The sequence below is a fragment of the Colwellia sp. SU-HH01217 genome, from assembly GCF_057543495.1.
The window spans coordinates 57672-115342 of sequence record NZ_BAAJLX010000010.1; the positions used below are offsets into that span (position 1 = coordinate 57672).

The window sequence follows — 57671 nt, forward strand, 5'->3', positions numbered from 1 at the left end:
TATCGCCTTGCGATCCGAACTGCTCTTCTTTTAATAAATCTTTAAATGCTTGAACGAGTGCTTCTTGCTTTTGTTGTCCGGTCATAATGTCTTGCTACTTTCAGCCTGTAAGTGAGGTGGTTACACAGATTATTTTTTCGTTATTAATACCTAAGTATAATTTCGAAAAATTTTTTAATACGTTATCATAATCTTACTAAATTTACTTATAATAGTTCCAGATAAATAAGCTCTATTAGTGAATATTTATTGTTTTTTGGCCTCTGATCCTATATCTTCTTGACCATCAAATTTTTTACGTATTTACTCAAATTTTTAAACTTCGGAGAAATCACATGAAAGTTGCTGTTTTAGGCGCAGCTGGCGGTATTGGCCAAGCGTTATCTTTATTGTTAAAAACTCAATTACCTGCAGGTTCTGAGTTATCATTATATGATGTTGCACCGGTAGTACCTGGTGTTGCTGTTGACTTATCTCACATACCAACTGACGTGAAAGTTGAAGGTTTTGGTGCTGACGCTTTAGGTAGCGCATTAACAGGTGCTGATATTGTATTAATTCCTGCTGGTATGCCACGCAAGCCAGGTATGGATCGTGCTGATTTATTTGCAGTAAATGCAGGTATTATTAAAACGCTTGCCGAAGGTATTGTTGCAAACTGTCCGAAAGCTTTGGTTGGTATTATCACTAACCCAGTAAACGGAACGGTACCAATTGTTGCTGAAGTATTTAAAAAAGCAGGTACATACGATGCAGCTCGCGTATTTGGTATTACCACTCTTGATGTTATTCGTAGTGAAGCATTCGTTGCAGAGTTAAAGGGCTTAAATGTTGCTAACGTTGAAGTGCCAGTTATTGGTGGCCACTCAGGCACGACAATTCTTCCTCTTTTATCTCAAGTTGAAGGTGTTACTTTTACTGATGAAGAAGTGGCTGCTTTAACACCACGTATTCAAAATGCAGGTACTGAAGTCGTAAATGCTAAAGCGGGTGGCGGTAGTGCTACTTTATCAATGGGCGCAGCAGCAGCACGTTTTTGTATGTCTTTAGTGAAAGGTTTACAGGGCGAAGATGTTGTTGATTACGCATACATTGAAGGCGCTGGTGAAGATGCACAATTCTTTGCTCAACCTGTACGTTTAGGTGTAAACGGTGTAAAAGAAATTTTATCTTACGGCGCGTTAAGTGCGTTTGAAGAAAAAGCAAAAGTTGATATGTTAGATACACTTAAAGCTGATATCAAAGAAGGTATTGACTTTATCAATGGCTAATAAATAATTTAGCTATTTATTAAGTAATAAAAAAGCCGCAATTTATTGCGGTTTTTTTATAAATAACTTTTACTCAATCAAAGCAGCTTGTGCTGCATCTGCTAATTATACACTGCGATTTGCAGCAATATGAGCTAAAGCAATTAATGCTTCTTTATGTGCTGATTCTGGTAATACTGCTAGAGCGTTGATAGCTTTGTCTGCTTCTTGTTCGGCCTTCTTTTGAGTATAAACAAGAGAGCCTGTCTGCTGCATTACGCTTAGTATTTCATCAAGGTGATCCATACCATTACAATGCTCTATGGCATCGCTAATTAATTGACGTTGAACTTCTGTACCGTGGGCCATGGCATAAAGTAGAGGTAAGGTAGGTTTACCTTCCGCAAGATCGTCGCCGACATTTTTACCCATTTCTTTGGCATCGGCGGTGTAGTCCATAATATCGTCAACGAGCTGGAAGGCAGTACCTAAATGTTTGCCATAATTTGCCATCGCATCTTCAACCGCTTTATCTTGGTTTGAAATAACGGCGGCTAATCGAGTAGCTGCTTCAAATAATTTTGCTGTTTTACAGTAAATAACTTCTAAGTAACTTTCTTCGGTGGTGTTCGGATCATTACAATTCATTAATTGCAATACTTCACCTTCAGCAACAATATTGGTGGCATCGGATAATATATCCATAATACACATATTGCCTAATTTAGTCATCATTTGAAAAGAGCGTGTATAAAGGAAATCACCCACTAATACACTTGCGCCATTACCAAATAAGGCATTCGCTGTTTCACGACCCCTGCGCATATTTGACTCATCGACAACATCATCGTGCAATAACGTAGCGGTATGAATAAACTCAATAATGGCAGCAATAGTGCAATGATCTTCTCCTTCATACTTTAAAGCACGAGCCGCAAGTACCGTTAACATTGGTCTCATGCGTTTACCGCCAGCATTAACTATGTATATTCCTAATTGATTAATTAAGGCGACATCTGAATTTAATTGACTATAAATGAGCTCATTAACCGTACTCATATCACGTTCGGCTAACGATTGAATGCTTTGTATATTCATAAAACTTTTTAGTAAATACTCTTATTGCTGAAGAAAGAGTTAAAAGTAGATCAAACTCTTGCATAATTTAGTACAATGGATAGCCCTAAAGTTTACACGATTTTAGCGCTGAATGAAGTTCCTACTGCGCTTATTTGTGCTTGAAATTAACGTTAAATAAATAAAGTACGAAACTTGTTAATTATACTTGCGGTTAATAAATTCTTAGCGTAGAATTCGCGCCCTATATTTTTAAAATTAAAGCGTCACATATACCCCTCATTGAGGACGTTGGCGCAGTACGGAGTAGCTATGTACGCGGTATTCCAAAGCGGTGGTAAACAGCATCGTGTAACCGAAGGTCAAACCGTTCGTCTTGAGAAGCTTGAGCTTGAAGTCGGCGCAAAAGTAGAATTCGATAATGTTTTAATGATCGCTAATGGCGACGACATTAATGTAGGCGCGCCTTACGTTAATGGTGGTAAGGTAGTGGCTGAAGTGGTAACACAAGGTCGTGCTGATAAAGTTAAAATTGTTAAATTTAAACGTCGTAAGCATTCACGTAAGCAAGCGGGCCATCGTCAATGGTTCACTGAAGTGAAAATTACTGGCATTAACGGCTAATTAGGAGCATCTAACATGGCACATAAGAAAGCTGCGGGTAGTACACGTAACGGTCGTGATTCAGAAGCTAAACGCCTAGGCGTTAAACGTTTCGGTGGCGAGTCAATTTTGGCTGGTAACATCATCGTTCGTCAACGTGGTACTAAATTCCACGCTGGTAACAACATGGGTATGGGTAAAGACCATACTTTATTTGCTTTAACTGACGGTAAAGTTCAGTTTGAAGTAAAAGGTCCAAAAAATCGTAAATTTGTTAGCATTATTGCTGACTAATTGCAGAGACTGTTCTTGAAAAAGCCTCGCAGTGCGAGGCTTTTTTTTTGATATTTTTTATGAAACCAACAAAATCGTTTATACTAGCGGTATTGTTGTTAATTATCATAATATTTAGAGTTATTAAAATACCATGAAATTTGTTGATGAAGTTGAGATCCGAGTTGAAGCTGGCGACGGCGGCAACGGTTGTGCGAGTTTTCGTAAAGAAAAATATATCGAATACGGCGGTCCTAATGGCGGAGACGGTGGCGATGGTGGCGATGTCTTTTTAATTGCCGATGAAAACCTAAATACTTTGATAGATTATCGTTTTGAACGTTTCCATCGGGCAAAACGTGGTCAAAATGGTCAAAGCAGAGACTGTACTGGGAAAAGTTCAGAAGCCTTAGTGCTTAAAGTTCCTGTGGGTACACGCTGTGTAGATATAGACACTGGTGAGCAAATTGGTGATTTGACTCATCATGAGCAAAAAATGCTTGTTGCCAAAGGTGGTTGGCATGGATTAGGTAACACTCGATTTAAAAGTAGTACTAACCGCGCGCCAAAACAAAAAACAGATGGTACACCGGGCGAAATACGTAATTTAAAACTTGAACTTATGCTATTAGCTGATGTGGGTTTATTAGGCTTACCTAATGCAGGTAAGTCAACATTAATACGTAGTGTTTCTGCAGCTAAGCCTAAAGTAGCCGATTATCCATTTACTACGTTAACACCTAACTTAGGTGTAGTTAGACTAGATACACAGCGTAGTTTTGTTATTGCTGATATTCCTGGACTGATTGAAGGTGCAGCGGAAGGTGCCGGTTTAGGTACGCAGTTTTTGAAGCATTTAGAACGTTGTAGAATCTTATTACACGTTATTGATATTATGCCAGCAGATGGCTCTTGTCCTATTGAGAACGCGAAAACGATTGTTAGTGAGCTTGAGCGCTATTCTGAGAAGCTTTATAACAAACCTCGTTGGATTGTCTTTAATAAATTAGATTTAGTATTAGAAGAAGAAGCACAAGAGATCACTGATGAGATTCTAACTGCACTGAATTGGCAAGGAAAATCATGCAATATTTCAGCTTTTAATAAAATGGGCACGCATGAATTAACATCTCAAGTAATGGATTTCATCGAAAGTTTACCACCAGAAGAAGAAGAAACACCAATTGACGGTAAAGATGTTGAATTTAAGTGGGACACATACCATGAAGATACGATTCATGCAGCTGATGATGGCTTAGAAGACGATCTTGATGATGAAGATTGGGACGAAGACGATTACGATGTCGAAGTTGAGTATCGTCGATAGTTGTCAATACTCCTGATAATTGATTAAAATAAAAGGCACAATATATTGTGCCTTTTTTATTGCCCACACATTAAAGAGAATTTATGACCGAACTTTCACTCATTGTTGCCACTGCGAATAATAGAGTTATTGGCAAAGATAATGATATGCCATGGCATCTACCTGCAGACTTAGCTTACTTTAAAAAAACGACATTAGGAAAGCCTATTATCATGGGGCGAAAAACCTATGAATCAATAGGACGCCCTTTACCTGGAAGGCGTAATATTGTTATTTCTAGAAATACAGGTTATAGCGCTGAAGGTATTGAAGTTGTAGCCTCCGTGGATGAAGCGTTAGCGCTTGTTAGGGGAGTAGAAGAAGTAATGGTGATAGGTGGTGGTGCTATCTATGCACACTGCTTACCTGCGGCTACAAGGCTTTATGTTACTCATATTCATGCTGACATTGACGGAGATACACAGTTTCCTGAGTTTGACATAGTTAATGACTGGAAAAAATTAACTAACGAGCACTTTAAGGCTAATGATAAAAATGTATATGATTTAGATTTTTCTGTATATCAAAGAGTAGAAGATTTTAAACTATAAAAAATTCAAATAGTAAATAGTAAAAAAAGCGCCATAGGCGCTTTTTTATTGTTTTTAATTTAACGAATCTAGGTTTAGGTTTACAACTTAAACTCTTGAACTGATTGTTGTAGTTCTTCAGCTAAACGAGCAACTTCACTACTCGATGAAGCCGTTTGTTGAGAGCCTGCAGTGGTTTGTTCGGCAATAGCAACAATAGACTCTAAATTTTCGCTAATTTCATGAGCAACAACACTTTGCTCTTCTGCTGCGGTAGCAATTTGAGAGCTACGATCGTAAGCCTCATGTACCGCGTGTGTAATTGCTTCAAGAGATTTCTCAGCCATTTCACTTTGTGATACACACTCAGAGGCTTGAGTCTTACCAGTATCCATTACAGTTACCGCTTTTTCTGAACCCACTTGCAGTACTTCAATCATTTTTTGAATTTCTTGGGTAGATTCTTGTGTTCTACTAGCAAGGGTTCTAACTTCATCGGCGACAACGGCAAAGCCTCGACCTTGTTCACCCGCTCGGGCTGCTTCAATAGCAGCATTTAATGCCAGTAAATTAGTTTGCTCTGCAATGCCTCGTATTACATCTAAAATGCCACCAATAGAAGCGCTGTCTTGTTGTAACTGGTTAATAACTTGAGAAGCTGAGTCCACTTCGTTGGCAAGTAACTCAATAGTTTTACGGTTGGTTTGAGAAATGACTTTAATACGTTTAGCTTCGTCATCCGCTTGTTTAATTTCACCAAGAGTGTCATTTGCACCAGCTAAAACACTTTGCGCGGTACTGCTCATTTCAGTTGTTGCAGAAGCTGCTTGCTCAACTTGATTACGTTGTTCTTCAATCGCTGTAGTACTTTGTGCTGTAACGGCAGATGTTTGCTCAGCAGCGGCAGCCAATTGTGTAGAACGACTTACTATGCTTTGAATTAAGTGTCGTAAACTATCGATTAATAAATTGCAATTTCTTGAAAGCTCAGCAAATTCATCTTTGCCTGTTTCGTCAAGTTTTTCTGATAAATTACCCGATGCAACCACATTAAGCATGTCATTAACTCGGCTAAGCGGTCTAGTGATACTAATTAAAGTAAAGTGGGCTATTACAGCTGCTGAGACAATTGAAATAATCATGATAATTGTAGTTTGGGTATTACCCCCTGACACAGACTTATCAACCATTAAATTAGTGGCTGCAGTTGTATCATTAGCGAGATCAACTTGCTTACTTAATATTTTATTGGCTATCTCGCTGTTACTTTCAGAGTCGGCTAATGCTTTGGTAGCTTTAGCTATAGAGTTAAGCTGAGTGATTTTATTAGAAAAAATACCTGTGTCACTTGACACTAATTCTTTAATACCTTCAAGTGATGATTGAAGATCGTCAGCTACACCCGAAGCATTGTTAGAACGAAGCTCATTTTCAATATCAACAAAAGAGCGTTCAACATCGTTAAAAGCATTGGTTATTTCGTTAGCAACAATTTGCTCTGCTTGTTCATTAAGTATGTCTCGGTATTCAAATGCTGAACTTACCATACCGTTTAACAAGGTTTCTATACGTTCACCAATACTTACCGCACGTTGCAACTTGGTATCGGCTAAATCATGATCAGCTAAATCTAGTAAAAGGGTTGCGGCATCATCAGCTTGTTCTTCTAGGTCACTGACGCGATCTGCCAATAAGCTTTTTTGTTCAATGGCTGTTTGGCGGTTTTGTTTTAAGTCGTTAACATTAAGGTTAAATTCAGCATATACCTTATCAACTTTATTTAAGTTGCTGAGTAACGAACTTTCGTTACGGACAATGTTTTTTAATTTCTTTAATGCAGAATCAAATTGATTATGATGTACATTAAATTCTTGATAATTCTCTTCAAGCGGTACTAGGTTGTCTTGGTAATATGCTTTTACAGCTAGATTTCCCATAGTGACTAATTCTACAGCTAAGTAGTTACTCTCTCTTAACGTTGGAATAGCTAGCTCACTCACTCTTTTTGTTGACTGGCTTATGGTACTGAGGTTAGAGAATGAAAACAGACTGGTTGTAATTAACAAAATAGCAAGAATGGAGAAACCACCAATAATCTTGACTTTCACCGTAAAATTCATATACACCACCAATTGGATTTTAAATAAGGACTACGAAATAACGAATTCTTTTTATATGATTATTTAAATAAATATTTATTATAAAAATATTGAATCACTATATCGACAACAGTTTTCAAATGTTTAATAACATTAGCTAGTATTTTTTAGTATAACAATAGAATAGCTATAATTTGAATAATTTCACTACAAGTTATCGAGTTATTTCCCTATAGCTGTTTAACGCATTGAAGATTGTTCAATAAATAACTTTTTATCATGCCACCGTAGCATGGTTAAATGTTTACGCCAAACACAACCCGTATCGAGTGCATAAATATTTTCTATCGGGCAATGGCCCATTAAAGCGGCCCAGTGGCCAAATATCCAATATTGATCTTTGTTTAACTGGGTCAGTAGATACCAGGGGATAATGTTGGTGGGCGCAACGTCTGGATTTTCTTTATATTGAAACTCTAAGGTTAAGTCTCGATTGCAATAGCGCATTCTGGTAAGCGCATTGATAGTAAAGCGAAATTTTTCAACAGCACTTTTAGCTTCGTGCCAGTCATTTGCATGGTCACCGTACATCTCTTTTAACCAGTAATTGCGGTTAGATGAGGCAATACATTGATGGGCAATTTTACCTTGCTTCATGGCTTCATCAATAGTCCATTGAGGTGAAAGCCCTGCATGGCTCATATAGGCTTGTTCGTTTGGTAGTTTTCTTATTAAGGGCTGCTGAGCGAGCCAGTCCATTAATTCATCAACATCATCGGCAGCTAATAAATCATCAAGTAAGTCTTTGGATTTGACTTTTTTATGTCCTGCGTAGGTTGCCAATAAATGTAGATCGTGATTACCTAAAACAACTTTTGCGCTGCGACCGAGGGATTTAATAAAACGTAATGTTTCTAAAGAGTGCGGCCCTCGAGCGACTAAATCGCCAACTAGCCATAATTCATCATCATTTATATCAAAGGCAACTTGCGCTAATAGTGCTTTTAATTCGCTTAGACACCCTTGAATATCACCAACTAAATAAAGTGCCATAAAAGAAGCTATTAATTGAGTATGTTAGGGATGGCAAGGCTAAACACCGGTATATTTACCTGAAGTAAATGCCCATCTTTATTGCGTACTTGGTAATGACCTTGCATTGAGCCTACCGGAGTTTTGAGCATAGAACCGCTAGTATAAGTAAAACTTGTTCCTGGCGCTATATGAGGAGTTTGTCCAACAACACCTTCTCCTTCAACACGACTAACATCACCATTAGCATCGGTAATTTTCCAGCTACGAGTTAGTAATTGCACCATTTCATCGCTATTGTTGGTAATCGTGATGGTATAACTAAAAACAAAGCGTTGATCATTTTCAATTGACTGCTCTGGCAAATAGGCTGTGGTAATTGTTACATCAATGTTTTTAGCAAGTAAAAGGGTTTCGGTCATGGTTTATTCTTCTATTAACTTTCTGTTACTGGGTGATCAACTACAAAGTTTGCCAACATAATAAAATCATCAACACTTAAATTTTCAGGGCGTAAACCTGAGTCAATCCCTAAGCTTTCTAGCTGTTCTGCAGAGATAAGTTTTTTGAAACTGTTTCTGATGGTTTTTCTGCGTTGTCCAAATGCGGCTAAACAAACTTGGTTGAGTGCTTTAATATCTTTTACTGGGTTCTTAATGTTTTTATGAGGCACTAAACGAACAATCGCTGAATCTACTTTAGGTGCTGGCTGAAAAGCTTCAGGACCGATCTCCATTACCGGGATCACTTGACACTGATACTGTGTCATGATGGAAAGTCGGCCATAAGTTTTGCAGTTAGGGCCCGCAGCCATGCGCTCTACCACTTCCTTTTGTAACATAAAGTGCATGTCTTTAACTTTGTCATTAAAAGTGAGTAAATGAAAAATTAATGGTGTAGAGATATTGTATGGAAGGTTACCAAAAATTCTTAATGGCTTGTCATCTGTAATAAGCTCGGCAAAGTTAAACTTTAAAGCATCAGTCTCATGAATGGTTAGATGAGGTGCTAAAAAAGGGTGATGGCGTAAGCGATGAGCTAAATCTCTGTCTAACTCGACAACACTGAGCTTGCCTGCGCGCTCGACGACTGGCTCTGTTAGTGCGCCTAGGCCAGGGCCTATCTCAACTAGATTTTCGTTTGGCTCAGGGTTAATCGCATCAACAATCTGACTAATAACAGCTTCATTATGAAGAAAGTTTTGCCCAAAACGTTTTTTAGCTTGATGACCTAAGTGAGAAGTTTTACTCATGTTTATTTAATCGCTTTATTAATTAGTTTTCTAGATTAGTTCGATTTATCGCTAACTTCATCGCACGCATGGTTTTCAGCCAAATCGATTGCGGTACGTATGGCTTCAATAAAGCTTCCTTTGTCAGCTTTATTGGTGCCTGCTAGCTCTAAAGCTGTACCGTGATCCACAGACGTACGAACAAAAGGCAAACCAAGCGTGATATTAACTGAAGAGCCGAAACCTTTATATTTTAAAACAGGTAACCCTTGGTCATGATACATACTTAAAATGGCATCTGCTTGTGATAGGTATTTTTCTTGAAAAATAGTATCGGCGGGTAAAGGACCAACAATATTAATGCCTTCTTCGCGCAGTTCATCAAAAGCAGGGTCCATGACTTCGATTTCTTCTTTGCCAAGGACACCGTCTTCACCGGCATGTGGGTTAATGCCGCAAGCGTAAATTGTCGGCACTTTAATGCCAAACTTGCTAATTAAATCGTTGTTTAATATACGAGTAACTTTTTGTAAACGTTCTTTAGTAATTGCTTTAGATACATATGCCAGTGGGATATGCGTGGTAACCAAGGCAACACGTAAACCTGGTGTCGCTAACATCATAACGACATCAGAACAATTGGCTTGATGAGCAAAGTACTCAGTATGGCCACTAAATGGAATGCCGGCTTTATTAATTAGCCCTTTATGTACAGGGCCAGTAACAATAGCATCGAATTCACCTGACATGTTTTTTTCACATGCTATTCGAAGCGTTTCAACAACATAGGCGCCGTTATTAGCATCTAACTCACCAGCAATACAAGGAGAGGCTAATTCCAAAGGTAATAATACTAAGGTACCTGCCTTGTGCGGAGTCGCTGGAGTGTTTTCATCATACTCAATGATTGTTAGTGGTAAACCTAACTCACGAGCTCGCTCTAGCATTAAGCTTTTCGAGGCAATCACCACTAATTGTGCAGGCCAGTCTTGGTGAGCAATAGCAATAACTAAGTCAGGTCCGACACCTGCAGGCTCACCTGGGGTGATAACAATGCGTTTTACTGTATTGAGAAGTTCAGTCATTATTATTTAGCCGCTTCAAAAATTTCAATATAGGCTTCATCGCGAGTTTCTTTAATCCAGCGAGCTTGCTCAACACCGTATTTACGATTGTATAGCATTTGATAGGCTCTATTTTCATTCATTTGCTTGGTCGCATCTATAGTTTTACGACCCGTTAAATGGATAATGTGCCAGCCAAATGATGAGCGAAATGGTTTGTGATATTCATCTATTTTCATTGTGGCAAGTGCGTCTTTAAAAGCCGGATCGTAAATTTTTGCCTCAGCCCAACCCAAATCACCACCTTGTACAGATGTAGGTCCTTCTGAATGAGCTTTCGCGAGCTCTTCAAAAGTTGCTTCACCGGCATTAATTTGATCGAGAAAACCTTGTAGCATTGATTCAGCTTTTGCTTCACTTAATATTACTGAAGGTTTAATCAGAATATGACTAGCGCGTACTTCTTCAATTTCAACAATTTGGCGTCCACGAACATCTAGTATTTTGACAATACTAAAACCTAAACCGGTACGAATTGGCCCTAAAACCTCTCCTTTTCCTTTACCTTCAACAAGTTCTGAAAACAAAGTTGGCATTTCGTTAATGTTTTTCCAACCTAAATCACCGCCTGTTAGTGCGTTCGCTGCACCTGAAGAAGACATGGCGATTTTAGTAAAGTCTGAACCTTTGTTCAGTAAATCGATAACTTTCTGAGCTTTAATTTTCTGAGCTTCCATTTCTTCTGCGCTTGCATCGGTAGGAAACTCAATTAAAATATGACCTAAACGATAATCTACATCGTTTATGGTTTGTTCTTTCATTGACTCTAAAAGGTTTGATACTTCTTGAGGAGAAATAAAAACACGACGTCTAACACTTGCTCTACTTACTTGTCCTGAAATTAATTCTGTTCGCACGCTTTCACGATATTTTTCATAACTTGTGCCATCAGCAATAATATTACGGCGAAACTCTGCTAAAGACATTTTGTTTTCATTCGCCATATTGGTAATGGTTTCATCTAACTCTGCATCACTGACTTGAACACCCATGCGCTCGCCAATTTGCACAATAAGTTCATCGTTTATTAATTTTTCAGTAACCTGAATGCGTAAAGCTTTATCTGATGGCAAGCTTTGATTGCTTCTACTAGCTTGCCCTTTAACTGAAGCAATTAAATCAGTAATTTCAGATTCTAAGACCACGCCATTGTTTACAATAACAGCTACTCTATCGAGCAATACTTCGTTTGCTTGTGTTGCTGACATTATGCCAATGGCAAATAAAGCGCTAAGAGAAAGTTTTTTCATTATGTTTTTCATGTAATGTTTCTTGTTATGCCGTGTTAATTATTTAAAAAATAAGGACGCTTATATCCGAATATGCTTGAGTTAAACATATCGTCGGTACCAACAGAGCTCTGCTGACCACTTAGCCCTTTAATGTTGAACTGTATCATAAAACCGCTGTCAAATTCATCGCGGTTTTCATTAATAAAATTGTTACTATCTAAGTTAGAAATAATATGGCGATGGTAAACTAGCCTAATTACCCAACAGCAACTTTCATATTGAAAACCTGCATATGATTCTAAACTTCGCTTTTGAATTAAATCTTGCGTAAACCGACCAACAAACTTCCAATCTTTGTTAATAGGAAAGTTGGTCAGCAGTGATGCTTGTTCTAATCTATTACCTGAGACATCACGAGTGAACCTATGGTTCAATTGAACGTTAGTATTTTTATTATAACGGTAATCAATATTAATTTGGCTTTTGTTAATTAAGCTTGATTGTGTATCGTATTGAAGATCTGAGCTGATTTGCCATTGACGATTAATTCTAAAAAATACATCTGCTGCTAATGCCGACTCTTCTTCTGAACCGTCAATTTGATTAAACTGGTCAAAACTATCTAAATAGGTAATTTGACCTAAACTAAAGCGTAATAATTCCGTATTGGAGGGATCTAATATTCTACTGGTTACCCCCCAAGAATATTGATTAGCAGCAGCAATTCTATCTAAGCCGCTATTTCTTCTATCTCTAAATAAACCATCATAATCGTATTGTAATACGGTTGTGTCATAAATGCCGATATTACTTTGGTCAACTTCATCTACGTATAGGTACTGTACTTGGGGTTCTAATGTTTGTGTATATTCGGCATTAAATAAGGTCATTTGGCGATCTAAATTAAAGCCGCCATGAAATCGTACTTTAGGTAAGGTTCTGCTTACGTTTTCTTCTAGGCTACTAGCTAAAGGAATATCATCTTGTTGGTAATACGTTTGTAACACTTTAAATTCAGAATTTAAAAACCATGCAGGAGAGGAGAATGGCAGGGTAAGTCCAGCCTCTACGTGATATCTATTTGCACTGGCTTGATCTAAGCTTGGGCTTTCAAAATGGCTCATCTCTGAGTAGAGCTCAAATTGACTATTGTAAAAATTGAGCGGTTGTTGCAGTCGTAACTCTATTTGTGGCAACGTTTTATAACTAGCTTTATGATCTCCTAATACTTCAAAATCTTGCAATTTCATGGTGGTTTGCCAAGTTTCAGCAAAGTAAGATAGTTCGCCTACTTGATACAGATAAGTGTCATTATCGTTGTATTGTTTACTGCCAATGTCGACTAGGTAATTGTCATCACTGATGGTGGTATAGTCAACATAGGCTCTAAAATTGTCGGAGAAGGTACCGACATGTTGAAAACGAGCTAAGTAGCGCGGATCATCATTGTTTTTAAGTGAGTTATCTTTATTAAGGTATTCAAGATCGATGATGCCGGCTTGTTGACCTGATAAATACCTAAACTCTGTAAGTAGCTGTGTACCGCGCTTCGACATGTAATGTGGAGTTATGGTCGCATCCATATTTTCCGCAATATTGATGTAAAATGGCGTAGCAATTTCTAACCCTGATTGGCTCGATATATCTAATGTCGGCTCAGCCAGAAAGCCCGTTTTTCTTTTATTGGTTACCGGAAAAGAAAAGTAAGGCACATATAATACAGGTACGTCGAAAACTCTAATTTTAGCGTGGTAAATTCTGCCAATATTTTCTTGGGTGGAAATCGTAATTTCGCTAGCAACTAACTGCCAATCAGGTACGTCTCCTAAACAAGTGGTATATGTTGAATCGAGTAAAGATAAAGTACCATCTAAACCTATCGACAACTCTGAAGCACTGCCGTGGCCAGGATTATTATATAATTGATAAGACGCATCGTTTAGGGTAGTTTTTTGTGAACTGTCGCTAATATTTAATTCACTAGCAAACACATTAATACCATTATTTTGGTATTGAATATTGCCTTGAGCAAGCAAAGCCAAGGTTTGACGATTGAACAAAAGCTTGTCAGCTAGTATAGCGTGATCTTTATTGACTAAGGTAACATCACCGCTAAAGTTAGCAATTTGGTCTTGTAAAATAGAAGAGGATATCGACTCGATTTGAATACTATCATCGAGCACCGTCGGTAGTTCGCTGCCTATTTTGCTAAATTGAGCAATAGGACATTGCTGTATAAGAGCCGGTGTATTCGTATTTTCTTTATCTATATTGGAAACAGTTTTATTAGCTTGGGCGGCAACAGAGTGCAAACTTGAAAAACAAAGACAATAAGTAATAAAAGTTAATTTAAAACGTGAAAACATGTAGTGTCCGAAAAGTATTAGTCGTAAGTGCTTTTTATTTGTTAACCTTGGCTTACTAATAAAAAAACAGTAAAAAGTGATGAAAAACATATTTTATTGTCAAACATCGCTATGATATAGCAATTTTTGCTATCCCGCTAATGCCTTTATTTATTTTTTAAGTGGGTTTTTTCATAAAAAGGTTGTTACTTTGTTATCAGAATCAAGATACTTGTCATTAAAGCATTGGTTAGCTACTGTTTTATCGCCTAAAGATGGCTGTTCATCTATTCAATTATCATCTATGACAGGGGACGCTGGCTTCCGTCAATATTATCGTTTTCATCATGGTGGTGTGTCTTTTATCGCGGTAGATGCACCACAATCATTATCAAATAATGATGCTTTTGTCGCTTTACAACAAAGCTTAGCTTCGCAAAATATATGTGTACCTCAAATAATCGATTGCGATTTAACACAAGGTTTTTTCTGCCTTTCAGATTTTGGTGATTATTTATTAGCAGATTTAGTCAAAACAGAAAAAGAAAGTGCACTCGTTAAAAGCTTTTATATTAAAGCGATTAACATGCTCCCAAGTATTGCTGCAACGAAAATTCTCCCAACGAATGATTATAAACTGCCTATCTATGATCGCGCTTTTATTCAACTTGAATTATCAATATTTACTGATTGGTTGTTAAGTAAGCATTTAAATATAAAATTAACGGCTAATGATCAACGTCAACTTGAATCATGTTTTTCGTTACTCGTCGATAGTGCCCTAGAACAACCACAGGTAACCATGCATCGAGATTATCATAGTCGAAATATCATGATACTCGAAGATCAACAGTTGGGTGTGATTGATTTTCAAGATGCGGTTACAGGCCCGATCACTTACGACATTGTTTCTTTATTACGTGATTGTTATGTGCGCTATTCCGACGAAATGGTGACATCATTATTTACATCATTTTGTCGATTGATGGAAACACAGTATTCGCTGACAAACGTTTCAGACGAGCAGTGGAATAAGTGGTTTGATTTTATGGGCCTACAGCGTCATCTCAAGGCAAGTGGTATTTTTTGTCGTTTGTATTATCGAGATAATAAAGAAGGCTATTTAAAAGATGTGCCTTTGACACTTTCTTATATTGAAAAAATTAGTAGTCGCTATCCAGCATTACGGTTTATACATCAACTCATCACAGAGAAAGTACAACCGGCAATGAATAAACTGCACGAACAACCAAGTTGCCATGACGATAAACCAATCAAGAAGTAACAAATAAATGAAAGCAATGATATTGGCGGCTGGACGAGGGGCACGTATGAAACCTCTTACTGATAACTGCCCTAAACCTTTATTAAAAATTAATGGCATCGCGCTTATTGAATACCATATTAAAGCGCTAGCTAAAGCAGGCATTAAAGATATTGTAATTAACCATGCTTGGTGTGGTCAGCAACTTGTGGATTACTTAAAAGATGGAAGTCAATGGCAAGTTAATATTACCTACAGTAAAGAGCAACACGCACTTGAAACTGCCGGAGGTATTATTAATGCACTGCCATTATTGGGCGATAAGCCTTTCTTAGTAGTTAATGGTGATGTATTTACAGATTATAACTTTAAAGATATTCCTTCGTTATCATCAGATGGTTTTGCCCATTTATGGTTGGTTAACAATCCTAGTCATAACACCAAAGGGGACTTTGCTATTAAAGACGGTTTGTTACAAAATTTAGCAAAAAACGGTAACGAATTAACCGTTCAACAAAGTTATACTTACAGCGGAATTGCTATATTTAAACCTGAGTTTTTTCAGCCGCAACATTTTGAACAGCAAACAATACCAAGTCAAGGGAGCGAAACAGCATTGCCTTTAGCTCCTTTATTAAGAGAAGCGGCAAACAAACATTTAATATCAGCAAGTGTTTTATCAGGATCTTGGACAGATGTAGGCACTCCAGAGCGTTTAGCGCAGTTAAATGCAATAGATAAACAGTAGATTAGGAATTTTTGAACGTATGCATATTTGGGGTAAAGTCTTTGGTTTTTTATTTGGCTTAATGTTAAGTAAAAATTTATTGGGCGCTTTATTAGGAGTTTGGGTCGGACATATGTTCGATAAAGGACGTCGAATCGACTTTGATGGCTTTTCGCCGAATAAAGAGGATGACGTTACGCGTCAAGCTGTATTTTTTTATACCACTTTTTCTGTGATGGGGCATATTGCTAAGGCTAATGGGCATGTTAGTAAACATGAAATTGCTTTTGCGACAGCTTATATGGATAAAATGGGCTTGACGGGTGGTATGAGGCAACAAGCGCAAGATGCATTTCGTGAAGGGAAGTCTTCGGGTTTTCCTATTGATGAACGGTTAAGAAAATTTAAGAGCGCTTGTGGTCGCCGCCAAGATCTTTTATTGATGTTTTTAGAAATACAAATTCAAGTTGCATTTTCTGATGGAGAATTAGATTCAGCAGAAAGAAGTGTGCTGCATAAAATTGCTAAACAGTTAGGTTTCTCAACAAGAGAGCTTGATAAGTTACTTGAAATGATTATCGCAGGCGCCGCGTTTCATCAAGGCGGCAGTCAAGGAAGCTATCAAGGTCAACAGGGCAGTCGACAGGGAGCAGGGCCTCAACAACTTGCCAGTGCTTATGCAGTATTAGGTGTCAGTGAAACATCTGATCTTAAAGACATTAAAAAAGCATATAAAAAGTTAATGTCGCAACATCACCCTGATAAACTAGTCGCTAAGGGACTGCCACCTGAGATGATGGAAGCAGCCAAGCAAAAAACACAAGATATTCAAGCAGCGTACGACTTGATCGCTAAAAATCGCTAACAATCAGTTAAGATATTGGCTATTTCGATAAGATATTGTTACCAACCAATAGAGGTGAGCCACCCTTTAATCGCTATTTTCAAAGATTCTTGGGGATAGTAACTACTTGATAAATTAGTGAGTTGGCGTTGACGATAAAACGCTTTCATTGTTTGTTTAGTTTTTGATAAACGCAATATTGCACTTTTAGTCGCCAAAGAGTGATCTCGTGTTAAGTACAAGTCTAATACGGGAAAGCTACTTTGCGCGATAGAGGTGGCAAAATGTTCATTTTCTTCTTCGCTATACATATAACTACTTAATAATATCAATGCATTAGGCGGTGGATTTTTACCCAGTTGATATAAGTCAGTTAAAATTGCTCCATGGCTTCCTTGAGCAATAACAATAAAAATACCTGGGTATTCATGGGCTTTTTCCATCACTGTTTCGATAATAGCGCTCAGTTGTGACTGATAATCGGTGATGGTTTTTAGATTCTCTGCTTGTCGGTCTGATTTTTTTAATGCTTGAGACGGATAATTATCAGGTTTACTCGGCGGTTGAATTGAAATAGTGGTCCAGCCTTGTTTAGGCATACTATTTCTCAAAAAGTTTAACCCTTTTGGGTTTGTTGCTGTTTGTTGCCAATCGGCGAGTAGAATAGCTACTCCTTTAGTATTGGCAGCAGTGCTTTCTTTTATTAAGGTGATAAAATCATTTGGGCCAGCTAGTAACGGCTTAATTTCACTCGATGTAAGGTAATGATTAATATCTGACGTTTGTTGCTCATTTAAGGAAACTGGGGCAGGAATAACTCGCTTTTCTGTAGAGCTTTCAGCGGCGTTGTCTGTTTTATCGGTATTTGTGTTTTCTTTAATACTTTTTGTTTCATCGCTTGATGCTGTTTGTTCTTGTGCAGTAGCTTGCTCTTGCGCAGCAATAGAGAATGCATAGAAGTTTGTAGATAAACATACGCTGATAATTAATAGATAAAATCGTGACAACTTGAACTCCGTATGAGTATAAAACAAATGAAAAATTAGCTGACAGCTTTCAATACAGTTTATCGACCAATATACTCTTTTCTATAGGTTTATAGCAAAACCATTTTAGTGTTTGTTAGAAAGAGAGTGATTAAAATGGACAGTTAGCAATAAATTCGAGATTTTCACCGCTAACAGGGTGTTTAACCTTTAACATTTGAGCGTGAAGTTGTAATCGGTTACTCATGGCAAGCGCTTTATCATGAGCATATAATCGATCACCTAAAATAGGGTGTCCTATGGCGAGCATATGTACGCGTAGTTGGTGAGAGCGACCGGTAATAGGAGTTAATTCAACAAGTGTCGAGCTATTGCCATTAACATTGTCAGTGCTAATAACCCGATAATGAGTTAACGATTTTTTTCCTTGTTCGTGATCTACTTTTTGTTTAGGGCGGTTAGGCCAATCACAAATAAGCGGTAAATCGACACTGCCGTTTTCGTTTGTAACTTCGCCAAATACACGGGCAATATAACTTTTTGATGTCAGCCGTTTTTCAAATTGTTGGCTAATAGCAACATGAGCTGGTTTGTTTAGCGCCATTAAAATAATGCCCGAAGTTGCCATATCAAGCCGATGTACGACTGTAGCACTGGGCAACACGCGGCTGACTCTATTTTGCAAGCAATCTTGATGTTCTGGTAATCGACCAGGAACCGATAACAAGCCGCTACCTTTATTAAGTACCACTATGTCGTTATCTTGATAAATAATATCAAGATAAGGCGACATTGGGGGTTGGTAAACAAAGTCTGGATTTGCTGCCATTTATAGGTTCCTGTTTAGCGTATTATAATGTTGAATGAATAATAACTACTGATTACTAACAACAATCATACGCACGGCTTCAAACTTAAGTTGAGCTTTATCAATATAACTGCTTAATTCATCTTGCTGTATTTTGATAAAGTCTAACTCTTCTTGACGAACGCTTGGGTTAATTGCAGCTAATGCAGTTAAACGATCGTACTCTTCATCTAAAGTTGTGTGCATATTGGCAAGTGCTTTAGTTTGAATATCCGCAACTTGTTTGTCTGCATGTGTTTCTGCTTTCGCCACTAAAGCAGGTACTTGATTTTTTAGCGCTTTAACCAATTGCAAAGCCACTTGTTTTTTCACTGGTGTAAGTTGGCTATCGAGCACTTGTTCAGATACTTTATCGGCTAAATTTATCCCTGACTTATCCACTAATATTCTAACTGGTGTAGTGGGTAAGTAGCGCCCTAGTTGTAAATGGGCTGGCGCTGTTGCTTCTAAAGTAAATAAACACTCTAAGAAAAATGTCCCGACAGGCAAGGCAGGATTCTTTAAAATACCAATACTGGCATTACCAATGTCGTCACTGAGGAGTAAATCGATAACACCACGAACCATAGGGTGGTCCCAAGTAATTAACTGATAGTTTTCGTTTTGCAGCGCGGTTTCACGATCAAAGGTGATAGTTGTTCCGTCTTCTGGTAAACAAGGAAAATTCGAATTAAGCATGTGCTCAGTTTGATTAAGCGCTAAGGCATTATCGGCTTTGTCATCTTGTTGTACACCAAAGACATCGAATACTTGAAACATAAATTGTGGCAAGTCAAATTGACGATCAGAGCGGGCTATCTTTTCTACCAGCTCATGTGCTCTGCCTTGACCTGAAGAATTAAGCTCGAGTAATTTATCACGGCCCGACTCCAGCTCTGCTTTAATAGCAAGATGCTTAGCATGGCTATCTTCAATGAGTGTCGTTGCAGCTTCAGACTGCCATTGCGCTGTAAGCGCTAAATCGAAAATATTCTCACCAAAATTATCAAAGATTACGCGCCCTGTAATACAAGTATGCTCAAAAGCATTTAAACCTTGTTGGTACCAGTTAAATAATAACTCTTGTGCAGAGTCTTCAAAATAAGGGACATGTAGCTGTATCACTTCGGTTTGACCAATTCGATCTAGGCGACCAATACGCTGTTCAAGTAAGTCGGGATTGCTAGGTAAGTCAAACAACACTAAATGATGAGCAAATTGGAAGTTTCTGCCCTCACTGCCGATCTCAGAACATAATAATAATTGAGCACTGTCTTCATCTTGAGCAAAGTAAGCTGCGGCTTTATCGCGTTCAAATATTGATAAGCCTTCATGGAAAACAGCGGCACGTATGCCTTCTCGAACGCGCAGAGCGTTTTCTAAATCTATGGCAGTTTGTGCGTGAGCACAAATAACCAATACCTTTTCTCGATTGAGGTCGTTAAGTAAATTAATTAAGAAATCGACACGAGGATCAAAGTCTGTCCACAGTTGTTCTTGGTTATCTAAACCATAAAGCATTTCTGGGCAGAATATAAATTTACTTTGCCCCTGTGACTTGAGTTGCTCACTACTATCACTTAATAAGTACTCACTAACTTGTTCTTGGTATTGCTCAGGCATTACTAATGGTGTCGGTTTTAATTGACGCTCAGGGAAGCCTTTAATGGTGTTTCGACTATTTCTAAATAAAATACGACCGGTACCGTGGCGATCTAACAATTGTTTTAGTAATTGTTGGCGAGCATTGTTTTCAGTACTAGGGCATGAGTCAATACTATTAATTGCGGTTAATAAGTCACTAATGTCACTTTCTTTTAATAAGTTAGTGAGTGTAGCTATTTGCTCTTGGCTTAGCATATGCCCTTCAACTAAAGCATTAGCTGCATCGGCGACTTCGGTATAGTGTGCTTCTTCTTCAGTAAATTTTTGGTAATCAAAAAATCGATCCGGATCGAGTAAACGTAAACGTGCGAAGTGCGACTCGTGTCCTAATTGATCTGGTGTAGCTGTAAGTAACAATACACCTGGGATAGTTTGAGATAATTGCTCAATACACTGATATTCAACACTTGCATTGTCTTGTTGCCAATTTAAATGGTGCGCCTCATCGACAACCATTAAATCCCAATCTTCCTCAATAAGTGATTCATACCACGTTGGGTTTTGCGTAATAAAGTCTAAATTAACAAGCACCAATTGTTCAGAACTAAAAGGGTTAATGTTATCGCCATCATTGGCACTTTCTACACAACGATCTTCATCAAAAATACTAAATTTAAGGTTAAATCGACGCAACATTTCAACTAACCATTGGTGCATGAGTGACTCAGGCACAATAATTAATACACGCTTTGCACGGCCACTAACTAATTGCTGATGAATAATTAAGCCTGCTTCAATGGTTTTGCCTAAGCCGACTTCATCGGCCAATAATACGCGAGGAGCAAATCGACTGCCGACTTCATCAGCAATATAAAGCTGATGAGGAATTAAACTAACGCGTGCACCTAATAAGCCCATTAATTCAGATTGCTGTTGTTCAAACTGATGCTGCAAACAGTCTTTTCTTAAGCTGAACCAATCAAGACGATCGACTTGACCATTAAGTAGTCTGTCGTGTGGTTTATTGAATTTTATAAAGTGATCTATCATCACTTCTTTTAAACTAGCGGGTTCGTTAGTGTCTTTACGAATTCCGTGATAAGTGATGAGGTTGTTTATTTCTTCCATGGATTCAACAACAAGCTGCCAGCCTTCATGGCTTGGAATACTATCCCCTGTATTAAAAATGACACGCGTTAATGGCGCATCGGCAATAGCATATTGGCGAGCTTCTCCGGTAGCGGTATAAACAATAGTAACAAAGCGATGTTCGATAGCTGTTACTGTGCCTAAACCTTGATCAGATTCACTATCACTGATCCAACGTTGTCCCGGGTGAAATGGCATGAAAAAAGTCTCCAAAAAATAAATGAAAAAGCGTCAAGTCGCCCTCAAAAAAACGGCGGCTATCATATACCAAAAACGACGACTAAGCCATAGCAGATAAGTGTTACAAATTGGTTAATTCTTTTGCAGAATAAGAATTTCTTGCATGATTTAATCATAGGTGAGTTTTTGAAAAAATTCTTTTGATTTTCTTTTAAGATAGTGGCAATGTAGAGTTAACTTTACTCAAGGAGAATGCTAAATGTTTTGGGATAGCTCAATGTTTGGATGGTAAAGTTGCTAAAAACTTAAGAGCTTTATATCTAAGTGTTTTGCTAGCTAATTTTACTCTTGCTAGGAATGCCATATGACTGAAGATACAGCCTCAAATCAAAAAATTATCTATATCTTAGATACCAATATTCTATTGCACGAACCTTTCGCTTTTTTATCATTTCAAGAACATGATGTTGTGGTACCTATGACGGTACTCGAAGAACTCGATTCAATCAAAGACAGACGTAAAGATGTGAGTCGGGATGCACGGGTAGCCATTCGCGCATTAGAAGATACCCTCACAGATGCTCCACCAGAAAAAGTGTTAGCGGGTGTTAAATTACCTGAAACAGACGAGTTACATCCCAGTGGTTGTTTATCAATATTTAATGATTATTCGTTGGCTCAAACATCTGGTGTGCTGTCTTTTAATGAAAATGATAATCGTATTATTAATGCCGCTTTACATATCCAGAAAGTTAAAGCGCCGAGTAAAGTTGTTTTAGTGACTAAAGATATTAACATGCGATTAAAAGCCAAAGGTGCTGGCCTTGCTCATGTTGAAGATTATAGAACTGATCAGCTCATTGATGATATTCGTTTTTTAACCAAGGGGTACTACACATTCGAGGGAGATTTTTGGCAAAAAATTAAAGACTGTGAAAGCGAAACTCTTGGTAGAGAAACAACACATTTTATCGATAAAGAAGCACTACCATTAACCTACGTTAATGAGTATTTACTCGATGAAACAGAGCATTTTGCTGCTAAAGTTACTGGGTGGAATGATGAGAAAATATCCATTCAGGACTTAAGTCGAGAAAGGTTAATGTCTAAAAATGCTTGGGGTATACAACCTAAAAATATCTATCAAGGCATGGCCATGGATGCACTGCTTGACCCAACCATAGATTTGGTCATTCTAACAGGTCCTGCAGGGTGTGGTAAGACATTGTTAGCTCTTGCGGCCGCGTTAGAGCAAGTTGTTGAGCGTGGTTTGTATGAAAAGGTTATTGTAACGCGCAGCACGCCTGAAATAGCCGAGTCGATTGGTTTTCTCCCAGGTACGGAAGAAGAGAAAATGGCTCCTTGGCTTGCAGCTATCACCGACTCTTTGGAAGTGTTACACAAACAAGATGAAAGCATGTCGGGTAGTTTAGATTACATAATGGAAAAGGCAAACATTCAATTTAAGTCGGTAAACTTCATGCGAGGTCGGAGTATTCAAAATGCCATAGTATTACTCGATGAATGCCAAAACTTAACTGCTGCCCAATTAAAAACAATTATCACTCGATGTGGTGAAGGTACAAAGTTGGTGTGCTCTGGTAATTTGGCACAAATTGACAGTAATTATTTAACACCAGTTACTTCAGGGTTAACCTATATTGTTGAGCGGTTTAAAAACTTTGAGGGGAGCGCGACCATTAATTTAAATGGTGTGGTTCGAAGTCGTTTGGCATCGTTTGCAGAAGAAAACTTGTAATATATGTTTGTTAAACACCACAATTAAATGGAATAAATCGGCGACTAAAGGTGGTTGCCGCTTTTCTTTAAAACTATCAGAAAATAAGTCTATTCTATCGTTAGTTAAAATTTTATTAGAAATCAAGATAACTCCACTTGTAACCTGACCTTTAGTGATTTAATTTAAAGTCTTCAAATTTTCTCATTCGTATTAAGGGTAACTGTGCCATATTTAGGGCTGAAAAATAAAGTCTTTAACCGTTATAACTCTGCTGTAGTATTGGTATTTATTGGCATTGTGTTATCTGCTGTTGTTTTTGGTGTTATCCGTTATCAAAGCGAGTTAAATGTTTATACAAAAGAATCACTGCACGACTTAACTGTACAAGGCCGTAATTTAAATACGATTTTAGAACATAGTGTGCAATCGATTAAAGGTATGCAAGAGTTTGCTAATCACTCTTTAGCTTATCCGCAAGAGTTATCAGCTAAAACCCCGGCATTAAAACAAGATGGCGCTTTATTTTACCTAGATATTCCTAAGCATCAAAATACTACTCCCCTCGAAAAAAAATTGCGCGGTAATATAACCGGCAAAGGCGATATTGAATTGTTTGATCAAAAAATGAATGACGAAATCGCCATGGCAAATGCACTAACGCCTGCATTTATTACAGCCAATATGACCATTCCAGAAGCTACTTGGTTTTATTATTTGTCTTTTAATAAATTCGTTAGTATTTACCCATGGATTGATCGTAAAAATTGGCATTATAGCGATAAAATGCTTGATAACCCTTACGCCAAAAATATTATTCAATTAACGGATAAAGCAGAAGAGTATTTTTGGTCGCCTCCTTATATAGATGCAGCAGGTTCAGGGTTAAATACCTCGCTTAGTTTAGGTGTGGTTCGCGATAATGAAGTTGTTGGCGCAGTTGTTATAGATATTAATTTAGCCAGTTTGCAAAAAAACTTACCAGACTTTACCTCAATGCAACATGGTATTGTGCTATTAAATAAAGAAAACCGAGTGTTAGTTTACAAGCACCATGACAAGTCGACATTATCTCCAGAAACTTCTTGGCAAGAGGTTTTACCTGAACAATTAAGTCAAAAAGATATCAATAAATTATTAGCGTCATCCGATTCGCAAGAAATTGATGGTTGGTTATTGCAGAAATACCAATTAACGATTAATGATTGGACATTAATAAAGTATCAGCCTTATGAGGATTTTACCGCCCCTGTATTTAATCGTTTTATGCAGATATTTTTCTTGTTTTTCTCAGGACTTGTCGCTTTTTTAACCTTAGTGTATTTGTTAACTCGTAGTACGTTTATTAAACCTGCTACAGATTTTATGAGTCATATTGAATATTGCGCACAAGGCGATCCAGGTAAGATAAAACCAACAGCTGACTGGCTACATTGGTTTAATATTGTCGAAAAAATATTTGGTCAAAATAGGAGTTTATTACAACAATTAAAAGATAAGAATAAAGAGCTCGATTTACGTGTAATAGAAAAAACCCAAGCGTTAATGAAAAGCTCGCAGCATCATCAGCGCGACAGTGCTTTACTCCGCTCTGTAATGAATGCGATGCCAGAGCTTATTATTTTTAACGATAATCAAAACCAACTTATCGGTTGTAATAAAGCATTTGAAGATTCTGTTAATAAAGAGGAATCTGCTATGCTGGGGAGTCAGGTCAGTGAATTCATGCCAAGCTCACTAGCAAAGGCATTGATTGAACTTTCAACACAATCCCTGCAGCCATTGAAGTGTGAATATGAAAAAAAGGGTGATGCCACATTAACTTCCAGTCAAGAGTTAGACTCTGCTGTTAAAGATAGTTTAAATACAGAGTATCATAGCCCTTCTTTTCAACGTGTGGTTGAAACCAAAAGCCATACTTATGAAATTGTTAGTCGACAGTTTTTTAATGATACTGGCATCTCGTTAGGTACCATTAATATTTTTCGAGATGTTACAGAACAATATGAAGTGCAATCGGCATTAAAAGCAGCTAAAGATCAAGCAGAATACGCTAATCAGGCTAAGAATCAATTTTTAGCGAACATGAGTCATGAAATTCGCACTCCCATTAACGCGATGCAAGGCATGATGACACTGCTTACCAAAACACGACTTAATGCGCATCAACTACATTATTTAGCCAACGCACAAGATGCCTCAGTTTCATTGCTACACCTTATTGATGAGTTGCTGGATTTGTCAAAAATTGAAGCAGGTAAAATGTTTATTACCAAGCATGAAGCTAACTTAGATTTAATCGTCAACCAAGCATTAAAACTTAATTTGGCGATGATTAACAATAATGCACTAACTTTAACTGTAGATATTGCACCCGATGTTCCTCAATTTGTTATGACTGACGAAATGAGATTAGTTCAAGTGTTAACCAACCTGTTAAATAATTCGGTCAAATTTACTCCGCAAGGAGAAATTATGTTGAGTGTTGAACTTATTGCAAACAGCGAAAAGAACAAGCTGGTACGTTTTTCGGTTAGTGATAATGGAATTGGTATCGCCAAAGATCAGCAAGTGCACTTGTTTGATGCCTTTAGCCAAGCCGATCAAACCATGACCAGAGAATATGGTGGATCTGGGTTAGGTTTATCCATTTGCCAGCAAATAGTGTGTTTGCTAGGTGGGGAAATCTCAATCAAAAGTGAGTTGGGCAAAGGCAGTGAGTTTAGTTTTGTATTGCCTTTTGTATTGCCATCGAAAGAGCAAGAGTTAGACAGTGCTTTGGTCGATAAAAATGTGCTGTTGTGCGGTGTTAATTGCTCGTTCTCCTCCAGCTTGGTGTCAGTAATTAATGCCAACGAATGGGATTATGCCTTGGTAGATTCTCTTTCTGAAATAAACACATTAACAACCTCAAAATCGCTTATTGTGTTACTTGACGCTGATGAATTAACTGAAGAGATAATTAACCCGTTAGAGCTAATAATTAGCCAGCCTAATCATAATATTAAGCTTATTGCTTTTTGCCAAGAAGCGATGAATTCGATCTCATCCATAATTAGTGATCGTTTACATCTGTTATCTGTGCCGTATATTTTATTAGATAAACCCCTGTATCGATTTTCTATTAATGAAATAAGTAACGCTTTGTCTGCCGAGTGTAAAAGTAAACAGCAGTTAAGTCATTCGTTAAAGCAAAATAACCAACAGTTAACTCAATCACAAGCGCTAACTCAACAATGTGAAGAACCAAGTACTCAAATAAATGAAGGGAAAAATTTATCGGGAATTACCGTGCTGCTTGTTGAAGATAACTTAGTAAATCAGCTGGTTGCTAAAGAGTTACTGGTCAGTATGCAGGCTAAGGTGATTATTGCTGACAATGGTCAACATGCACTTAACATATTAACTGAGCATCAAATTGAGGGAAATGAAGATAAGTGGATCGATATTGTGCTAATGGATATTCAAATGCCAATAATGGATGGCTTAACAGCGACTCGCCTCATTAGGCAGCAACCTTTATTAATGACTTTACCAATTGTAGCTATGACCGCACATGCTAGAGCAGAAGATAAAGAAAATAGTTATGACGCAGGCATGAATTTACATATCGCAAAACCGATTAATTCAGAAATACTACTGACAAGTATTCTTAAGGTTTTATCAGAAAAGTAGCAAGGGCTAATGAAAAGTTTCAGTAATGTAATGACCATTATAAATGGCCTGTTCAGAGCTTGGTGCTAGCTGGCCTAAACGTAATAAAGCAGGCCCTGTGGGTTCGGCTAACACATAGTTAATACCATTAACGTCAATACTAATATCGTCTCCTACTGACGGAATGCTAATACCAATAAAAGCATGTTGGTCAATAAACACTAATACCATAGCAATTCTAGGCATTAAAGCGCGCAACATAGTCGCTGTTAATGTCACTTTTGAGTCGCAATCGCCTTGGTTCTCCCACAATAACTTTGACGGTGGATTAAAACCTGCACCTGAAGAGTTTATTCTAGACTCTAAGGGGGAATATGGAATGCTTTGTACAAAGGAAAGCACAAAATCAGTTACTTGTCGGATATTTTGTATTGATACTTTTTCTAAAATAAGCGGTTTCATTAATGAGAAATCATCTACCGAATTATTCGCTATTTTTACGTGGTTAGGTTTTATACCGATAATTTGATCAGGAGTCGTAAAAGCGTGATAAAAATTGTCATCTAAGTAAGCAGTTGTACAAGCTTGTTTGATATCACTCAGCTTTTGATATGCCAGTTGGACCTTTGCTTGATCTTTACCATTAATTTCAATACTGCTATAGGCAGCTGATGTTGGGAAATTGACTTGAACACCAGTGATAGGTGAATTAAGCCACTGTTGCCTCGTTGCTTGAAAAATAGCTCGCTCCGCGAACTCTGACTTATAGGCTCTAAAACCTCTAAAACGGTTAAAAATCGCTTCTTTAGTTAATAAAAACTGCATAGCTTGTTCATCACCACGATGATCAAGCCATTGGTAAGTAAACTGGTAGCTATCCGCAACTTTTTTCTTTGAGAAATGTAACTGCTGAGTTAAAGCACTACAGGAAAAGGTAGTGAGTAAACAGCTTAAAAAAAGACGGAATAAAAAGGTTTGTCTCATAGGTTTGATATAATTACTTAATCGATTAATCACATTTCATTATTAACACTAGCGTAATTTTAATAACAAGGACAAGTTGTTTACCTTAAATAACTTTACTTTTTCGAGAAAACAGCTATATTCAAACAATTGTTTTAATTGTTTGTTTGACTTTGTTGAGCAACCCCATTGGAGAATGAAAGTGGCTGAGTATCAAGTTCCCTTAAAAGACATGAGTTTTTTGCTATACGACGTTTTTAAAAATGACGAGCTTTGGCAAAACCTTCCTAAATTAGCAGATCATGTTGATCGTGAAACTGTCGATGCAATCTTACAAGAGTGCTCGAAAATTGCTGAACAGCAAATTGCTCCTCTTTCACGCGAAGGTGACGAAGTCGGTGTAAGTTTTGATCAAGGTAAAGTTACCACCGCTCCAGGTTATAAAGCCGCATTTAATACTTACGCTGAAGGTGGGTGGAGTGCATTGGGTGGAGATCTTGAATATGGCGGTATGGGAATGCCGAAAGTAGTCACCGCATTCCATGAAGAGATGTTGTGTTCAGCTGATATTTCATTTTCTTTGTACACAGGTTTAACTGCAGGTGCTGGGCTATCTCTAGCAAAACATGGTAGTGAAGAACTTAAGCAGCGATATTTAACACGTATGTACACCGGCGAATGGGCGGCATCTATGTGTTTAACAGAAGCACATGCAGGAACCGATTTAGGAATGATCCGCACTAAAGCTATCCCTCAAGCAGATGGTAGTTATAAAGTGACAGGTAGTAAAATATTTATTACCGCAGGTGAACACGATTTAACCGACAATATTGTTCATTTAGTTTTAGCTAAATTACCCGATGCACCAGCAGGGCCTCGTGGTATTTCATTATTTTTAGTGCCTAAAATTTCTGTAAACGACGATGAAACTTTAGGTGAAAGCAACCATGTAACTTGTGGATCAATTGAACATAAAATGGGTATCCATGCATCGGCTACCTGTGTGATGAATTTTGATGAATCTCAAGGCTTTTTAATTGGTGAACTTAATAAAGGCTTAGCTTGTATGTTCACTATGATGAATTTTGAACGCATAGGTGTTGGGATTCAAGGAATTGGCTCTGCGGTTAAGTCATATCAAAATGCACTCGAATATGCCAAAGATAGATTACAAGGTAGAGCAGCAACAGGCGCTAAGAACCCTGATAAAGCTGCTGACTCTATTATGGTCCATGGTGATGTTCGCCGAATGTTATTGAACATGAAGTCTATGAATGAAGGTTCACGTGCTTTATCTACTTATATTGCTATGCAACTAGATTTAGCTACTTACGGCGAAGGTGAAGCTCAGCAAAAAGGAGAAATGCTAGCAGCATTAATGACACCGTTAGCTAAAGCATTTTTTACTGATGTTGGTTTTGAAAGTACTGTAGCTGGACAGCAAGTATTTGGCGGACATGGTTTTATTCGTGAATGGGGCCAAGAGCAATTGGTGCGTGATACACGAATTTCTCAAATTTATGAAGGCACTAATGGCGTACAAGCTATGGATTTATTAGCGCGTAAAGTTGCTGGGAGTAAAGGTGCAATGATGCAGGTGTTCATCGATGAGGTGAATACTTATATCGATGCCACTACAGATGCCAACATGCAAGAATTTATTAAACCATTACAACAGTCGATTAATGAGTTAGCAACATTAACTCAAGATGTGTTAACTGCAGCTCAAAATGATCCAAACGAGTTAGGCACTGCGGCAAATGACTATTTACATGTATTTGGTTACACAGCAATGGCGTACATTTGGTCTCGAATGGCAGAAGTTGCTATGAAAAACGCGTCATCAGACGATAGCTTTTATGCCAGTAAAATACATACAGCACGTTATTACTTTGCGAGAATGCTTCCTAGAACACAGTCTTTAATCGTGGCAATTAAAGCGGGAAGTAATACCTTGTACGATATTGAAGACGAACTGTTTTAACCATTTGAAAACTTGTGTGAAAAATAAAAAAGATCCAAGGAAGGATCTTTTTTGCTGTTTATAATAGTGTAAAACCGAGCTAGCTCTCAATCTCCAACCACTCCTTTGCGTACAATTCCTCCTGTTAAAATAACAATTGATAACAGTTACAAAACTGTTACAGCCTCATAATGATATCAACAAGGGTAGTTACAGTTCCCCTGATAAAACGATAATAGAGGTGTTAATTATGAATAACTTAATGACTAATGAACAATTACCTATTAGCGCTAGAACAGTGCTGATTATCGAAGGTGAGAATTTACACTTTTCTTCGAAAAAAAGTTTTCTACAAGATAGTGGTTATAAAGTTTTGCAGGCATTTGACGAAACCAGTGCTCTGCTAATCATTCAGGAAGAGAAACCAGATATCTTATTGGTTGATGTTACCTTGCCTGAAAAGAGTGTGATTAATTTATATCAAACATTACGAGCCGAATATAAAGGCCCTATATTGGTATTAACTAACGACCCAATAGAAAAGTTGCAAGTTGAGGCCTTAGATGTTGGTATAGATGATTATTTAATAAAACCAGTGTCTTCAGCAATTTTAAGAGCAAGATTCGAAGCTTTACTTAGGCGCGTTAAAGAGCCTTTTTATCAAGGTGTACCGAACAAAGTACAAGTTGGTGGTATTACTTTATTTCCCCTTGCACAAAAGTGTGAAGTCAATAATCAAGGGGTTCATTTAAGTACCTTTGAGTTTCGTTTATTAGGCTTGTTGTTGGCAAATGTAGGCCAAATAATGAGTCGAGATTCGATATACAGAACGCTTTTAGGACGAGAATACAATGGTGAAGAACGTACCGTTGATGTAAGAGTCTCAAAATTGCGTGACAAACTCGCAGGAGTTGGCCTAGCACACGCAAAAATAGAAACTGTTTGGGGTAAAGGTTATATTTTAAATGAAATAGCAGCCTAACTAAGAAACACCTGCTAGCTAGTGCATTGTAGTTTTGCAGTTAAAAAGAATAAGTAGTGCCAATTATTGCAACATTGTCACTACTTTTTTTATACACGCCATGTTGTTTAAAGGCTCTGTTTAAATCGCTCGAAATCATAGTACCAGTAAGAGCCCAAGTATCACTGAAGGTATAACTTCCTGTAACTGATAAAGATTTTTTAACCCTTGTTCCTTCTTGCGAATCCCACAAGTTATTCATTAAGCCATGATCTGCTGACATGTAATTCTGTGTTTCAATACGGCCATTTAAGGTCAAATTAAAATTCTCCATGGTCCAAATAGTTAATGAGCCTTCAATAAATATTTTTTCTTGTGGGGCCTGTAAAGAGTCGTTATTTAATAAACCTAAACTAAGAACCATATTATGATCGTGATAGCTGGCGCTTACTCCGTTTATTTCATTTAAATTGCTTTGAGTAAACTCATTTAAATTAACCGGGATCCAATTCATTTTAGTAATAGTTATTTCATTTAAGCTAATTTTTTTATCATTAGAGTGCCAAAACTGTGGACTAACATGTTGATATGCCATTGTGCCTGTATCATTGAATACAGCTAAAGTTTGTGTAGTTGCTAAATTAGGTGACGAGGGTTTTTGCTCATTCAAAGGCGTTGAAGTTAAAGGAAGTGATAACGTAGAAGTTGCCAAAGCATACGAGCTAACAATAAGTAGAAATAGAGTCAGTAAAAGCTTCATGTCTAGTCATCCAGTGATATTAAAGAGTGTTTTATTTCAAGCTATGTTGACGTTTTTCTCAGCTAGCTTTTACCCACTTATCGCCGTTTATTTTTAAACAAGCAGGCAGTGTTAACTATAGCTAACTAATTTAAACTTGCTCAGAGAAAGGGGAAATAGTTAACTACTCTTCTTTTCTAATATGAATAATTTAGTTGAGGTATATTGTTTATGCTTATAAAAAATATAGCTTTTATTTGATTTTTCGGAAGTTAAATTATTGTAAAAAAATTTAACTTAATTGCTAAGCTAAGCTTTTTTGCTCTTCGCAGCTAACTAAGGGAATGCTTTTAAAATAACGAAAAATATAATTTTCTGTTTGATTGTTATGTGCTGCTCTAATAGATACCGCGACTCTGTGTTGAGCGTTGGGATAAAATAGCCAGCTACGCCATATCATAGGGTTATCGTTTCTATGGTGAGCGAAAGACAAAGTAATATTAGCATTTTTATTATCAGTTGAATCACTTGGTGAAATAGTAAAACTAAAGTCTTTAAGTGGAATAGATAACCCTAGACCCCATGCCTTAATATAAGATTCTTTAAGCGTCCAATAATCAAAAAACCTGTCACGCTGTTGCGCTTTGGGCAGAGAAAATAATGCTTGAGTTTCATAAGCTGAAAAGTAGCGATCGGCGATCGAGAGAACATCGTTAGTACGTGAGGTGTTTTCTACATCACAACCAATATCCTCCGCTAATGTTACTGCACAAATAATTAGGTTTTGAGTGTGGCTAATATTAAATCGTAATGGTAGCACTGGATTAGCAATCTCTGGCTTGTCTTTTTCCCCTTTTTCAAAGCGCCAATCACTTGGTTGTACATCCGCATAATATGAGAGTAAGTCTCGAATAAAGGCGCGTGTAATTAAAGCATCGTGACGGTCTTTAGCAAATTTGTACCGTTGTTGCTTTATAGATTCGTCAGGCGTTAATAACCCTTGGTACTGTTTTAATAGCGCACAATGACTCACTTCACCATCTATAATTTCAGTTGAGCCATCAATAATGCTTTGAGGTTCAGTTGTCCAAAGGTGAATTTCTTTTTTAGATAACGACAACTTAGTTGTTATCATTTTATTTGAGTCAATCATCTGTCATTTTAGTGGTTAAGTATCACAAGGTTGTGCGTAATTTTTTACCCGAGGTATAAAAACTGATTTTATCACAGATAATTTTGATAACGTTAAATTTTTATATGCGATAAAAAGAAAAAATATAAATTAAATAAGTGATTAGTTGTAGCTAGCTACCATGGTTGTAGTTTAGCTCAACTGGTCGCCCAGATTTTGCTCGTAATAATTATATTTTTCACTAAAGCGAGTATCGGGTGATTGTGTTGGGTGTGAAACCTGTGTATATTAGCCAACCGTTTTAGATGATTCATCGTGACTGTTTATGACAAAACAACATGCAAATGCAACAACTACACCTGAAATGCGTGCATTTATTCATGAGTCAGATCTTCCTACAGCAGTATTAGCGCGTCTCTTAAAAATATCCGAATCGACTGTACGTAAATGGCGTAATCGTGACACGCTAACCGATGGTTCTCATGTCCCTAAACAGTTAAATACCACATTAAGCGAAGCCCAAGAGTATGTCGTAGTGGAATTACGAACACGTTTATTATTGTCGCTAGATGAGTTACTAGCAGTATGTAAACAGTTTATTAATGCCAACGTTTCTCGTGCTGGCTTACAGCGTTGTTTAAAGCGTCACGGAGTATCACGTTTAGCGGATATGGAAGACAGCGGTGAGGTGTCTGATGCCGACAGACCTGTTGATTCTACCGTTCAAGTTACCCTGGAAGATACTCAAGATCACCAAGTACTTCTCTCTGACATTTCACCCAAAGCTATGCGTGAAGTATTGAATCGCACTAACAACTTATCTGAAGATGAAGTCGTACAGGTTAAAGTTACGCAACTGCCAGACTTTACGAGTAATGAACCTAATACAAATGAGAACAACAACGAACAATTAAATAAACGACGTTTATTAGTGGCCAACGATCCCGCCTCAGGTTGGGTATATGTTGATATTTATGATGGTAATGAAGCCGATGCTGCTAGTCGTTACATGAGCTATGTGCTCACGAAAGCCCCATTTCATATTCGTCGAATTTTGGCGGGTAATTACACAGAATTTTTAAGTCGTTTTCGTTTGCTAAACGATAACGCTACAGACTCAAACGTTGATGATAATCAGCCTGTGAGCCATAGCGAAATTAATAGCGATACAGATAACGAAAATGCAACCAAATCCTAATCTGGAGAATACTTTAATGGTTAACAAAACTATGACTAAAAAGCAAAAACCAATCAACAAAAATAGTGCCAATCAGCAAGATGAGATAACAGCTAACGATGAACATGAGCTTAACTCACGATTACAAGAATGCCCGATTGCTATTGTTGGTATGGCTTCAATTTTTGCTGATGCCAAAAATTTAGAAGACTATTGGGATAATATTTTCGAGTCGGTTGATGCCATTAAAGAAGTTCCGAGTGATCGCTGGGCGGTAGATGATTACTACAACAGTGACCCTAAAGTTGCTGATAAAACCTACTGTAAACGCGGTGGCTTCTTACCAGAAATAGATTTTGATCCAATGGAATTTGGCCTACCACCTAATATTTTAGAATTAACCGATATTGCTCAGTTGTTATCGTTAGTGGTAGCTAGAGAAGTCCTCAACGATGCGGGTATTGGAGACGAGTCAAGCTATGATCGCGATAAAGTCGGTATAACCTTAGGTGTTGGCGGTGGCCAAAAGCAAATTTCGCCACTAACTTCCCGCTTGCAAGGTCCTGTGCTTGAAAAAGTATTAAAAGCTTCAGGTGTAGAAGCTGAAGATCGGGCTATGATTATTGAAAAGTTTCAAAAAGCCTACATAGGTTGGGAAGAAAATTCTTTTCCAGGCATGTTAGGTAATGTTATTGCTGGACGAATTGCTAATCGCTTTGATTTTGGCGGTACAAACTGTGTAGTTGATGCAGCATGTGCTGGTTCATTGGCTGCAATAAAATTGGCGATTTCAGACTTGTTAGAGTATCGCTCAGAGGTGATGATTTCTGGTGGGGTGTGTTGTGATAATTCCCCGTTTATGTACATGTCATTTTCAAAAACACCAGCTTTTACCACCAATGAAGATATTCGTCCTTTTGATAACGATTCAAAAGGCATGATGATAGGTGAAGGTATCGGCATGATGGCCTTTAAACGCCTTGAAGATGCAGAGCGTGATGGCGATAAAGTGTATGCGGTACTTAAAGGCATTGGTACTTCTTCCGATGGTCGCTTTAAATCAATTTACGCACCTCGTCCAGACGGACAAGCCAAAGCGTTAAAGCGTGCCTACGATGATGCAGGCTTTGAACCAAAAAGCTGTGGTTTAATTGAAGCACATGGTACTGGTACAAAAGCAGGCGATGCGGCAGAGTTTAGTGGTTTGATGAAGCATTTCTCAAACGATAACGATCAAAAACAGCATATTGCTTTAGGCTCGGTAAAGTCTCAAATAGGACACACAAAAGCTGCAGCAGGCGCTGCAGGTATGATCAAAGCAGTTTTAGCCCTTCATCATAAGGTTTTACCGGCAACATTACATATTGATCAACCCAACGCTGCGCTAGATATAGAAAACAGCCCACTTTATTTAAACAACGAAACGCGTCCTTGGATGGCGCGCGAAGATGGATTACCTCGCCGTGCAGGTATTAGCTCATTTGGTTTTGGTGGCACAAACTACCACATGGTACTTGAAGAATATCGTCCAACGGCAACAGGGCAGTATCGATTAAATGCCGTGCCACAAACTGTGTTAATTACCGCGGAAAATGAACAACGCTTAGTTAATACATTAACAGAGTGGAAAACTAAATTAAGTGTTAATAGTGATAATCAAGCATTTGTTTTTAATGCATTAGTAACATCTCATACGCTACAAACACCCCCAAGCAATTTAGCGCGCTGTGGTTTTGTTGCTAAAAATGCTGATGAAGCAATTAAAATGATTGAATCGGCCCTTAATCAATTTTCAAACAAAGTTGGTAGTGAAGAATGGTCTATTCCAACAGGAGTTTATTACCGCAAAAGTGGTTTGGCTGCTAAAGGTAAAGTTGTTGCTTTATTTTCGGGGCAAGGCTCACAGTATGTCAATATGGGGCGCGAACTAGCGTGTAATTTCCCAAGCGTAATGCATGCTGCACAAGCCATGGATTCAGAGTTTTCAGCTGCAGGTTTAGGGCAATTAACGCCTACAACTTACCCCATTCCCGTTTTTAATGATGATGCCCGTAAAGCACAAGAAGAAGCGTTGCGATTAACCCAGCACGCGCAACCCGCTATTGGTACTTTAAGTGTTGGTTTATATAACACCTTTACCAATGCCGGTTTTAAAGCTGACTTTACTGCCGGACACAGCTTTGGTGAGTTAACAGCGCTTTGGGCGGCTGGGGTATTAAACGATGATGATTACATGATGTTAGCTCGTAGTCGCGGGCAAGCAATGGCTGCACCTGATAATCAAGAAAGCGATTTTGATGCCGGCACTATGATTGCTGTTGTCGGTGAACCGAAAAAAGTGGCTGAAGATATTAACCACATTAAAGATATTTCAATCGCTAATTATAATTCAAATAATCAAGTAGTTGTTGCAGGTGTTACTAACCAAATTACTATTGCTATTGAGCATTTAAAGGCCAAAGGTTATAAGGTTGTTCCGTTACCTGTTTCAGCAGCTTTTCACACACCATTAGTAGGGCATGCTCAAAAACCTTTTGCTGCAGCTATAGATAACGCTAAGTTTAATAAGCCTGCTATTCCGGTTTACTCTAATGGCACGGCAAAAGCCCATTCAAATAAAGCGGCGGATATCAAAAAACGCCTGAAAAATCATATTTTAGAGTCAGTTCATTTTAATGAAGAAATTGACAATATTTATGCTGATGGCGGTCGCATTTTTGTTGAATTTGGTCCCAAAAATGTGCTTACCAAGCTTGTTGAAAACATTTTAAAAGATAAAGATGATGTTCAAGCTATTGCTGTAAATGCTAATCCGAAAAAATCAGCCGATATACAAATGCGTCAAGCCGCTGTACAAATGGCGGTTTTAGGATTGGAATTAGATAATATTGATCCCTATTCAGCGGTAAAACGTCCTTTAGTTGCACCGAAAATGTCACCGTTAGCAATGAAATTAACAGGGGCATCTTATGTGAGTCCTAAAACTAAAAAAGCATTTGCTGATGCACTAACCGACGGTAGAACAATCAAACAAGCACATAGCGCACCGATTGCTGTACCTGAGCCACAAGTTAAAGTGGTAGAGAAAATCGTTGAAGTAGAGCGAATTGTTGAAGTAGAAAAACTAGTATATGTTAATGCTGATGGAAGTTTGGCTGAAAATGGTACTCATGCTAAATCTAGTGAACACTCAAATAATGACTTAGTTTCAAGCATTGAGCGTAGCGTTAGCCAATTTGTTGAACATCAACAACAGCTGCTTAATGTACACGAACAATATATGCAAGGTCCTAAAGATTACGCATCTACATTTGATAAAGTATTAACAACGCAAGAGGCCGGCGAGCTACCAGAAAGTGTTGATCGTACGTTAGGTATGTATCATGATTTTCAATCAGAAACCCTGCGTGTTCATGAGCAATACCTAAATAACCAAACAGAAAATATGGCTGCGATGCTTCAAGGTGGCAAAGTTGATGATGTAGTGAGCCAGCAACAAAAGGTTTCGACACCAGTTACGCCTAACTCAGTTACTGCTAAACCTGTAACACCAGCACCGATAAGTTCGCCTGTTGCAGCACCCAAAACAGCTCCTCAAGCAGTGCCTGTCAGTCAAGCGCCCACTCAAACCATCGCGACTGCCGCGGCAATCGCACCTGTAGCTGAAACAGTTGTTGCAGTTTCAGCGCCTGAACCTTCGACGAATTTAGATAAAATTCAAACGGTAATGATGGACGTTGTAGCAGAAAAAACGGGTTACCCCACCGAAATGTTAGCTCTGGATATGGATATGGAAGCAGACTTAGGGATTGACTCGATTAAGCGTGTTGAAATCTTGGGGTCGGTGCAGGAGCTAATAAGTGATTTACCAGAGCTTAACCCTGAAGATTTAGCAGAGCTTCGAACATTGGGCGAAATCGTTGATTACATGCAATCTAAAGCTGGTGCAAGCTTACCAGTGGGTGAAAGCTCACCTTCACTGCATTTAGTTGAAAACACCGTGTTAGAAAATGCAGCCGTTGATCTTAGTCATATTCAATCGGTGATGATGAGCGTGGTTGCCGATAAAACGGGCTACCCAACCGAAATGCTAGAGCTTGAAATGGACATGGAAGCTGATTTAGGTATCGACTCCATTAAACGTGTTGAAATTCTAGGTTCAGTACAAGAAACCATTCCAGATTTACCTGATTTAAACCCTGAAGACTTAGCTGAGCTACGCACTTTGGGCGAAATTGTTGCTTACATGCAAAGCAAAGTACAACCAGCAGCTTCAAACGCAGCAGTTGCTAATACATCAGTCGCTAATGCAACAGTTACTGAGGCCGCTGTAGCAATTACTGCTGAATCAGCAGCCGCAGCAAGTGTGGTAATCGACTTAGATCATATTCAATCGGTGATGATGAACGTGGTTGCCGATAAAACGGGCTACCCAACAGAAATGCTAGAGCTTGAAATGGACATGGAAGCTGATTTAGGTATCGACTCCATTAAACGTGTCGAAATTCTAGGTTCAGTACAAGAAACCATTCCAGATTTACCTGATTTAAACCCTGAAGACTTAGCTGAGCTGCGCACTTTGGGCGAAATTGTTGCTTACATGCAAAGCAAAGTACAACCAGCAACTTCAAACGCAGCAGTTACTAATGCAACAGTTACTAATGCAACAGTTACTAATGCAACAGTTACTAATGCAACAGTTACTGAGGCCGCGGTAGCAATAACTGCTGAATCAGCAGCCACAGCAAGTGTGTCAATCGACTTAGATCATATTCAATCGGTGATGATGAGCGTGGTTGCCGATAAAACGGGCTACCCAACCGAAATGCTAGAGCTTGAAATGGACATGGAAGCAGATTTAGGCATCGACTCCATTAAACGTGTTGAAATTCTAGGGGCAGTACAAGAAACCATTCCAGATTTACCTGATTTAAATCCTGAAGATTTAGCTGAGCTGCGCACTTTGGGCGAAATTGTTGCTTACATGCAAAGCAAAGTACAACCAGCAACTTCAAACGCAGCAGTTGCTAATACAACAGTTACAGAGGCCGCGGTTGCAATAACTGCTGAATCCGCAGCCGCAGCAAGTGTGGTAATCGACTTAGATCATATTCAATCGGTGATGATGAGCGTGGTTGCCGATAAAACGGGCTACCCAACCGAAATGCTAGAGCTTGAAATGGACATGGAAGCAGATTTAGGCATTGACTCTATTAAACGTGTTGAAATTCTAGGGGCAGTACAAGAAACCATTCCAGATTTACCTGACTTAAATCCTGAAGATTTAGCTGAGCTACGCACTTTGGGCGAAATTGTTGCTCACATGCAAAGCAAAGTTTCAGTATCGCCATTAGCTGTTGTTGAAAGTACCTCAGCCATCGACCTAGACTATATTCAATCGGTGATGATGAGCGTAGTTGCTGAAAAAACTGGCTATCCAAGTGAGATGTTAGAACTTGCTATGGATATGGAAGCAGACTTAGGCATTGACTCAATTAAACGTGTTGAAATTCTTGGAGCAGTGCAAGAAACTATTCCTGACTTACCCGACCTAAATCCAGAAGATTTAGCCGAGTTACGTACGTTAGGTGAAATTGTAAGTTACATGCAAAGCCAAGTGTCGCCCACCGATCCCAATCCACCAGGTGCAAAGTCAGTGACTCCTGTGATAGAAAAAGAGCATCAAGCGACTATCTTTCAAGGCGCGCCAAGTGCAACCGTTGAATTAACAGCGTTATCATCGGTTAATAAAGTAAGTGCAGAGGTTAACGCTGCTAATGCGTTAATTGTTGATGACGGCAGTGGGGCTGCAGTGGCGCTAAGTACCAAGCTGCTTAAAGCTGGTTGGAATGTCACCGCGTTAAAGCCTAACTGGGTTGTTGCCAGTTCGAAGAAAGCCTTTACTAAAGCGGTAAAAGTGATTGAAATTGGTAGCAATGATAAAACACTTGATGAAGCGCACATTAAGCAAATTATCGACACGAACGACCAGCTTGATAGTGTTATCTATCTACATGCAAAGCAAACTGTTAATGCTATTGAGTACCCAGAAGTGTCAAAACAAGGGTTAATGTTAGCCTTTGTTTTAGCCAAATTTTGTAACGTTAAAGCGAACGATATCGCAAAAACTAAGGCGCGTTCTGCGTTTATGGTGGTTACTCGTCAAGGTGGCGCTTTAGGTTTCGCGGCAAATGAAGGCTCGCAACTGGTTAAAGCTGATAGCAAAGCCGATTTAGTACAAGCAGGGTTAGCAGGTTTAGTTAAAACCATTGCTCACGAGTGGAATGCTGGCAGTAGCAACGTTTTCTGTCGCGTTGTAGATTTATCTGCAAAACTAGCCGCAGATAAAGCAGCAACGATTATTAACGATGAACTACTTGATATTGACACTACAACAGTCGAAGTTGCTCACGATACCGATAACTTAAGTCATGATATTGGCACACGCTTAACCCTAACAGGTATTGCCACCGACAGTTATTCGCTTAATGCAGGCAATACTATTGATAACCAATCGGTATTTTTAGTCAGTGGTGGCGCGAAAGGCGTAACAGCACATTGTGTGATTGAAATAGCCAAACAATATCAAGCGAAATTTATTCTTCTTGGCCGTTCTTCATTTGATGCCAACGAGCCAACTTGGGCACATGGGATTAGTGATGAAGGGGCTTTGAAAAAAGCCGCCATGCAAGCACTTATCGCTTCAGGCGAAAAACCAACACCAGTGAAAGTAACTCAGTTTGTTCGTCCTGTTTTAGCAAATCGAGAAATTGCACAAACAATAAATGCTATTAAAGTGGCTGGTGGTGAAGCTCATTACGCTGCGGCGGATGTAACGAACAGCGAAAGTGTTAGCGCAGTAGTAACACCATTAACAAAAACGCTTGGTCAAATAACCGGTGTTATTCATGGTGCAGGTGTACTGGCTGATAAATTTATTGAGCAAAAAACTTTAGCGGAGTTTGATGCGGTTTATCGGACAAAAATTGATGGCTTAGTGTCGTTGTTAGCGGCAACAAAACATGAAAACCTTAAACACTTAGTTTTATTCTCTTCTGCTGCGGGCTTTTACGGTAATCCTGGTCAGTCTGATTATTCCATTGCTAACGACATTTTAAATAAAAGCGCTTATCGCTTTAAAGCGTTAAACCCAAATACCCAAGTATTGAGTTTTAATTGGGGTCCTTGGGATGGCGGTATGGTAACGCCTGAGCTTAAACGCATGTTTAATGATCGCGGGGTTTACATTATTCCTCTCGATGCTGGCGCCAAATTACTAGTGAGCGAACTTGCTGCGGATAATAACCGTTGTGCTCAAATTCTTGTTGGTAATGACTTGTCTAAAGATCAGAGCAATGACCAGAACAAAGATCAGTCAGGAGCAAACTCGGTAAAAAAGCCACAAGTTAGTCGCTTAAAGGTTAGTGTGACAAAAGCACTACAAGCGGCTAACAATGCATTTTTAACAGATCACACGATTGGCGAAGACCAAGTATTCCCGACGGTGTGCGCGATTGCATGGATGAAAGATGCGGCACAATCCGCTTTTGAAGGATTTACCTATCAGTCTCTTACTGATTACAAATTATTTAAAGGTATCATCTTTGATGGCGATGAAGCTGCTGAATATCACATTGATATGGCGGCAACTGACATGGGTGATTATTTAGTTGTCGATACAAAAATCTCAAGCACAAATGCTGCAGGCAAACCGGTATTTCATTACGGCGCTCAACTAACTTTAGTGGGTAAAGCTAGTGCTATACCAATAGCTAATGTTGAGTTTAATTCAACTCATACAAGTGCTCAAACAGATAACCAAATAACTGAAGACGCTAAACAGCTATATACCAACGGAACGCTATTTCATGGGCCAAGTTTGCAAGGCATCACCGACGTTATCGAATGTAACGAACAAGGGCTTTTATTAGCTTGCCAAGTGCCAGAAACGGCGAGTGCAAAGCAAGGTGAATTCCCTTTAAATACCAGTAACATTTTTGCCAATGATCTTGCTTATCAAGCCATGCTCGTTTGGGTGAAAAAGCAATTAGGCTTAGGCAGTTTACCGTCTAGCACAGCAAGTTGGACGGTGTACCGAGAAGTTGCTGTCGGCGAGCGTTTTTATCTACAACTTAACGTAGTTAAAAGTGCAGGCAAAGGTAAACAGCGTGGCTCGTTAACGGCTGATATTCAATTTATTAGCGAAACCCATCAATTATTAAGTGAGTTAACTTCGGCCAAAGTTACTGCCAGTGCCAATCTTAACGATATGTTTTTACCTAAAAAAGTAAAAGCCAATAAAGAAACCGATAAAAATGGAGCGATTGCTTAATGCCTAACGGACATTATCATAGTGCTATTATTGGTTTAGATGCTCATTTTATCAATCAAAATGGGGCGCAAACGACTATTGATCGCGTTGAACGTGCTCTTTATTTAGGGGCTGAGCCAAAAGCAACATCCATTGAGCAGGATGACGATGTTTGTACTGTTACACTTTGCCAGCAGGCAGTTGATCGTATGGCGAAAGCGAATAAAATAGCTCTTGGTGATATTAGCACTATTATTGTTTTGCCGGAACACAGCGAAAACTATTCAGAGGTTGAGCATTCAATACAGGTTAACTCTGTTGCAGAGGCGCTCTCGCAACTTGATGAAATATTGAATAATAACGGCATTGTGGCCTTAGTTGGCGCTAACTTACCTCTTGTTGAACTTGTACAAGATAATGATTTAGCAATTAATAACACTATAAGCTTTGATCATAGCTTTAATGGTTATCAACATTGTAGTGGCGTAGCGGCGTTGTTATTTGCCAATGCTGAGGTTGCTTCTAACAGCAACTGCTATGTTTACGCTTGGTTAAAAGGTTATGGTCTAGGTAGTGGCAGTTTTGATAGCCGCACTATAGAGCATGCAACAAGTACTGCTTTTGACTGCGCTAAGGTAAATGGCAGTGATATTGAGCTGTTAGAAGTATCATCATTGGCCTGCAATGAAAGTGCTATTTTAGAATCGTCGAGTTTGATCAAAAGCTATAATTTCTCTGCTGATGCAAATGCTAATAACAGTAAAAATTGCCCCGAATTATTAAATACGGCAATAAGCTGTGCTCGCAGCGTAACAGGCGAAGGTGAAGGTTTTTCTCAAGTATTAGGATTACTACGCACTATTATTGCTTTGCAACAACGTTATATTCCTGCGATAAGTAGTTGGCAGCAACCAAGTGAAAATAGGCTTTCAGATTGGCAAAATTCTAGTTTCTATTTCCCGACAGAGTCTCGCCCTTGGTATCCTAATCCTAGCGGAAAGGCACATTTAGCTGCGTATAGTTGTTTGGCGGCGAACAATGATTATTGCCACCTTATTCTTGAAGAACATAGCGAGAAAGATAACCAAGCTCATAATGCTATTCGCCGTAATGGTTTTATTGCCTGTAGCGATCTCACCATGATTTTAGTCACTGGCGATTCTTGCAAAAGTTTACTATTAAAACTCGACTCGCTTGAGCAAAACAATCAATCGATAAAAGACATCGGGTTAACTTGCTATAACGATTTTAACGTAAATAAAAGTGCGTACACGGTCACATTGTTATGCGAGTCCAAAGATGAATTGTTAAAAGAAATTCAATTAGCGAAACAAGGTGTTGAAACCGCTTTTGAAAGTCAAACAGAATGGCGTACACCTAAAGGTAGTTACTTTACGCCTGTGCCAGTGAATGATCTTTCTTGTAATGATGTGCAGAGTACTAAAGTGATTAATGATCAAAATGTCTCTTTTTTATATCCGGGCATTGGTGCAACTTATGTTGGTTTGGGCCGTGATTTATTTCATTTATTTCCCGAGATTTATCACGATGTCGCCGATCTTGCCGATGATATTGGCGCCAGTTTAAAAGACAGGTTACTTAATCCGCGTACCATTATTCGACCTGATTTTAAAACTTTAAAACAGCTCGATTTAAACTTGCGTGGCAGTTTGGCCGATATTGCAGAGGCAGGCGTTGGTTTTGCCTGTGTATTTACAAAAGTATTTGAAAATGTATTTAAAGTAAAAGCTGATTTCGCCACAGGTTATAGCATGGGTGAAGTAAGTATGTATGCAGCACTTGGTGCATGGCAAGAACCGGGTTTAATGAGTGCACGACTCGCGAATTCAGACACCTTTAATCATCGCTTATGTGGTGAGTTAGCCACTTTGCGCGAACATTGGGGACTAGATGAAACAGATCAAAATAATCCAGATGAATTGATTTGGGAAACTTACACGATTAAAGCTACGCTTGATGAAGTGTTAACAGCTACTGAAGGGGAAACACGCGTTTATTGCACCATTATTAATACTCCTGACAGTTTATTATTAGCTGGTTATCCAGAAGATTGTTTACGCGTGATTAAAAAACTGGGTGTGCGCGCCATGCCGTTGAATATGGCAAATGCCATTCATAGCGCACCTGCAAAAATAGAATACGACAACATGGTTGAACTTTACACTATGGACGTTACTGCGCGCTTAGCAACAAAAATGTACTCAAGCTCTTGTTACTTACCGATACCACAATTAAGTAAAGCCATTGCCCACAGCGTGGCCAAATGTTTATGTGAACGCGTGGATTTTCCTCGGTTAGTTAACACAATGCATGATAAAGGTGCACGTGTATTTATTGAAATGGGGCCAGGGCGCTCATTATGCAGTTGGGTTGATAAAATATTATCGTTTAATCCAGAGACAAACATAACGTCTAACATTGCTGTCCCTGTTAATGCAAAAGGCACTAGTGACGAATTAACTTATTTAAGAGCTCTGGCAAAATTAATTAGCCATGGCGTGAAACTCGACATAGATACGCTATTTAATGGCTCTATTGTTGTCAGTAAAAATTAAAAGAACAGACACGCTCTTTCGAGGAAAGTATGGAAAATATTGCTGTAGTAGGTATTGCTAATTTATTCCCGGGCTCAAGTGCTCCAGAAGAATTTTGGCAACAATTACTAAAGAAACAAGATTGCCGTAGTCAAGCGACCATTGAACAGATGGGTGTTGAACCTGCCAAATATAAAGGCAAAAAAGGTGACACAGATAAGTTTTATTGTGTGCACGGTGGTTATATCCGAGATTTTAAATTTGATGCGAGCAGTTTTGTTCAACAACAAAACGGATTAACGGCTGACTACTTTAATCAATTAGATGATTTAAACCAATGGGCTTTGTACGTTACCGAGCAAGCATTAACCGATGCAGGATATTGGGGCAGTGATAAGCTTGATAATTGTGGTGTAATTTTAGGTAACTTATCCTTTCCTACAAAATCTTCTAATCATTTATTTATGCCTTTGTATCATCAGGTGGTTGATGAGGCGTTAAAAGAATTGCTCCATGAAGACTTTCAACTCAGTAACTTTTCAAATGCTGATATAGCGTCAACAGATATTCATGCTGATAACGCACTTGTGGCTGGTTATCCAGCGGCATTATTGGCAAAAGCTGCAGGTTTAGGTGGCGCGCATTTTGCCCTTGATGCCGCATGTGCCTCTAGTTGTTATTCAGTAAAGCTTGCTTGTGATTATTTACATACTGGTAAAGCCGATATTATGTTGGCGGGTGCAGTTTCTGGTTCAGATCCTATGTTTGTTAATATGGGCTTCTCTATTTTCCAAGCCTACCCAGAAAACAATATCCATGCGCCCTTTGATAAAAATTCACAAGGCTTATTTGCTGGTGAAGGCGCAGGCATGATGGTGCTTAAACGTCATAGTGACGCAGTGCGCGATGGTGATAAAATTCACGCCATTATTAAAGGTGGTGCATTGTCAAACGATGGTAAAGGAGAGTTTGTTTTAAGTCCGAATACTAAAGGGCAAGTATTGGTTTATGAACGCGCTTATGCTGATGCTGATGTAGATCCTCGTGATGTTGATTACATTGAGTGCCACGCTACAGGAACACCAAAAGGTGACAAAGTAGAACTTGGTTCAATGGAAACCTTTTTTAGTCGTTACAATAATAAGCCTTTACTTGGCTCGGTAAAATCTAATTTAGGCCATCTGCTAACAGCTGCAGGTATGCCGGGCATGACAAAAGCAATTTGGTCGCTAAACGAAGGAAAAATACCAGCCACCATTAATTTAAACGATCCTATTGTATCGAAACAAGACTATTTGGGTGCTGAGCAAATGCTCACAGATACCGTCGATTGGCCGTCATCAAACTTAAATAAACCTAAAACTGCAGGGGTGAGTGTTTTTGGTTTTGGTGGATCAAATGCGCATTTGGTTTTACAAGCGCCAAGCCAAAAATTAGAGACTGATTTTTCAACAGCCAAAGCCCGTGAGCCGTTAGCTATTATTGGCATGGACGCACATTTTGGTCGTGCAGATAATTTAGCCAGTGTTCAGCAGTTATTTAACCAAAATGAGAATACCTTTACAGAGCTACCTAAACTGCGTTGGCGAGGAATAGAAAACAATACCAAAGTAATGAACGCCTTAGCATTAAACAAGGCACCAAAAGGCAGTTATGTTGAAAGTTTTGATATCGATTTTTTACGCTTTAAAGTGCCACCCAATGAGCAAGATTGTTTAATTCCACAACAATTAATGATGATGAAAGTCGCTGATAACGCAGCAAAAGATGCTGGCCTAAAAGAAGGCAGTAATGTGGCGGTATTAGTAGCGATGGGCATTGAATTAGAGCTTCATCAATACCGTGGACGAGTAAATTTAAGTACACAGATTGAAGAAAGCTTATTGCAACAGGGCGTAAAATTAACGCAAGAACAACGTCAAACATTAACCAATATTGCCAAAGACAGTGTTGCCTTTGCGGCGCAGCTTAATCAATACACTAGTTTTATTGGAAATATTATGGCATCGCGTATTTCTGCCTTATGGGATTTTTCGGGTCCTGCAATTACGCTTTCTGCAGAAGAAAATTCTGTATACCGCTGTGTTGAACTAGCAGAAAACTTATTTCAAACCTCAGACATAGATGCAGTAATTATTGCTGCGGTTGATTTAGCCGGTTCGGTAGAAAATATTACCCTTCGTCAGCATTACGGTAAGGTAAATATTGATGCATCACCAGCCTCTAGTCTACTTGATGAAAATACTTGGCGTGTTGGTGAAGGCGCTGCTGCTTTTGTGGTAAAACCGCAATCAAAGGTTGAAGAACAGCAGGTTTACGCCACGATTAATGGTATAAGCTTCGCTAGCGGCACTGATCAACATGTAACCTCTAATGCAACAGCTAGTGCCATAAAAAAAGCTGCGAATAATGCCTTAGCAATTGCAGGTGTTAATGCCGAAAGTATTACTTGCGTAGAAGCTCATGGTAGTGGTTTTTTACACGAAAATGCTGCTGAACAACAAGCACTTCCAGCGCTTTATTCAGGTAAACCAATCAGCTCAGTAAAGAGTAATGTAGGTCATTTATTTAATGCCTCAGGTGTGGCGAGTATTGTTAAAGCAGCATTAATGCTTGATGCTAAAAGTAACGCAAAGCCTAGTTATGTCGCGATTAACGGATTAGGTAGAGATGAAAGCTGTGCTCATTTAATTTTATCGTCAAGTCAACAAAGACATCAAACCGCCGCTGCGCCAATTGTTAAAAAACGCCCTCAATTGATCAAAACCATCAATTTAGGCGGAAATTCAATTACTGATTTAATTATCCAAAAAGGTCAAATAGCAGAATTAACTGACATCAAAAAAGCGTTTTCGAGTCAAACACTCGTTGAGGTTAGTCACCCTATTACCTTGAAAAATATACAACCTAAAGCAGTTGCACAGCACAATGTGCCTTTATCGAACACAACCGCTGTTATTGGAGCACAAGTGAAAAACAACCAACAAGGTCTTGTAAAAGGCGTATCTAGTGCAACAACTAGCACTGATGTTAGCACCCAAACGAGTAAAGAAATCTATCAAGCGTCAGCAACTCATCAAGCATTTTTAACTACGCGTCAAACAGCTCAGCAACAAATTTCACAGTTAATTGAAATGCAAGTTAATGCCAGTGCTGGACAAGCTGTTTATCGAGCGCCGACCCAACAGGTTGAGCCTGAAAAAGCGGTGAAAGTTACAAAAGAGCCTGAGCTTTCAATCGTTGCATCAAATGAACAATGGGCGAAAGAATCTGGCTTTACCATTAAAGGGCCTAAAGGTTATAACTATCCACCACTTCAATTAGCAGAACGCTTTAATCAACCTGAAAATATTATTTGGGATACCGCCGACTTAGTGGAATTTGCCGAAGGGGATATTGGTAATGTATTTGGTGAGGAATATCGCATTATCGACAGTTATTCACGACGTGTTCGCTTGCCAACAACCGATTATTTATTGGTATCGCGCGTAACCGAACTAGAAGCAACAGTTAACGAATATAAAAAGTCGTATATGTGTACAGAGTACGATATTCCTGTTGATGCGCCGTTTTTAATTGATGGTCAAATACCTTGGTCGGTGTCCGTAGAGTCTGGTCAGTGTGATTTATTGTTAATCTCTTACATTGGTATTGATTTTCAAGCCAAAGGCGAGCGCGTTTATCGCTTACTTGATTGTGAATTAACCTTCCTAGAAGAAATGGCGTTTGGCGGTGAAACGCTTCGTTATGAAATTCATATCGACAGTTATGCGAAAAATGGCGAGCAGTTGTTATTTTTCTTCCATTACGATTGTTATGTTGGTGATAAAAAAGTGCTGATTATGCGCAATGGCTGTGCTGGCTTTTTTACTGATGAAGAATTGGCTGATGGTAAAGGCGTTATCCTAAACGATAAAGATAAAGCACAGCTTGCTAATGCGAAAAAAACTTCATTTACACCATTAATGCAACGCACGCGCGATCAATACGATTATGCCGATATGATGAAACTAGTCAATGGTGATGTCGCTGGCTGTTTTGGCGAACAGTATGATCAAAAAGGTCGTAATCCGTCATTAAAATTTTCTTCTGAAAAGTTCTTAATGATTGAACGCATTACCAAAGTTGACGCATCAGGCGGTCATTGGGGTTTGGGCTTATTAGAAGGGCAAAAAGATTTAGATCCTAATCACTGGTATTTTCCTTGTCACTTTAAAGGCGACCAAGTTATGGCTGGCTCTTTAATGAGCGAAGGTTGTGGTCAAATGGCGATGTTCTTTATGTTATCCCTTGGTATGCACAGTAATGTTAATAATGCGCGTTTTCAACCTATGCCAGGTGAATCGCAAACCGTGCGCTGTCGTGGACAAGTATTGCCTCAGCATAATACCCTGACTTATCGCATGGAAGTGACTGACATGGGCATGCTGCCGCAGCCTTATTTAAAAGCGAATATTGATATTATTCTTGACGGTAAAGTCGTGGTCGATTTTCAAAACCTGTGTGTGATGATCACCGAACAAGATGAACATTCTCCTTACCCAGTTACTTTACCTAGTAATGTTGAATTGAACACGCAGCCAAAGGCTAATCATTTATTAGATGAACGCGGTGTTGAACCTTTTAAACACCCAGAGCGCCCGTTGATGAAGGTGATGTCAGATCTTACCGCGCCAAAAGAAAAAGGCGTAACGCCGATACAACATTTTGAAGCGCCAATGGTTGCAGGGCAAAATCGTGTGCCTAATCAAGCACCATTTACGCCTTGGCACATGTTTGAATTTGCCACCGGTGATATTTCAAAATGCTTTGGCCCTGACTTTGACGTTTACCAAGGTCGTATTCCTCCGCGCACTCCTTGTGGTGATTTACAGGTTGTTACCCGAGTGATTGAAGTTAAAGGTGAGCGTTTAGATCTTAAAAACCCATCAAGCTGTATTGCCGAATACGTCGTTCCAGAAGATGCATGGTATTTTACTAAAAACAGTCATGAAAATTGGATGCCTTATTCACTGATTATGGAAATAGCCCTGCAACCAAACGGTTTTATTTCTGGCTACATGGGCACCACGCTTAAGTACCCTGAAAAAGATTTGTTCTTCCGTAATCTAGACGGCAGTGGCGATTTAATTAAACAAGTTGATTTACGTGGTAAAACCATTGTCAATAAGTCTGCTTTATTAAGCACTACCATGGCAGGCGGCATGATCGTACAAAGTTTCACTTTTGAGTTATACGTTAAAAGTGAAACAGGTGGCGAAAATGACTTATTTTATAAAGGTACAGCGGTATTTGGTTATTTTGGCGCTGATGCGTTAACTAACCAATTAGGCATAGATAACGGTCGAATTACTCACCCATGGTTTGAAGATAATAATACGCCAAAATCAAACATTGAAGTGATCGATTTAACTAATAAATCACTCGCGTTTTATCAAGCACCTAGCAATAAACCTCATTACAAATTAGCAGGAGGTCAAATGAACTTTATTGACACTGTTTCTATTGTTGAAGGTGGTGGTAAAGCCGGTATCGCTTATGTACATGGCGAGCGCACTATAGATGCAACTGACTGGTTTTTCCGTTACCACTTCCATCAAGATCCAGTTATGCCAGGCTCATTAGGTGTGGAAGCAATAATCGAGTTAATGCAAACTTACGCCCTTAAAAATGATTTAGGTGCTCAGTTTACTAATCCAAGATTTATCGCACCAACTTCATTAGTTAAGTGGAAATATCGTGGACAAATCACGCCATTAAATAAACAAATGTCGTTAGATGTTCATATCACCGACATTATAAAAGAAGACGGTGAAGTGCGTTTAATCGGTGATGCTAACTTATCAAAAGATGGTCTGAGAATATACGAAGTAAAAGATATCGTGCTAAGTCTCGTTGAGGCTTAACACCGCTATCGTCATGCCGGTAGTGTTTAGGTCGGCATCTAGCTTATAAGTTTAATCACCTGAAATCCTCAGGTGTAAATATAAAAATAAGAACAAGTAAAACATAGGAACATTATGTCGAATTTAAATTACACTAATGCCAACGCTATTAACTGGGCATGGAAAGTAGATGCTAACAATATTAATACCAATGACACTGAAATAAAGTCTGCGTTGATGGACCTAACAAAACCCGTATATGTGGCTAAAGCTGCCAGTGACTTTGGTGTAACAAGTCGTCTTTCAACTTCGGCAACAACGGATGTATTAGCCTTTGCACAAACACTGAATCCTGAAGATTTAGGCGATGCTGCTTATAAAAAACAACATGGCGTAAAGTACGCTTATCATGGCGGTGCAATGGCCAATGGTATTGCGTCGGTTGAGTTAGTTGTTGCTTTAGGTAAAGCAGGGTTTTTATGCTCGTTTGGCGCAGCGGGTCTAGTGCCTGATGCCGTTGAAGCAGCGATTCGTCGTATTCAAGCTGAGCTGCCTAATGGGCCTTATGCGGTTAATTTAATTCATGCCCCTGCTGAAGAAGCACTTGAGCGCGGTGCGGTTGAGCGCTTTCTTAAGTTAGGCGTCAAAACTGTTGAAGCATCAGCTTATTTAGGGCTTACTGAGCATATTGTTTGGTATCGTTTAGCGGGTTTGTCAAAAAACGCTGACGGCACGGTAAATATTGGTAACAAGGTTATCGCTAAAGTATCGCGCACTGAAGTGGGTCGTCGTTTTATGGAGCCTGCGCCGCAAAAGTTTATTGATAAATTATTGGCCCAAGGAAAAATCACTCCAGAGCAAGCTGAGCTTTCAAAGTTAGTGCCAATGGCTGACGATATTACCGCAGAAGCTGATTCTGGCGGTCATACAGACAATCGCCCATTCTTAACTTTATTGCCAACCATTATTGCTTTGCGCGATGAAGTTCAAGCTCAATATAACTTCTCGCCTGCGTTGAGAGTAGGTGCTGGTGGTGGTATTGGTACGCCAGAAGCAGCGCTTGCTGCTTTTAATATGGGAGCTGCTTACATTGTTTTAGGCTCGGTAAACCAAGCGTGTGTTGAAGCAGGCGCATCAGATTACACCCGTAAATTGTTGGCAAATGTTGAAATGGCAGATGTCACCATGGCGCCAGCCGCTGACATGTTTGAAATGGGTGTTAAACTGCAAGTAGTAAAGCGCGGTTCAATGTTCGCTATGCGCGCTAAAAAGCTTTATGAACTTTATGTAGCTTACGACTCCATTGAAGATATTCCTGCAGAGGAACGTTTAAAGATTGAGAAACAAATATTCCGTTCAAACCTTGATGATGTTTGGGCTGGCACAGAAGCGTTTTTCCAAGAGCGTGATCCTGAAATGTTAGCCCGTGCGCAAAGTAGCTCTAAACGTAAAATGGCGCTTATATTTCGTTGGTACTTAGGGCTGAGCTCTCGTTGGTCGAATACCGGTGAAAAGGGCAGGGAAATGGATTACCAAATTTGGGCAGGCCCCAGTTTAGGCGCTTTCAATAGTTGGGTAAAAGGCACATACTTAGAAGATTATACCCGTCGTGGTGCAGTAGATGTTGCCTTGCATATGCTAAAAGGTGCCGCTTATTTACAACGCGTAAATCAGTTAAAACTACAAGGCGTAAGCTTATCAACTGAGTTAGCCAGTTATCGCACGAGTGATTAACGCAGCTTATTGACAAGAGAAATAAGGAAGAGGTATGTCAGAATACTTTGCCAAAGTTCACTGGGTAAGACAAAGCAGCGAAAGTTATATTGATAATCAATATAGCCGAGGGCACCAATGGGACTTTGATGGCGGAGTCACCGTGCCAGCGTCATCTTCTCCTCATGTTGTGCCTCTACCTTACTCTGTTGAAGCTAATGTTGATCCTGAAGAGGCGTTTGTCGCCTCACTTTCTAGCTGTCATATGTTGTTCTTTTTATCGATAGCCGCAAAAAGAAAATATGTGGTCGATTCTTATAGCGATCATGCAGTTGGGGTGATGGCAAAAGACAGTGAGGGAAAAATAGCTATGACGCAAGTTACCCTCAAACCTCATGTACAGTTTTCGGGTGATAAACAACCAAGTATGGCGCAACTTGAAAAAATGCACCATCAATCACATGAACAATGTTTTATTGCAAATTCAGTGAAAACAGAGGTTGCGATTGAAATAATCGCTTAATATGGAAGAAGGCAGTGTTTCACTCATATAAAAAAGCCAACTTCAATTGGAGTTAGCACTTTGAATAGGAAAAGCTAGCAAATAAACTTCTATTTTAGTATGAGTTAACTCTGCGCTATTTTTACGCGAATTCTATTCTTTGCAACACGTGTTTCGTGCAATGCTTCAATTGCCAACTTTGCTTGAGCGTCGTTTGGTATTTCAACAAAAGCAAAGCCTTTAGACTTTCCTGTTTCTTGATCTAGTACTAACGTACATTCTTTAACCGAGCCATGCTCAGAGAATAAGGTGCGAATTTCTTGTTCGGTTGTCGAGCGTGAAAGGTTACGAACTAAAAGTTTCATAATGAGCCATGTTGTCTGTGATTGCGGACTGAATTGTCTCACATTTTCAAAACAGACCAAACAACTTTAATTATTTGATCTGTTTAATCCTTATAATTTGTGTTTATTAGCCTTTATTCTCTAACAAGCTAATGAAAAAGCTCATTTCTACAGCTTTTTCTTTTAAGCTTTTAAAGCGCCCAGAAGCGCCGCCATGACCTGCATCCATATCTGTTTTAAACACTAATAAATTATTGTCGGTTTTATATTCACGTAATTTTGCTACCCACTTCATCGGCTCAAAATATTGTACCTGCGAGTCATGTAAACCTGTCGTAACCAAAATATGGGGATAATCTTGTTGACGAATATTATCGATAGGGGAATAAGCTAAAATGTCTTGATACGCTTGGGCTTCGTTAGGGTTGCCCCATTCATCGTATTCATTAGTGGTTAATGGAATACTTTCATCTAACATGGTGGTGACTACATCTAAAAATGGCACATGGGCGCCAATACCTAAATATAATTCAGGTGCTTGGTTAACAACTGCGCCCATCAATAATCCGCCTGCGCTACCGCCTGAAGCAAATATTTTATCTTTAGCGCCATAACTTTGCTCAACAAGCGCTTTGGTTACATCAATAAAGTCGTTAAAGGTATTTTGTTTATGTGATTTTTTACCGTTTTCATACCACTGACGGCCAAGCATTTCTGAGCCGCGAATATGAGCGATAGCATAAACAAAACCTCGGTCAAGTAAGCTTAAGGTGTGGCTTGAAAAATTAGGATCAATGGTAATACCGTAGGCACCATAACCATATTGAAGTAACGGATTAGTGCCATCTTTTTTAAAAGTATCGGTGCGGTAAACAAGTGATACGGGGACTTTCACGCCATCGCGAGCGGTTATAAATAAACGCTCAGATTGATAGTTTTCTTTAGTAAAGGTGCCTAATACTTTTTGCTGTTTAAGTAGTGTTCTTTTACCTGTTGCTAGATCAAATTCAAATAGTGAACCAGGGGTTGTTAAGCTCGAATAGTAAAGACGTGCGGTAGTACTTTCTGGTTCAGGGTTATCTCCAAGACAAGCAAAGTAACAAGGATCATCAAAAACCAGAGGGTATTGGCTACCGGCATTTTTGCCATTAATGGTATGAACAATAAAGCGTATTTGACCTTGTTCACGTTCGGTGACTACCATAAAGTTATGAAATATCTCAATGCCTTCAATAAAAACAGCTTCTCGGTGCGGTACGAGTTCTTGCCACTGTGTAATATCAGCTATTTTATCTGCTTCTACTTTCATTACGCGAAAGTTGTGCGCTTGATAATTAGTGACAATATAAAAGTTATCGCCCATTTTATCAGCATGATACTCATGTGCTGTTTGATAGGGGAGTAGCTCAATAAATTCGCCATTTGCCTCATCAGCGTTTAAGACTAAATGATGGGTAGATTCTGTGGCGTGTAGACTAATATAAATTAATGAATCGTCGCGACTTTTATCCAAACTCATGTAAAAGCTATGATCGTTTTCTTGGTAAACCAAGACATCGTCCGATTGTGGGGTGCCTATTTTATGACGGTAAACCTGAGTACCTAATAAGGTCTCTAAGTCTTTTTTTACATAAAAAACCGTTTGATTATCATTGGCCCAAACAATTTGTCCTTCCGTTTCAGTCAAGGTATCTGTTAAAAAATTATGCGAAGCTGATGGTTGAGACAAGTCTTTAAAGTAAATAGTGTAAATTCGGCGACTATCGGTATCTTCAGAGATAGACATTAATTGATCGTTAGGACTAATAGATAAATCACCTAAATCATAAAACTCATGATTTATGGCCCTTTCATTAACGTTTAAAAGTAATGTTTTGTTGTCACCCGTAAAACTGGTTGCTCGATAATAATTTGAATATTCTTGCTCACCACTTATTTCGCTGTGATACCAGTATTTTCCATCTTTGGATGGCACGGTATTATCATCTTTTACAATACGACTTTTGAGTTCGTTAAAAAGCTCTTCTTGTAAAGGTTTTTGTTCGCTTAACCTTGTATCAGCATAGTTATTTTCAGCTTCGAGATGTGCCAAAATTTCTTCATCTTGTCGTTGGTCATCACGCATCCAGTAATAGTTATCTATGCGTGTATGATTATGGATTTCCATTTTATGAGGGATTTTCTTGGCAACGGGAGCTTGTACAGGCGAGTAACTATTATTTGAAGATGATTTTGACAATTGAGGTTCCTATTAACGAGTTTGGTGTTTATTATAGCTAAATTAAGTTAAAAATACTTCAGGAATAGAAGATGTTAATTCAAATTGGAATGTTAGTTTTTGCCATTATATTAGCTGTATATTCAGCAAAATATTTAGTTGCAGGTGCAATATCTATTGCCCGGAAATTTAATATCCCACAATTTATTATTGGTGCCTTTATCATAGGTTTTGGTACATCGTTACCAGAATTTTCGGTGAATTTAGGCGCAGCATTACAAGGAAATACTGATTTAGCGCTTGCCAATATACTAGGAAGTAACTTATTTAATACTTGTGTGGTGCTAGGTTTGATTGGTTTGTCTGGCACTTTAGTGATTAACAGCGATGTGAGAGTAAAAGATACGCCTTATCATATGATTGCTGCACTAATGATTGCCGTGTGCGGAAATCAGCTTTATTTAGATCATATTAATTATCATCAATTAATGTTGAGTCACGGCATTATATTGTTAAGCTTTTTCTCTATTTATGTTTATTACACTCTGCTAGAAGTTAAACAAGGCGCTAGCCATAAAAAACCTTTACATGCTCATCATCATGTAGCTAGTACAGAAGAAGTACTACCATCTACGTTAAGTTCTTTTATAAAAGTAGCGTTAGGACTTAGTGGTTTAGTTGTTGGCGGTGAATTGATTGTATCGTCGGCAGAAGAAATAGCCAGTTTATTTGGTTTATCTAATCGATTAATTGGTTTGTTAATTGTTGGCCCTGGTACCTCTATGCCTGAATTAATAGCGAGTATTATCGCTTTAAAACAGCGTAATACCGCTTTAGTACTTGGTAATGTTATGGGGTCTAACTTATTTAACGTATTTTTTACTTTAGGTATTACCGCGACTATCACGCCAATCCCGTTTGACTTTTCATTAAACCAAGCTGTTTTACTTAATTTTGTTTCGGCTGTTTTTTTAGCGGTAACTTTTGCATTTATAAATCGTGAAAAAATGAGTAAACTCACCGCGTTTTTATTATTATTAATTTATGGCGTTTATATATTTTTAGCCATTATTAATTAAGGGCTGCTTTGTCTTGAGTCAGATCAAAGGTAACACATTTGACACTATCTTTTACTGTACATTTTACTGTTAGAGTGTAAAATGTAAATAGTAGTAATTCTCATTAACGTTTTAAGATTTAGTGTATGACTTTAGCCGATTTAGCTGTTAACCAAAAAGCACATATTAGTGTGCTACCTAGTGATATAGATTTAGCCGCCCGCCTTCTTGAGCAGGGCTTTGCGCTACGCACTGAAATTTCGCTAGCCCATAAAGCGCCTTGGAATGGTCCACTTGCTTTTCGTTTGCATAATACAAAAGTGACTATTCAGCCAAAAATTGCTGAACAAATTCAAGTGATACTTTCGTAATGGCGAATTGTCATGATACTAATGTACAAATTGCCGATGCAGAACGTACTAAAAATAATCCACACTATGCGCTTGTAGGTTTTGCCAACTCTGGTAAAAGTACGCTATTCAATCTTTTTTCTGGCGATAAACAGGCAGTCGGTAACTGGTCAGGAGTGACGGTTAGCGCGAAAAATAAATCAATCAATTTGCCCGATCACACTGCAATGCTAACCGATTTACCTGGCTTAAGCTCACTAACTGAACATGACGTTCAAGGGCAAGATTTAAGTATAAGTCAGCAATTTCTGCAGAAAAAGTCGGTTGATTTATTAATTAATGTAGTTGACGCCACTCAATTAACTCGCCAATTGTATTTGACAACGCAATTGCTTGAATTGGGTGTTCCAATGATAGTGTTGCTTAATAAAACCGATCGTAAAGAAGCGTTGCATGTTAATTGTAAACAGCTTTCAAGAGAGCTTGGTTGTCCTGTTATCGAAATTAGTGCACAAAACCAAGGTTCTTTGACCGATATTTACCCGTTGTTAGCAACGCGTTTACCACCGAATACAGAATGTTTGAAACAAAGTTGCTTATGCGCTTCCCAACCGGTTAAAAAAGCGACGCAAGATTGCGAACAA

At 38.7% G+C, this 57671-nt stretch carries 37 protein-coding genes and 1 pseudogene (2 of these 38 cut by a window edge); 21 read left to right on the plus strand and 17 right to left on the minus strand.

The genetic code is table 11. The features are described 5' to 3' along the window. Positions 1–85 carry the beginning of a transcriptional regulator ArgR gene (argR, locus tag AC27G3_RS12800; RefSeq protein WP_487122119.1) on the minus strand. The gene continues 389 nt to the left of window position 1, outside the view, so the window shows 85 of its 474 coding nt (coding positions 1–85); it begins with the start codon at positions 83–85; its stop codon lies beyond the left edge, outside the window. A gap of 250 nt (positions 86–335) precedes the next feature. Between argR and mdh the strand changes: the two genes are divergently transcribed. Continuing rightward, complete coding sequence (gene mdh, locus AC27G3_RS12805) at positions 336–1271, plus strand: malate dehydrogenase (RefSeq protein WP_487122121.1); 936 nt, start codon at positions 336–338, stop codon at positions 1269–1271. Positions 1272–1376: 105 nt separating this feature from the next. Here mdh and ispB read toward each other — a convergent pair whose 3' ends face one another. Continuing rightward, the gene (ispB, locus tag AC27G3_RS12810; protein ID WP_487122123.1) at positions 1377–2348 is read right to left on the minus strand and encodes an octaprenyl diphosphate synthase; all 972 of its coding nucleotides are present in this window, start codon (positions 2346–2348) and stop codon (positions 1377–1379) included. Positions 2349–2639: 291 nt separating this feature from the next. Here ispB and rplU point away from each other — a divergent pair, with 291 nt between their 5' ends. The 4 genes from rplU to folA all read left to right on the plus strand — a co-directional run bounded on the left by rplU (position 2640) and on the right by folA (position 5120). Beyond that, positions 2640–2951, plus strand: coding sequence for a 50S ribosomal protein L21 (gene rplU / locus AC27G3_RS12815; protein WP_487122125.1), 312 nt, complete (start codon positions 2640–2642; stop codon positions 2949–2951). Positions 2952–2966: 15 nt separating this feature from the next. Further along, positions 2967–3224 carry a 50S ribosomal protein L27 gene (rpmA, locus tag AC27G3_RS12820; RefSeq protein ID WP_487122127.1) on the plus strand — a complete coding sequence of 86 codons (258 nt, stop codon included), beginning with the start codon at positions 2967–2969 and terminating at the stop codon, positions 3222–3224. A 133-nt stretch (positions 3225–3357) separates the two neighbouring features. After that, on the plus strand, positions 3358–4530 hold the full coding sequence (cgtA, locus tag AC27G3_RS12825; RefSeq protein ID WP_487122129.1) for an Obg family GTPase CgtA: 1173 nt from the start codon (positions 3358–3360) through the stop codon (positions 4528–4530). An 83-nt stretch (positions 4531–4613) separates the two neighbouring features. Then, positions 4614–5120 carry a type 3 dihydrofolate reductase gene (folA, locus tag AC27G3_RS12830; RefSeq protein WP_487122131.1) on the plus strand — a complete coding sequence of 169 codons (507 nt, stop codon included), beginning with the start codon at positions 4614–4616 and terminating at the stop codon, positions 5118–5120. Positions 5121–5200: 80 nt separating this feature from the next. On the opposite strand, the gene AC27G3_RS12835 is transcribed toward folA, so the two are convergent. From AC27G3_RS12835 to AC27G3_RS12865, 7 genes and pseudogenes are all read right to left on the minus strand, one after another. Beyond that, complete coding sequence (locus tag AC27G3_RS12835; protein WP_487122133.1) at positions 5201–7219, minus strand: methyl-accepting chemotaxis protein; 2019 nt, start codon at positions 7217–7219, stop codon at positions 5201–5203. A 219-nt stretch (positions 7220–7438) separates the two neighbouring features. Further along, complete coding sequence (locus AC27G3_RS12840) at positions 7439–8251, minus strand: symmetrical bis(5'-nucleosyl)-tetraphosphatase (protein WP_487122135.1); 813 nt, start codon at positions 8249–8251, stop codon at positions 7439–7441. Positions 8252–8262: 11 nt separating this feature from the next. Further along, entirely contained in the window at positions 8263–8652 is a 390-nt protein-coding gene (gene apaG, locus AC27G3_RS12845; RefSeq protein WP_487122137.1) for a Co2+/Mg2+ efflux protein ApaG, read from the minus strand. 14 nt (positions 8653–8666) lie between these two features. After that, positions 8667–9482: a 16S rRNA (adenine(1518)-N(6)/adenine(1519)-N(6))-dimethyltransferase RsmA gene (gene rsmA / locus AC27G3_RS12850; RefSeq protein ID WP_487122139.1), complete on the minus strand. Its 816-nt coding sequence runs from the start codon at positions 9480–9482 to the stop codon at positions 8667–8669. Positions 9483–9517: 35 nt separating this feature from the next. Then, positions 9518–10546 (minus strand): 4-hydroxythreonine-4-phosphate dehydrogenase PdxA, encoded by a 1029-nt coding sequence (pdxA, locus tag AC27G3_RS12855; protein ID WP_487122141.1) that lies wholly within the window; start codon positions 10544–10546, stop codon positions 9518–9520. A 2-nt stretch (positions 10547–10548) separates the two neighbouring features. After that, a pseudogene (surA, locus tag AC27G3_RS12860) lies at positions 10549–11853 on the minus strand (peptidylprolyl isomerase SurA); the annotation flags it as partial. A 17-nt stretch (positions 11854–11870) separates the two neighbouring features. Further along, on the minus strand, positions 11871–14183 hold the full coding sequence (locus AC27G3_RS12865; protein WP_487122143.1) for an LPS-assembly protein LptD: 2313 nt from the start codon (positions 14181–14183) through the stop codon (positions 11871–11873). Positions 14184–14373: 190 nt separating this feature from the next. Between AC27G3_RS12865 and AC27G3_RS12870 the strand changes: the two genes are divergently transcribed. The 3 genes from AC27G3_RS12870 to djlA are packed head-to-tail and all read left to right on the plus strand — an operon-like array spanning position 14374 to position 17018. Next, on the plus strand, positions 14374–15447 hold the full coding sequence (locus AC27G3_RS12870) for an aminoglycoside phosphotransferase family protein (protein WP_487122145.1): 1074 nt from the start codon (positions 14374–14376) through the stop codon (positions 15445–15447). A gap of 7 nt (positions 15448–15454) precedes the next feature. After that, positions 15455–16174 (plus strand): N-acetylmuramate alpha-1-phosphate uridylyltransferase MurU, encoded by a 720-nt coding sequence (gene murU / locus AC27G3_RS12875; RefSeq protein WP_487122147.1) that lies wholly within the window; start codon positions 15455–15457, stop codon positions 16172–16174. 19 nt (positions 16175–16193) lie between these two features. Beyond that, a complete protein-coding gene (gene djlA, locus AC27G3_RS12880) occupies positions 16194–17018 on the plus strand; it encodes a co-chaperone DjlA (protein ID WP_487122149.1) in 825 nt (274 codons plus the stop codon). Positions 17019–17056: 38 nt separating this feature from the next. Here djlA and AC27G3_RS12885 read toward each other — a convergent pair whose 3' ends face one another. The 3 genes from AC27G3_RS12885 to rapA all read right to left on the minus strand — a co-directional run bounded on the left by AC27G3_RS12885 (position 17057) and on the right by rapA (position 21782). Beyond that, the gene (locus tag AC27G3_RS12885; RefSeq protein ID WP_487122151.1) at positions 17057–18004 is read right to left on the minus strand and encodes a DUF3530 family protein; all 948 of its coding nucleotides are present in this window, start codon (positions 18002–18004) and stop codon (positions 17057–17059) included. A 130-nt stretch (positions 18005–18134) separates the two neighbouring features. Then, a complete protein-coding gene (locus AC27G3_RS12890; protein ID WP_487122153.1) occupies positions 18135–18812 on the minus strand; it encodes a pseudouridine synthase in 678 nt (225 codons plus the stop codon). 45 nt (positions 18813–18857) lie between these two features. Beyond that, positions 18858–21782 (minus strand): RNA polymerase-associated protein RapA, encoded by a 2925-nt coding sequence (gene rapA, locus AC27G3_RS12895; RefSeq protein ID WP_487122155.1) that lies wholly within the window; start codon positions 21780–21782, stop codon positions 18858–18860. A 346-nt stretch (positions 21783–22128) separates the two neighbouring features. Here rapA and AC27G3_RS12900 point away from each other — a divergent pair, with 346 nt between their 5' ends. Next, the gene (locus AC27G3_RS12900; protein WP_487122157.1) at positions 22129–23523 is read left to right on the plus strand and encodes a PhoH family protein; all 1395 of its coding nucleotides are present in this window, start codon (positions 22129–22131) and stop codon (positions 23521–23523) included. Positions 23524–23727: 204 nt separating this feature from the next. Beyond that, the gene (locus AC27G3_RS12905) at positions 23728–27177 is read left to right on the plus strand and encodes an ATP-binding protein (RefSeq protein ID WP_487122159.1); all 3450 of its coding nucleotides are present in this window, start codon (positions 23728–23730) and stop codon (positions 27175–27177) included. A 6-nt stretch (positions 27178–27183) separates the two neighbouring features. Here AC27G3_RS12905 and AC27G3_RS12910 read toward each other — a convergent pair whose 3' ends face one another. After that, complete coding sequence (locus AC27G3_RS12910) at positions 27184–28140, minus strand: hypothetical protein (protein WP_487122161.1); 957 nt, start codon at positions 28138–28140, stop codon at positions 27184–27186. A 181-nt stretch (positions 28141–28321) separates the two neighbouring features. Here AC27G3_RS12910 and AC27G3_RS12915 point away from each other — a divergent pair, with 181 nt between their 5' ends. After that, positions 28322–30103, plus strand: coding sequence for an acyl-CoA dehydrogenase C-terminal domain-containing protein (locus AC27G3_RS12915; protein WP_487122163.1), 1782 nt, complete (start codon positions 28322–28324; stop codon positions 30101–30103). A gap of 229 nt (positions 30104–30332) precedes the next feature. Next, positions 30333–31064 (plus strand): response regulator transcription factor, encoded by a 732-nt coding sequence (locus AC27G3_RS12920; protein WP_487122165.1) that lies wholly within the window; start codon positions 30333–30335, stop codon positions 31062–31064. A 40-nt stretch (positions 31065–31104) separates the two neighbouring features. On the opposite strand, the gene AC27G3_RS12925 is transcribed toward AC27G3_RS12920, so the two are convergent. Both AC27G3_RS12925 and AC27G3_RS12930 read right to left on the minus strand, forming a co-directional pair. Then, a complete protein-coding gene (locus AC27G3_RS12925; protein WP_487122166.1) occupies positions 31105–31803 on the minus strand; it encodes a hypothetical protein in 699 nt (232 codons plus the stop codon). A 283-nt stretch (positions 31804–32086) separates the two neighbouring features. Continuing rightward, complete coding sequence (locus AC27G3_RS12930; protein ID WP_487122167.1) at positions 32087–32917, minus strand: 4'-phosphopantetheinyl transferase family protein; 831 nt, start codon at positions 32915–32917, stop codon at positions 32087–32089. Between the two features lie 322 nt (positions 32918–33239). On the opposite strand from AC27G3_RS12930, the gene AC27G3_RS12935 reads away from it, so the two are divergent. The 6 genes from AC27G3_RS12935 to AC27G3_RS12960 all read left to right on the plus strand — a co-directional run bounded on the left by AC27G3_RS12935 (position 33240) and on the right by AC27G3_RS12960 (position 53078). Next, positions 33240–34112 carry a transposase family protein gene (locus AC27G3_RS12935; protein WP_487122168.1) on the plus strand — a complete coding sequence of 291 codons (873 nt, stop codon included), beginning with the start codon at positions 33240–33242 and terminating at the stop codon, positions 34110–34112. 31 nt (positions 34113–34143) lie between these two features. Next, positions 34144–42423, plus strand: coding sequence for an SDR family NAD(P)-dependent oxidoreductase (locus AC27G3_RS12940; RefSeq protein ID WP_487122221.1), 8280 nt, complete (start codon positions 34144–34146; stop codon positions 42421–42423). Further along, a complete protein-coding gene (locus AC27G3_RS12945; protein WP_487122169.1) occupies positions 42423–44978 on the plus strand; it encodes a PfaB family protein in 2556 nt (851 codons plus the stop codon). The genes AC27G3_RS12940 and AC27G3_RS12945 overlap by 1 nt, the downstream gene beginning before the upstream one ends. Before the next feature lie 29 nt (positions 44979–45007). Further along, positions 45008–50863 carry a hotdog fold thioesterase gene (locus tag AC27G3_RS12950; protein WP_487122171.1) on the plus strand — a complete coding sequence of 1952 codons (5856 nt, stop codon included), beginning with the start codon at positions 45008–45010 and terminating at the stop codon, positions 50861–50863. A gap of 114 nt (positions 50864–50977) precedes the next feature. Next, positions 50978–52576, plus strand: coding sequence for a PfaD family polyunsaturated fatty acid/polyketide biosynthesis protein (locus AC27G3_RS12955; RefSeq protein WP_487122173.1), 1599 nt, complete (start codon positions 50978–50980; stop codon positions 52574–52576). A 34-nt stretch (positions 52577–52610) separates the two neighbouring features. After that, positions 52611–53078 carry an OsmC family protein gene (locus tag AC27G3_RS12960; RefSeq protein ID WP_487122175.1) on the plus strand — a complete coding sequence of 156 codons (468 nt, stop codon included), beginning with the start codon at positions 52611–52613 and terminating at the stop codon, positions 53076–53078. 104 nt (positions 53079–53182) lie between these two features. On the opposite strand, the gene AC27G3_RS12965 is transcribed toward AC27G3_RS12960, so the two are convergent. Both AC27G3_RS12965 and AC27G3_RS12970 read right to left on the minus strand, forming a co-directional pair. Continuing rightward, the gene (locus AC27G3_RS12965) at positions 53183–53422 is read right to left on the minus strand and encodes an RNA recognition motif domain-containing protein (RefSeq protein WP_487122177.1); all 240 of its coding nucleotides are present in this window, start codon (positions 53420–53422) and stop codon (positions 53183–53185) included. 106 nt (positions 53423–53528) lie between these two features. Next, on the minus strand, positions 53529–55640 hold the full coding sequence (locus tag AC27G3_RS12970; RefSeq protein WP_487122179.1) for a S9 family peptidase: 2112 nt from the start codon (positions 55638–55640) through the stop codon (positions 53529–53531). A gap of 71 nt (positions 55641–55711) precedes the next feature. On the opposite strand from AC27G3_RS12970, the gene AC27G3_RS12975 reads away from it, so the two are divergent. The 3 genes from AC27G3_RS12975 to feoB form a co-directional block, all read left to right on the plus strand. Further along, on the plus strand, positions 55712–56698 hold the full coding sequence (locus tag AC27G3_RS12975; RefSeq protein ID WP_487122181.1) for a calcium/sodium antiporter: 987 nt from the start codon (positions 55712–55714) through the stop codon (positions 56696–56698). A 125-nt stretch (positions 56699–56823) separates the two neighbouring features. Continuing rightward, positions 56824–57048, plus strand: a complete 225-nt coding sequence (locus tag AC27G3_RS12980) for a FeoA family protein (RefSeq protein ID WP_487122183.1) — start codon at positions 56824–56826, stop codon at positions 57046–57048. Beyond that, on the plus strand, positions 57048–57671 hold the 5' portion of the coding sequence (feoB, locus tag AC27G3_RS12985; RefSeq protein ID WP_487122185.1) for a ferrous iron transport protein B. It continues 1572 nt past the right edge of the window; 624 of the gene's 2196 nt are visible here — the first part of the coding sequence; its start codon is at positions 57048–57050; its stop codon lies off the right edge, out of view. Before AC27G3_RS12980 ends, feoB begins: the two co-directional genes overlap by 1 nt.

Bases quoted from the DNA above. Each gene is read 5' to 3' on its own strand.
- AC27G3_RS12840 (WP_487122135.1), bottom strand. From the start codon at position 8,251: ATGGCACTTTATTTAGTTGGTGATATTCAAGGGTGTCTAAGCGAATTA.
- mdh (WP_487122121.1), top strand. From the start codon at position 336: ATGAAAGTTGCTGTTTTAGGCGCAGCTGGCGGTATTGGCCAAGCGTTA.
- AC27G3_RS12945 (WP_487122169.1), top strand. From the start codon at position 42,423: ATGCCTAACGGACATTATCATAGTGCTATTATTGGTTTAGATGCTCAT.
- AC27G3_RS12930 (WP_487122167.1), bottom strand. From the start codon at position 32,917: ATGATAACAACTAAGTTGTCGTTATCTAAAAAAGAAATTCACCTTTGG.
- AC27G3_RS12920 (WP_487122165.1), top strand. From the start codon at position 30,333: ATGAATAACTTAATGACTAATGAACAATTACCTATTAGCGCTAGAACA.
- AC27G3_RS12980 (WP_487122183.1), top strand. From the start codon at position 56,824: ATGACTTTAGCCGATTTAGCTGTTAACCAAAAAGCACATATTAGTGTG.
- AC27G3_RS12865 (WP_487122143.1), bottom strand. From the start codon at position 14,183: ATGTTTTCACGTTTTAAATTAACTTTTATTACTTATTGTCTTTGTTTT.
- AC27G3_RS12925 (WP_487122166.1), bottom strand. From the start codon at position 31,803: ATGAAGCTTTTACTGACTCTATTTCTACTTATTGTTAGCTCGTATGCT.
- murU (WP_487122147.1), top strand. From the start codon at position 15,455: ATGAAAGCAATGATATTGGCGGCTGGACGAGGGGCACGTATGAAACCT.
- AC27G3_RS12835 (WP_487122133.1), bottom strand. From the start codon at position 7,219: ATGAATTTTACGGTGAAAGTCAAGATTATTGGTGGTTTCTCCATTCTT.
- AC27G3_RS12960 (WP_487122175.1), top strand. From the start codon at position 52,611: ATGTCAGAATACTTTGCCAAAGTTCACTGGGTAAGACAAAGCAGCGAA.
- rsmA (WP_487122139.1), bottom strand. From the start codon at position 9,482: ATGAGTAAAACTTCTCACTTAGGTCATCAAGCTAAAAAACGTTTTGGG.
- AC27G3_RS12955 (WP_487122173.1), top strand. From the start codon at position 50,978: ATGTCGAATTTAAATTACACTAATGCCAACGCTATTAACTGGGCATGG.
- rplU (WP_487122125.1), top strand. From the start codon at position 2,640: ATGTACGCGGTATTCCAAAGCGGTGGTAAACAGCATCGTGTAACCGAA.
- AC27G3_RS12900 (WP_487122157.1), top strand. From the start codon at position 22,129: ATGACTGAAGATACAGCCTCAAATCAAAAAATTATCTATATCTTAGAT.
- AC27G3_RS12910 (WP_487122161.1), bottom strand. From the start codon at position 28,140: ATGAGACAAACCTTTTTATTCCGTCTTTTTTTAAGCTGTTTACTCACT.
- cgtA (WP_487122129.1), top strand. From the start codon at position 3,358: ATGAAATTTGTTGATGAAGTTGAGATCCGAGTTGAAGCTGGCGACGGC.
- rpmA (WP_487122127.1), top strand. From the start codon at position 2,967: ATGGCACATAAGAAAGCTGCGGGTAGTACACGTAACGGTCGTGATTCA.
- folA (WP_487122131.1), top strand. From the start codon at position 4,614: ATGACCGAACTTTCACTCATTGTTGCCACTGCGAATAATAGAGTTATT.
- AC27G3_RS12975 (WP_487122181.1), top strand. From the start codon at position 55,712: ATGTTAATTCAAATTGGAATGTTAGTTTTTGCCATTATATTAGCTGTA.
- AC27G3_RS12940 (WP_487122221.1), top strand. From the start codon at position 34,144: ATGACTAAAAAGCAAAAACCAATCAACAAAAATAGTGCCAATCAGCAA.
- AC27G3_RS12950 (WP_487122171.1), top strand. From the start codon at position 45,008: ATGGAAAATATTGCTGTAGTAGGTATTGCTAATTTATTCCCGGGCTCA.
- rapA (WP_487122155.1), bottom strand. From the start codon at position 21,782: ATGCCATTTCACCCGGGACAACGTTGGATCAGTGATAGTGAATCTGAT.
- ispB (WP_487122123.1), bottom strand. From the start codon at position 2,348: ATGAATATACAAAGCATTCAATCGTTAGCCGAACGTGATATGAGTACG.
- AC27G3_RS12890 (WP_487122153.1), bottom strand. From the start codon at position 18,812: ATGGCAGCAAATCCAGACTTTGTTTACCAACCCCCAATGTCGCCTTAT.
- apaG (WP_487122137.1), bottom strand. From the start codon at position 8,652: ATGACCGAAACCCTTTTACTTGCTAAAAACATTGATGTAACAATTACC.
- djlA (WP_487122149.1), top strand. From the start codon at position 16,194: ATGCATATTTGGGGTAAAGTCTTTGGTTTTTTATTTGGCTTAATGTTA.
- AC27G3_RS12935 (WP_487122168.1), top strand. From the start codon at position 33,240: ATGACAAAACAACATGCAAATGCAACAACTACACCTGAAATGCGTGCA.
- pdxA (WP_487122141.1), bottom strand. From the start codon at position 10,546: ATGACTGAACTTCTCAATACAGTAAAACGCATTGTTATCACCCCAGGT.
- AC27G3_RS12965 (WP_487122177.1), bottom strand. From the start codon at position 53,422: ATGAAACTTTTAGTTCGTAACCTTTCACGCTCGACAACCGAACAAGAA.